The organism is Arthrobacter sp. fls2-241-R2A-200 (assembly GCF_030209745.1).
GTDB lineage: Bacteria > Actinomycetota > Actinomycetes > Actinomycetales > Micrococcaceae > Arthrobacter.
Genome location: NZ_JARVRJ010000014.1, coordinates 111,169 through 168,716, shown reverse-complemented (window position 1 = coordinate 168,716; position 57,548 = coordinate 111,169). Strand labels below are relative to the sequence as shown.

The following is a 57,548-nucleotide window of genomic DNA, read 5'->3' as shown; positions in this document are numbered from 1 at the left end:
GGTGAGTTCGCGCCAAAGCGCCAAACCGCCGTCGAGCACTGTTCCGTCCCTGTACGCGATGCGGGCGTTCCAGCCGTCCCCCTTCACGTGGTCGAACGCGGCTGTTGCGGCTCCCAGAGCGGCAGAAACAGCTTCTGTGTGCTGCGCGAGGCTATGCCCGGCGGCCAGGTCGATCGCCTTGTTGCGGCCCTCCATGCCGCCGTCGTACAGTTCCACGGTCTCGCCGCGGAGGGCGTAGTCGAGTTGGCGGGCCATAGCCCGGCAAATCCCGCCGATGTGCGCAAGGACGTGTCCGCGTGTCCAGCCTGGAAGCTCCGACGGTTCAGCGACGGAGGAATCGTCCATGGTGGCTAGGAGGCGGGTGACGACGTCGGCGGCTTTGTGAAGCTCTGCGGGCAGCGTCTCAGGGGTGATCGGGGTCATAGCGCCATGCTAACGCACCAGTTAAACAGCTGTGGGACAGCACTTGACGTGCCGTCCCACAGCTTCTTTTGCGTCGTTAGCCCGCGTAGGAGCGGACTGCGCCCAGCTCCGCTTCGAGAGCCGCCAGTTGGCGTTCGACGGCGGCCGGCGCCGTTCCGCCCTGCGAGTTGCGGCTGTTCAGCGAACCCTTGGTGCTGAGGACAGAGCGGACTTCAGGAGTCAGGTGCTCCGAAATCGCCCCGTATTCCGCGTCCGTCAGGTCCCACAGCTCCACGCCACGGCTTTCGGCCTGCTTGACGGCGGCACCGGAGAGCTCGTGGGCCTCCCGGAAGGGCACGCCCTGGCGGACCAGCCACTCGGCTATGTCCGTGGCCAACGCGAAGCCCTGCGGAGCCAGCGATTCCATACGCTCTGTGTTGAACGTGAGCGTGGCAATCATGCCCGAGACGGCCGGAAGCAATACTTCCAGTGTGTCGGCGGCGTCGAATACAGGTTCCTTGTCTTCCTGCAGATCGCGGTTGTACGCGAGCGGCAGGCCCTTGAGAGTCGCCAGGAGTCCCGTCAGATTGCCAATGAGGCGTCCTGCCTTGCCGCGGGCGAGCTCGGCAACGTCCGGGTTCTTCTTCTGCGGCATGATGGACGATCCCGTGGAGTAGGAATCATGCAGCGTCACGAAGGAGAATTCCTTGGTTGCCCACAAGATGACTTCCTCGGAAATGCGGGACAAGTCCACACCGATCATGGAACACACCCAGGCGAACTCGGCGAAGACGTCGCGGGATGCGGTGCCATCGATCGAGTTGTGGACGGCCGAGAAGAAACCCAAGTCCGCGGCAACAGCCTCAGGATCGAGCCCCAGCGAAGAACCTGCCAAGGCACCGGAGCCGTAGGGCGAGACGCCGGCACGCTTATCCCAGTCCTGGAGGCGCTGCACATCACGAAGCAGTGCCCAGGCATGGGCAAGCAAGTGGTGGCTCAGCAGCACCGGCTGGGCGTGCTGAAGGTGCGTTCGGCCAGGCATGGCTACACCGTGGTGGGCCTTGGCTTGCTCGACCAGCGCATCGACGGTGGCGAGGACACCGCGGGCTATGATCCGGGCGTGGTCACGCAGGAACATCCGGCCAAGGGTTGCCACTTGGTCGTTCCGGGAACGGCCCGCGCGGAGCTTGCCACCCAATTGGGTTCCGGCACGCTCAATCAGCCCACGTTCCAGCGAACCGTGCACGTCCTCGTCACTCTCAGCCGGGACGTAGGCGCCGCTCGCAACGTCCTCGTCCAATTGCTGCAGTGCCGCGAGCATGCCTTCGAGCTCGGCATCGTCCAGCAAACCGGCCTTGGCCAGCACCCGCGCGTGCGCCTTGGAACCGGCGATGTCGTACCGGGCAAGCCGCCAGTCAAAGTGGGTGGACTTGCTCAAAGCGGCCAGCGCATCCGCGGGGCCGCCGGCGAACCGGCCGCCCCACAAGGCACCTTCATTAGTTGCGCTTGTCATTCCCCTGCAACCCGGAGGTCGCGGCCGGAAGCAACCTTGGAGGACATGCCCCACAGCTCGATGAAACCGCGGGCCATGGACTGGTCAAAGGTGTCGCCGGTGTCGTAGGTGGCCAGATCGAAGTCGTAGAGCGAGGTCTCGGAGCGACGACCGTTGACGATTGCCTGGCCGCCGTGAAGGACCATGCGGATGTCGCCGGAGACGTACTGCTGGGTGTCCTCGATGAATGCGTCCAGGGAGCGCTTCAGCGGGGAGAACCACTGGCCGTCATACACAAGCTCGGACCAGCGCTGGCCAACTGTGGCCTTGAATCGGGCCTGCTCACGCTCGATGGTGATGTCCTCAAGGTGCTTGTGCGCAGTGATCAGAGCCATGGCACCGGGTGCTTCATAGATCTCGCGGGACTTGATACCCACCAAGCGGTCCTCGACGACGTCGATGCGGCCAACGCCTTGGGCGCCGGCACGGCGGTTCAGTTCCTGGATGGCCTGCAGTGGGGTGACCTTGACGCCGTCGATCGCTACCGGCACGCCGGCCTGGAAGGAAATGGTGACCTCATCCGGGGCCGGAGGGAATTCCGGGGTGGCGGTGTAGTCGTAGATGTCCTTGGTGGGAGCGTTCCAAATGTCCTCAAGGTAGCCGGTCTCGACGGCGCGTCCCCAGACGTTCTGGTCGATCGAGTACGGGTTCTTCTTGGTGGTCTCGATCGGGAGGCCCTTTTCCTCGGCGAAGGCAATGGCCTTGTCGCGGGTGAGCGCGAGGTCGCGGACCGGTGCGATGCACTTCAGGTCCGGGCCGAGGGTCTGGATGCCAACTTCGAAGCGGACCTGGTCGTTACCCTTACCGGTGCAACCGTGGGCAACGGTGGTGGCGCCGAACTCGCGGGCGGCCTTCACGAGGTGCTTCACGATGACGGGACGCGAAATGGCCGAAACCAACGGGTAGTGGCCTTGGTAGAGTGCGTTGGCCTTCAGCGTCGGCATGGCGTACTCGTTGGCGAATTCGTCACGGGCGTCAGCGACGTAGGCCTCGACGGCGCCGCAACCGAGTGCGCGCTGGCGGATGGTCTCCAGGGACTCGCCGCCCTGTCCGACGTCGACCGCCACGGCGATGACCTCGGCACCGGTGGCTTCACCGATCCAGCCGATGGCTACGGATGTATCAAGGCCACCGGAGTAGGCCAGAACAATGCGCTCAGTCACGAGAGTGCTCCTTTGTTGTTGCTTGGTTTCATTCATTCGAATCAATGCTGTGTGAAGCTTTTAGTTGCCGGGGCCGGCTTCCTCGGCCATGTGGAGGAAGCGCGCTGCGAGGTCCGCTCCGCCGTCGGGATCCCGGGCCACCAACAGCAACGTGTCATCGCCTGCGATCGTACCCAAAATGGACGGCATCACCGAGTGGTCGATGGCCAATGCCAAGAAGTTTGCAGCCCCCGGAGGTGTACGCAACACCACGATGTTGCCCGAAGCTTCCGCCGTCACCAGCAGTTCGCCGCAAAGCCTGCTCAGCCGGGCATCCAGGATTTCCTGCGTGACACCGCTCTTGGCGTTCCGGTCCCCGCCTTCGCCCGGAACGGCGTAGACCAAGACCCCCTCCTTGCCGCGGACCCTCACCGCGCCCAGTTCCACCAGGTCCCGGGACAGGGTCGCCTGGGTGACCTGGACGCCGTCGTCCGCCAGCAAAGCTGCAAGCTCGGCTTGCGAGCGCACGGACTCACCCGTCAGGATCGCGGTGATACGCGCCTGGCGGGCTGTCTTGGTGGCCGGGCTGACCGGTGGCACGGACGGGTTGGCGGACACTAGAACGTGCTCTCCCCGGTTCCCTCTACCGGAGCAAGCCCCTCGACGAAAGCAAGGCCCGAGCGGTGCATCAGCCAGGCCATGAGCGCCTTCTGGGCGTGGAGCCTGTTCTCTGCCTCATCCCACACAATGGACTGCGGACCGTCAATGACGCTGGCCGAGATCTCATAACCGCGGTAAGCCGGGAGGCAGTGAAGCACGACGGCGTCCGGCGCCGCTTGCGCCATGGCCGCCTCGTCCACGGAGTACTCGCGGAACAACTGCATCCGCGCTTCCTTTTCGGATTCCTGCCCCATGGAAACCCAGGTGTCCGTTGCCACCACGTCGGCACCCTTCAGGGCCTCCGCCGCATCGCTGGTGACCAGCACGGACCCGCCGGTCTGGGCAGCCCGTTCTTCTGCGGCAGCGACGATCTCTGCCGCTGGCAGGTAACCGTCAGGGCCGGAAATGCGGACGTGCATGCCGGCAGTGACCCCGGCCAAGAGGTAAGAGTTCGCCATGTTGTTCGCAGCATCGCCCAGGTAGGCCATGGTCAATCCGGCAAGTTCGCCCTTGTGTTCCTTGACGGTCAGTAGGTCGGCAAGGAGCTGGCAGGGGTGGTAGTCGTCGCACAGGGCGTTAATCACCGGGACCTTGGAGTTTTCCGCCATGGCCACCAAGCCTGCGTGGGCACCGGTCCGCCACACAATGGTGGAGACCATGCGCTCCAGGACCTTCGCTGTGTCCTCCACGGATTCCTTGTGGCCGATCTGCGCCTCGCCGGGGTTGATGATCAGGGCGTTGCCGCCCATGTCCGCGATGCCGGTGGCAAAGGAGACGCGCGTACGGGTTGAGGTCTTATCGAAGATCACCGCAACGGTCTTGCGTCCCTGGCCGTCGGCAGCGAACGGCTGCACGCTGTAGGGAGCCGCCTTCATCCGCGCCGCGAGTTCGAGGACCTCCCGCTGCTCGGCCGGGCTGAGGTCCGTGTCCTTGAGGAAGTGACGTGTGGTGGTGGAAGTAGTCACTGTGAGTCCTTTGCAGTCGTGTCTTTGGCCGTGGCAATCAGGTCCGGCAGTGCCGCCAAGAAGTGGTCGGCCTGCTCGGTGGTGACGATCAGTGGCGGGGCGAGGCGGATGGTTCGCGGGCCGGGGCTGTTGATGATGAACCCGGCGTCCAGGCCTGCGGTCACCATGGCAAGTGCGATGTCCGCATCGAGGTCGAAGCCAATCAGCAGGCCGTCACCGCGGACTTCGGTCACGCCCTCGACGCCGGCAATGCCTTGGCGTAGGTGGGCTCCGACAGCCTGCACCTTCTGCAGGACGCCCTGGCTTTCGATGGCGTGGAGCGTGGCAAGCGATGCCGCCGTAGCCACCGGGTTCCCCCCGAAAGTGGTGCCGTGCTGGCCTGCGGTGAGCAGGGCCGACGTCGTACTTCCGAAAGTGATCAAGGCACCCACCGGGAAGCCGCCGCCCAGTCCTTTGGCGAGCGTCACGGCGTCCGGGACGATGCCGGCGTCCTCGCTGGCGAGCCATTTTCCGGTGCGCCCGATACCCGTCTGGACCTCGTCCAGGATCAAGAGTGCACCGGCCTTGCTGGTGGCTTCGCGGGCCGCCTGCAAGTATTCGTCGCTGAGCGGCCGCACACCCGCTTCGCCCTGGATGGGTTCGAGGAAAACGGCCGCGGTGGCATCGTCGACGGCGGCACGCAAGGCTTCGATGTCACCGAACGGTATGTGGACCACGCCACCGGGCAGTGGCTCGAAGGGCGCCCTGTAGGCTTCCTTGGCCGTGAGCGCGAGGGCACCCATGGTGCGGCCATGGAAGGCGCCTTCGAGGGCGATGATCTTGGTGCGTTTAGCGTCTGGGTTGGTGTTGTTGCGGCGGGCCAGCTTAAAGGCGGCCTCATTCGCTTCAGTCCCGGAGTTGGCAAAAAATACCTTGGAGCCCTCCGGCGCGTTGCTGATGGCCAGCAGTTTTTCGGCGAGCGCGATCTGCGTGGGGCTGGTGAAGAAATTGGAGATGTGTCCCAGCGTGGCGAGCTGGCTGGAGATCACCGAGGTCACGAACGGGTGGGCGTGGCCCAGGGCGTTCACGGCGATGCCGCCGAGGAGGTCAAGGTATTCCTTGCCGTCGGCGTCCCACACCAAGCAGCCTGCACCCCGGACCAGGACGCGCTGCGGAGTGCCGAACACGCCCATCAGTGAGGACGAGTAGCGGGCCAGCCAGTCAGCGCCCGAGCTCTGGGTAACGAGCGTGGTTGCGGCGGCCTCCGCAGCGATGGGGGCGCCATCGCCGGTGGGATTGAGGCCAACAGTTTCGCTCATGCGTTCACTTCCTCGTCCGGTACTACTTGGGTGCCAATACCCGCCGTCGTGAATGTCTCCAACAGCATCGAGTGGGCGAGGCGGCCGTCCACGATGTGTGCCCGTTCCACGCCCTCGTCAATGGCTTTGAGGCATGCGGCCATTTTGGGAATCATGCCGGATTCGAGCGTGGGCAGCATGTCGCGCAGTTCCGATGCGGTCAGAGAAGAAATCAGCGACGACTTGTCCGGCCAGTCGGCGTAAAGACCTTCCACGTCCGTGAGGATGACCAGCTTTGTAGCGCCCAATGCCGAAGCGACAGCCGCAGCAGCGGTATCTGCGTTGACGTTGAGCACTTGGCCAGTGGTCTGGAAGCCGCGGGAGCCGTCAGCCCGGGGCTCGCCGTCGACAACCTCCGGGGCGACCGTCGAGATGACTGGAATGCGGCCGGCGTCAAGGATGTCCTTGATTCCGGCGGGATCAACGCCGACAACCTCGCCCACCAGGCCGAGGTCCACTTCTTCGCCGTCCACAACGGTGCCCGTTCGGACCGCGCGCAGCAGTCCGCCGTCCTCACCGGACATACCCACGGCGTAGGGTCCGTGGGAGTTGATCAATCCGACCAGCTCCCGGCCCACCTGTCCGGTCAGGACCATCCGGACCACGTCCATGGCCTCCGGAGTGGTGACGCGGAGGCCACCCTTGAACTCGGACTCGATACCCAAACGGCTCAGCATCGAGTTGATTTGCGGTCCTCCGCCGTGCACCACCACAGGGTGGATGCCCACATGGTGGAGGAACACGATGTCTTCGGCGAAGGCCCGGCGAAGGTCCTCGTTGACCATGGCGTTGCCGCCGTACTTGATCACCATGGTGGTGCCGGCAAAGCGCTGGATCCACGGCAGGGCTTCGATCAACGTGCCGGCCTTGTCCTGGGCGGTCTTTGCCGAATCCCCGCCGATGGATGCAGTGTCGCGGGTTTGCGCAGTCATTGTCATTCCGCTCAGCTCGAGTACGCGCTGTTCTCATGCACGTAATCGTGCGTGAGGTCATTGGTCCAGATCGTGGCCTCGGCGTCGCCGGCGTTAAGGTCGATTTCCACCAGCACTTCACGGGGTTCGAGGTCCACCAGGTTGCGATCATCTCCGATCGCGCCGTTGCGGCAGATCTGTACGCCGTTCATGGCGACGTTGAGTTGATCGGCTTCAAAGACGGCGTCCGTGGTGCCCACAGCCGAGAGAACGCGACCCCAGTTGGGATCCTTGCCGAAGATGGCTGCCTTGAAGAGGTTTGAACGGGCCACGGCCCGGCTGACGATTTCCGCGTCGCGTTCACTGGCCGCGTTGAAAGTGCGGATAGCGATATCGTGGCTGGCCCCTTCTGCGTCGCCGATGAGCTTGCGAGCCAGTTCGGCGCACACCTGCGTGATTCCTTCGCCCAGCTTTTCCGTGGACGGCAGTGCCTCGGACGCGCCCGAAGACAGGAGCACCACTGTGTCATTGGTGGACATGCAGCCATCGGAGTCAGCGCGATCGAACGTGACGCGCGTGGCGTCGCGGAGCACGACGTCGAGCTCGTCAGCCGGGACCTGCGCATCGGTGGTGAGCACCACCAGCATCGTTGCCAGGCCCGGCGCCAACATGCCGGCACCCTTGGCGATGCCACCAACGGTGAACTGCTTGCCTTCAGCATCGGTTCCCGTGAAGACGGCTTCCTTTGAGACGCTGTCCGTGGTCATGATCGCAGTCGCCGCAGCAGAACCGCCGTCGTCGGACAGCTCACCGAACGCGGCCTCGACGCCCGGAAGAATCTTGTCCATGGGAAGTTGCTCGCCGATCAGGCCGGTGGAGCACACCACGACGTCGGAAGCTGAGACTCCCAGCACCTCCGCCACCTTCTCGGCGGTGGCGTGGGTGTTCTGGAAACCCTGCGGACCGGTGCAGGCGTTGGCGCCGCCGGAGTTCAGGACCACAGCGTCCACCCGGCCATCGCTGACCACTTGCCTCGACCAATGCACGGGGGCGGCGGCTACGCGGTTGGACGTGAAGACCGCGGCAGCGGCCTTGGAGGGTCCGTCGTTGACCACCAGGGCCAGATCGGGGTTGCCGGAGGCTTTGATGCCGGCTTTGATGCCTGCGGCACGGAATCCTTTGGGGGCGGTAATGGTCACGGTGCAACTCCCTGCAGGTTCAGGCCGGCGGTTTCATCCAGGCCGAGGGCAATGTTCATGGACTGCACGGCGCCGCCGGCGGTCCCCTTGGTGAGATTATCGATAGCGCACGTGACGATCACGCGGCCGGTGTGCTGATCGAACGCCAACTGCATGACCGCATGGTTTGACCCCTGCACCGACTTGGTGGTGGGCCACTGACCCTCGGGCAAAAGGTGCACGAACGGCTCGTCATCGTAAGCATCTGCCCACGCTTGGCGAAGTTCGGCTTCGCTGACACTGCGTCCTGCCTGGGACCGCACTTTGGCCGTCGCCGTGGTGAGGATACCCCTGCTCATCGGAGCCAGTGTGGGGGTGAACGAGACAGTGACCTGCTCCCCTGCCGCATTGGAAAGGCCCTGTTCAATCTCCGGAGTGTGCCGGTGTCCCCCGCCCACTCCGTACGGGCTCATGGAACCCATGACTTCGGATCCGATCAGGTTGACTTTCGCGGCCTTGCCGGCACCTGAGGTACCCGAGGCGGAAACAATGACAACATCATCCGGTTGAAGGATCCCCGAGGCGAATCCCGGCGCCAAGGCCAGCAAGGCCGACGTCGGGTAGCAGCCCGGAACAGCGATGCGGTTGGCGCCCTTGAGCGCATCCCGCTGCCCGGGGAGCTCCGGCAAGCCATAGGGCCACGTGCCCGCGTGCGCGGAACCATAGAACTTTTCCCACGCTGCGGGATCCTGCAAGCGGTGGTCCGCGCCGGCGTCGATGACCAGGGTGCCTTCCGGCAACTGGGCCGCGATCTCCGCTGAGGTGCCGTGTGGGAGTGCAAGGAACACCACATCATGACCGGAAAGGTTCTCAACCGTGGTGTCTTCCAGGATCCGGCTCGACAAACCGTGGAGATGCGGCTGCAACTCACCTAGTCTGGAACCAGCGTTGCTGTGCGCTGTAATGGCACCGATGGTGACATCCGGGTGCCCGGCCAGCAGACGAAGCACTTCCCCACCGGCGTAGCCGCTGGCGCCGGAAACGGCAACAGAAATAGTCATGAGTTCACTATACAGCAAACATATTCATGCCGTCCGATATTTATGCATTCGCCTTGGGCTGCCTATATGACGGGATAGCACGTATGCTTAGTGAAGGGTGATCAAGACCGTGCAGTCCGAACGTCGGCTGCAACGTTGCCCGTTAGCGATACGGGGCAACTCTTGCCACCCACCTCCACTTCCGAGCGCACTCCACCCCGCGGCATTCAGCCAAATCCTGTGGTCAAAAGCTATTCCGAACTCCTCAAAAGCGTGAAATCAGCGGGCCTTCTTGAACGGCGAAGCGGATTCTACGTCTGGGTATTCGCGGCGCTCGTCCTGCTCATGGCCGGTACCTGGCTTGGTTTCTCCCTCTTGGGGGAATCGTGGTACCAACTCCTCATAGCCGCCGCCGTCGGCATTCTTTGCACCCAACTCAGCTTCCTGGCACACGAGGCGGGGCACAAGCAGATCTTCGCTTCCCGCCGTGCCAACGATTGGTCCGCCAGGCTCCTGGCAACTGCCGTTGCGGGGATCAGCTACTCCTGGTGGGAACAAAAACACGGCGCCCATCATAACAACCCCAACGTGATCTCCAAAGATCCTGACATCAAGAACAACCTCTTGGTCTTCCATGCGGATGCTGCGGCCGAACGCAAAGGTCGGCTGGCGTTCCTCACCAAGAAGCAGGGTTGGTTCTTTTTCCCGCTGCTGACGCTGCTGGGGTTGAGTTTGCAGTTCGACTCCCTCCGCTTCGTCTTTGGAAAGCAAACCATGCGCTATCGCTGGGTGGAGTCTCCCATCTTGATTGCCCGGCTTGTGGCTTTGCCGCTGCTGGCCTTCTCATTCCTGCCCCTCGGCATGGCCTTCGCCTTCCTTGGCGTGCAGATCATGGTTTACGGCTTTTACATGGGCGCCTCGTTCGCGCCCAACCACAAAGGGATGCCGGTCCTGCCGAAGGACAGCCGCGTGGACTTCCTTAGCCGCCAAGTCCTCACCTCCCGCAACATCTCGGGCGGGCGGTTCATGGACTTCCTCCTGGGCGGGCTGAACCGGCAGGTGGAGCACCACCTTTTTCCGGATATGGCCAGGCCCCAACTTCATCGGGCGTCGGGAATCGTCCGTGAATTCTGCGCGGCGCACTCCATTCCGTACACCGAAACCACTTTGGTGAAGTCTTACGGGATCGTAGTCAGCTACCTCAACGAGGTCGGCTTGGCCGCGGGCCGCGGTTTCGACTGTCCGGTGGCCTCGACGCACGGACGCTTCTAGTTTTCGACGCCGGGGCCGCCAACATCCCTAGGATGGATGGAGGAACCGGGAGGAGAGACCGCCCGGCCGGGAGGAGCCACTATGACGCACGCGATCGTTGCAGGCCAAGCCGGAGGACCTGACGTCCTCACCTACACAGAGGTGGAGCCCCCCGTTCCAGGGCCGGGCCAGCTGCTGATCAAGGTGGCAGCGGTGGGCGTGAACTTTATTGACACCTACCAGCGCAGCGGAATCTACAAGGTGGAGTACCCCTTCACCCCTGGGGCCGAGGCCGCCGGCACTGTGGACGCTGTGGGAGAAGGCGTCGAAGAATTCTCCGTAGGTGACCGGGTGGCCACGGCCGAAGGCATCCGGACCTACGCTGAATACGCCCTCGTCGATGCCAGCAAGGCACTGCCTGTACCGGACGGCGTCGATGACCATACAGCGGCGGCGCTCCCCCTCCAGGGAATCACAGCCCATTACCTGATGAATTCCTCTTTCCGCGTGGAACCAGGGCACAACGTCCTTCTGCATGCCGGAGCCGGCGGAGTTGGCTTGCTGCTGACCCAGCTCTTGAAAGCGCGGGGAGCCCGCGTCATCACCACAGTGTCCTCGGATGAGAAGGCCGACCTTTCCAAGCTTGCCGGCGCCGACGACGTACTCCGCTACGAGGGATTCGCCGACAAAGTCCGTGAACTTACCGACGGCGAGGGCGTGCACGTGGTCTATGACGGCGTCGGCAAAGACACGTTCGACGACTCGTTGAAGAGCCTCCGCATCCGCGGAGCCATGGTGCTCTTCGGTGCCGCGTCAGGCCCAGTGCCCCCTGTGGACCCCCAGCGCCTGAACGCAGGCGGTTCCCTGACACTGACCAGGCCCACCATGGCCCACTTCGTGCAGAATTCCCAAGAGCGCCGGTGGCGCTCAGCTGATATTTTCGACGCCGCGGCCCATGGCACCCTCGCCGTGCGGGTTGGTGCAACCTATCCGCTCGCGGAAGCAGCCCAAGCGCATAAGGACTTGGAAGGACGCCTCACCACCGGAAAAGTCCTCTTGCTCCCCTGATGGGCATGGCAGGCGAAAACCTGCACGACACGGTGTGATGACCCATATCCGTCCGACACCTCCCGTTCACCTTCCTGGGGAAAGATGGGGCCGTGAGCACTGACCATCCGGTGGCGGCCGGGCCCGCCGCTGCCCTGACCACGTCACGTCCCCAACTGCCGGGAAGCGGCGCTGCCCCTGACGAACGTACGTTGGTGGACATCCTGGAGGAGACAGCTGCGTCTTTTCCGGAGTCTTCGGCCTTGGACGACGGCCAGGAATCGCTGAGCTATCACGAACTAATGCTGGCAGTGCGCACCTTCGCGGGCACGTTGAACTCCCTGGGCCTTGGCCGGGGAGACAAGATCGGCGTCAGGATCCCCTCCGGGACCAATGAGCTGTACATCGCTATCTTGGGGACTCTCACCGCGGGCGCCGCCTACGTTCCGGTCGACGCCGACGATCCCGAAGAGCGTGCGCGGTTGGTCTTCGGGGAAGCGAAGGTCGCGGCCGTGGTCGGCGCGGGACTTGATGTCCAGCTGCGCGCTGAACCGAGGGAACCCCGGCACGGCGTTCCGGCACCTGGCGCACCCGGGTTGGAGGACGACTCGTGGATCATCTTCACCTCCGGTTCCACCGGAACGCCCAAGGGCGTGGCCGTGAAACACCGCTCCGCGGCGGCGTTCGTCGACGCTGAAGCCCGCATCTTCCTCCAATCCGATCCCATAGGACCACAGGACCGGGTCCTTGCCGGCCTGTCGGTAGCCTTCGATGCTTCGTGCGAAGAAATGTGGCTGGCGTGGCGGCACGGTGCCTGCCTGGTCCCTGCCCCGCGTGCTTTGGTACGTACAGGCATGGATCTGGGGCCGTGGCTCATCAACCACGGCATCACCGTAGTGTCCACTGTTCCCACTCTTGCCGCCCTCTGGCCCATTGAGGCACTCGAGAACGTGCGGCTCCTCATTTTCGGCGGGGAAACGTGCCCTCCCGAACTTGCCCAGCGACTTGCGGTGGACGGCCGCGAAGTGTGGAACACGTACGGGCCCACGGAAGCTACGGTGGTTGCGTGCGCTGCGCCCTTGGGCGGACCGGGCCCCGTTCGGATCGGCCTGCCACTGGACGGATGGGACCTCGCCGTCGTCAATTCCGACGGCTTGCCGGTGGCCGAAGGTGAGGTTGGCGAGCTCATTATCGGCGGCGTCGGGCTGGCCCGGTACCTGGATCCGGCCAAAGACGCGGAAAAGTACGCGCCCATGCCCACCTTCGGTTGGGACCGGGCCTACCGTTCGGGCGACCTCGTGCGCTTCGAGGTTGACGGACTGATCTTCATGGGCCGGGCGGATGAGCAGGTCAAACTGGGTGGTCGGCGTATTGAGCTCGGTGAGGTGGATGCAGCGTTGCAGTCCCTCCCCGGCGTGGCCGGCGCTGCTGCCGCAGTCCAAACGACGGCGGCGGGGAACCAGATCCTGGTCGGCTACTTGGCTCCGGCCGAGGGAGTCGAGCTTGACTTGGATATTGCGCGGGCGCAGCTGGGCGGCAGCCTACCTGCAGCGCTGGTTCCCCTGCTCACCATCGTGGACTCGCTGCCCACCAAGACCAGCGGCAAAGTGGACCGCCGTGCATTGCCCTGGCCGCTGGCAGGCGCCGGTGCCGCGCAAGCCCGCGAAGCCGCGCTGAACCTTCCCCCCGATGCTGTCTGGGTAGTGGAGCAATGGGAATCCGTCCTAGGGAGTCCCGTGGGATCCTTGGATGCGGACTTCTTCGCCTACGGTGGCGGATCATTGGCCGCCGCCCAGCTGGTTTCTGCGCTCCGGCTCCGCTATCCCACCATCACAGTGGCAGACATTTACGCGACCCCGCGCATTGGGGCACTGATAGACACTGCCCGCCAATCACTTCCCGAGGGCGGCACCGCCGGTCCCGCGCCGGAACGCACCGTCCGGCCCACTGCTCTGAAATCGCAAATCTTCCAAGTCCTCATGGGCGTCCCGCTCCACATCCTGGTCGGGATGCGCTGGCTGACCTTCCTCATGGCCATCAACAAACTGCTGGCGGCCTACGCCGGCTTCACGGCGACGCCAACTGTTTCCTGGTGGTGGATCGCGGCCTCATGGCTCTTGTTTGTGAGTCCCTTGGGACGCATGGGCATCTCCGTCGTCGCTGCCAGGGCGTTGTTGGGCAACAGGGTAAAGCCCGGGACTTATCCGAGATCGGGCAGGATGCACTTGCGGCTATGGCTGGCGGAGCAGATCCAGGATCTCGCTGGTGCCATCGGATTGGCGAGCGCGCCGTTCGTCCCGTACTACGCCCGCGCACTCGGCGCGAAAATCGGCAAGGACGTGCATCTGCACTCCCTCCCACCGGTGACAGGCCTGCTATCCCTGGGAACCGGTGCCAACATCGAGCCGGAGGTGGACCTCTCCGGCTGGTGGGTGGACGGAGACTCTGTCCACATCGGCCAAATACATGTAGGTGCCGGTGCAGTTGTGGGTTCCAGGAGCACGCTGATGCCAGGGGCAACCATCGGCGCAGGTGCCCACGTTGAACCAGGCTCTGCGGTGCTGGGTAAGGTCAAGGCGGGTCACCTGGTGGCCGGCTCTCCTGCTGCCAGGCGCGGGAAAGCGAAACACGATTGGCCTGAGGCCACCTCGCACAGCAGCGCCGTGGACCGCCTTTGGCTAACCGCCTTCGCAGCCGCCTCGGCGCTCCTTGCCCTGATTCCCTACCTCTCAGCATTGCTCGCGGCTCTTTTGGTCTTGGCGTTTATCCGGAACCATGACTCGTTGGAATCAGCGATTCCCCAGATCATCATGTCCGTCCCCCTGGCCGCAGTGGTGTGGTTCTTGGGCAACTTGCTCCTGATCCTCGCCACCGCCAGGCTCCTCGGGCTTGGGCTAACGGAGGGTTACCACCGGGTCAGGAGCCGTATCGGTTGGCAGGTCTGGGCAACCGAACGGCTCTTGGACATGGCCCGGGACCTGCTCTTTCCGATCTACGCCAGCCTGTTCACGCCCTTATGGTTGCGCATGCTGGGCGCGAAGGTCGGAAAGAACGTCGAGGCCTCCACTGTGCTGCTGGTCCCCCGCATGACCACAATCGGCGACGGCGCGTTCCTCGCCGATGACACCATGGTGGCGTCCTATGAACTTGGTGGCGGCTGGATGAAAATCGCACCGGCAAAGATCGGGAAACGCTCATTCCTCGGCAATTCCGGGATGATCGCCGGCGGCCGAAATGTTCCCAAAAACTCCTTGGTGGCAGTACTGTCCGCGACTCCTGCGAAGGCAAAGTCCGGCACCTCATGGCTGGGCAGCCCGCCGGTCAGGTTGCGCCGCACCGTCGTCGGCGCCGACCAGGCGCGCACCTTCCAACCGCCGCTTAAGCTCAAGTTGGCGAGGGCGCTTTGGGAACTGTGCCGTTTGGTGCCGGTGATCCTCACGGTGGGCATCGCCGTCGGCGTCATGCTCGTCCTCGACTGGATAGCCCGCGAGTGGGGGTACTGGGCGGCAGCGCTCTTGGGCGGGGTCGTGTTGCTCGCCGCCGGCGCCGTGGCGGCCCTGAGTTCCATCGTTGCGAAGTGGGTTTTGGTGGGCACTATCCGCGCCGGTGAACACCCGCTGTGGAGTTCGTTCATTTGGCGCAACGAAGTCGTGGACACATTCATCGAGATGGTCAGCGCCCCCTGGTTTGCCCGCTCCGCGGCGGGAACTCCGGCATTGGTGTGGTGGCTGCGTGGTCTCGGGGCCACGATTGGACGCGGTACCTGGTGCGAGAGCTATTGGCTTCCTGAGGCCGACCTCGTTGAATTAGGTGAAAACTCCACCGTCAACAGGGGGTGCGTCGTCCAGACCCACCTGTTCCACGACCGCGTGATGAGCCTGGACTCCGTCACGCTCGGTAAGGGTGCCACGATGGGCCCGCATGGCGTGATCCTCCCTGCGGCCAGTATCGGCGACGGCGGCACCGTGGGTCCGGCGTCGTTGGTGATGCGAGGCGAAACGGTTCCCGCCGGAACCTACTGGATGGGGAATCCGGTGAGCCCTTGGGTGGGTCCGTCTGCACAGGCTCCCCGTCTCAAGTAGATTGGGCAGACCATGACCCACCCCACCAGCTCTCCCCCGAACCCAGCGGACCCCTACACCTTGAACCATGGCAGTACCAGTTATCGCGTCGATCGGTACGAACTGGATCTCGATGTGAGGCTGGGCTCCAACAGGCTGATCGGCAAGGCGGTCCTGCTGTGCACTGCCCTGGAGCCCCTGCGGCAGGTCGTCTTGGATCTGGTGGGATTGCGGGCCAGCAAAATTCAACTGGACGGCAAGAAGCTCCAGAAGTTCAACCACCGCGCCGAACACCTGGTACTCACCCCCGCCTCCACCTTGAAACCGGGCCAGCAGTTCACGCTCGAGATCCGCTATGAGGGTAACCCGAAACCGCGAAGGGGGCTGTGGGGGGATGTGGGCTGGGAAGAATTGACCGACGGCGTGCTGGTGGCCGGACAGCCCAACGGCGCCGCCTCGTGGTTTCCCTGCAACGACCATCCCCGCAGCAAGTCGAGCTTCCTGATTTCGGTTACCACGGATGAGAACTACCGCCCCGTGTGCAATGGGCGGCTTGTGTCCAGGTCCCGCAAGTCCAGCCGCGAGACCTGGGTTTATGAGCACGCCGAGCCCATGGCCACCTACCTGGCAACAGTCCAAATCGGCCGCTACCTCATGGTTTCGCTCAACCGCGACGATCACCATCACCGTGTTCCCCAATTCGCGGCCGTCACGCCTGACCTTGCAGACGCCGCGCGCAGGGGCTTGGGCCGCCAGCCGGACATGATGCGGACGTTTGAGGACTGCTTTGGACCATACCCTTTCGCCGATTACACCTCTGTGGTGACCGAGGATGAGCTCGAAATTCCACTCGAAGCACAGACGCTGTCCATATTTGGCCGCAACCACCTGAGTGAGGCGTGGGAGGCGCAGCGCCTGATCGCCCACGAACTCTCCCACCAATGGTTTGGAAACTCGCTGACTGTCACCACTTGGAAGGACATCTGGCTCCACGAAGGATTCGCCTGCTACGCGGAATGGTTGTGGTCCGAGGAATCCAGGACCATGACCGTCGCCGACCGCGCGTCGGCGGCGTGGAAGAAGCTCGACGCCGGACCCCAGGACCTTCTGGTCGGCGACCCCGGCCCGGAGCTGATGTTTGACGATCGCGTCTACAAGCGCGGAGCCTTGGCTGTCCATGCCCTGCGGGTTGCTGCCGGCGATATAGCCTTCTTCAGTTTCCTTCAGCACTGGACCGGCGCCAACCGCCATGGCTCGATTTCAAGCGAAATGCTGGTGGAAGCTGCGGATGCGTTTATCCCGGGATTCGATGCTGCTGCGGTGCTGCGGCCATGGCTTTACGAAGCCGCGCTGCCACCCCTGCGCTAAGTGCTCAACCCAGTGCGAATGCCGCCACAAGTCCGCCCGGTAGGTCCGCGCCGCCGAGGTCGGACAGGCTATTGAGCTCGGACAGGCCGTCTAGGTCGGACAGGCCTGCCAGGTCCTGGACATCCACTTCTGCGGGGTTATGCCGCAGCCCTTCCCCCGTCATTTTCAGCCACGCCTCCTTGCGCGCCCACAAGCGTGCGCGCTCGACGGCCCGTTGCACGTCAGGCACCGTCAGCAGATACCGTTGCTCGTTTTCGGTCAGGGCAACGTTATCGAAGCCGTCGAAGTCAACCCTAGCTACCGTTTCAAGGTCCACTCCCAGGCGGAGGCCCTCGGGCGGATGCACGACGCCGGCGAGTAGCACCCAGCCCGACGCCCGGGAGGCGCTGAGCGCCAGAGGTGCGGGGCCGCCGTCGAGCGTGAAACCGGGGCGGCCGTGGTCTCGGCCGGGACCGCACTGCGGACAGTCGTAAGCGGGGACCAGCCTTGTGGGTTCCACATCGAGGAGCGACCCGGCAAATTCTTGGAGGGAGATCCGGCCGGCGACAAACCCATCCCGGTCCGCAGGGTTGGCGAACCGGGACGCACGCTGGTAAGCCGGCTCCCCCAGCGCCTCGGGGATGTCATCTGGAAGGGGCACGCCACCGAGGCGGCGAAGCGCAAACACCGGCACAACACCCTCCCTCAGATCCCCGGGACCAATGGCCCCGGGGATCTTTGCCCTACTCGAGAAATATCAGCGCTGAATAGCCCCAAATCGCTCCGCGGCGACAGCCACTGCTGCCGCGCGGGCGTCGGAAGCCTCGTCAGCGGTCAGCGTGCGGTCCTCGGCACGGAAACGCAGCCCGAAAGCGAGCGATTTCTTCCCGTCCTCAATGCCCGGTCCAACGTACACGTCGAACAGTGCAACGTCCTCGAGGAGCTCCCCAGCGCCTTCACGCAGCGCGGCCAGCACCTCATCCGCGGGCACACCTTCGGGAACCACCAAGGCGACGTCCTGCGTCGCAACGGGGAACCCTGAGATGTGCTTGGCAACGATCACGTCAGCGGCCGCCTCGAACAGAGCCTCTGCATTGACCTCAAGAGCCACGGAGCGAGCCGGCATGTCGTGGGATGCGAGGAGCTTCGGGTGAAGCTCGCCCGCGTAACCCACCACGTCACCGTTTCGCAGCGCAAGCTGGGCGGCACGACCCGGGTGGAAGGCTTGATGGCTGCCTTGGCTTACAACCAGCTCGACCCCCAGGACGTCGGCCATGATCCGGGCAACGTCGATGGCATCGGCCCAGTCCCACGCACGCGGCTTGTGAGTCGCCGCGGCTGGGGAATCATGGCCGGTCAGGAGGGCGCCGATGTGAAGCGGCTGGTGGGGGACGCCGTCGTACAGTTCATCAAGAACCTCATCCGTGGGCTTGACGCCCAGCGGCGGGATGGACCCGGTACCGAGCTTCTCGCCGGGGAGAAAGACCGAACCGGCCTCATACAGCGCGAGGTCCCGGAATCCGCGCGAGTGGTTTCGGCGGGCAACCTCGATGAGCCCGGGCAGGATGGAGGTCCGAAGGTATCCGTGCTCCTCGCTGATCGGGTTGGCCAGCTTCAGGGCCGGACGGGCCTGGCCCTCCACGGCAACACCGAAGGTGTCGTTTGCCGCCTTCGTAACGAAGGGGTAGGACAGCACCTCGGTCAGGCCGGCGTCCGCGAGCGCCTGGACGACCCGCCGCTTTTGCTGCTGGGTGCGGCTGAGACCGCGCCCAGGAGGGGCCACCGGCAAGGTGGCCGGGATCATGTCGTAACCGACCAAGCGGGCGATCTCCTCGGAGAGGTCGTCCTTGGTCTCGAGGTCATTGCGCCAGCTCGGAGCCGTGACCAGGTAGCCGGGGCCGCCCTTCTCAACCACTGCACCCAAGTCCTGGAGCGAGGTGGTGATCTGCTCCTCGCTGAAGTCGATGCCGATCCGCGCGGACGGGTAACCAGCCGGCAGCTCAATGGTGACGGCATCCGGCGCGGTCCCGACGTCGGTCCCGTTCTCGTCTGCGGTGCCACCAGCCAACTCCACCAAAAGGTCGACGACGCGCTGGGCCGCGATCCCGGCGATGTGCCAGTCCACGCCACGTTCGAAGCGCTTGGAGGCCTCTGAGGGGAGCTTGTGGCGCCGGCGGGAACGGGCAATGGATACCTCGTCGAAGTGTGCCGCTTCCACCAGGATGTTCGTGGTGGAGTCCGAGACTTCAGTGTGCGCGCCGCCCATGACGCCAGCGATGCCGATGGCTCCGGAGTGGTCCGTGATCAGCAGGTCCTCGGCGTCGAGCTTGCGTTCCTTGTCATCGAGTGTGGTGATCTTCTCACCCGCGACGGCGCGGCGGACCACGATGTCGCCGGTCAGCTTGTCGAGGTCGTAGCAGTGGTTCGGTTGTCCGAGCTCAAGCATGACGTAGTTGGAGATGTCCACGGGCAGCGAAATCGACCGCACGCCGGCAAGACGCAGCCGCGCGGCCATCCATGGCGGGGTGGGCCGTGAAGGGTCCACTCCACGGACGGTTCGCGCCACGAAGCGGTCACAACCTTGCTTGCCGTAGATCGGGGCGTCGTCGTTGAGCTTCACTCCGTAACCACCGTGCAGTGAAGCAGGTGCGGTGACCCGCGATGCGGGATCCACGAACGACGTTCCGGTGGCGTGGGCGTACTCACGCGCGACGCCGCGGATGGAGAACGCGTATCCCCGGTCAGGGGTGACGTTGATCTCTGCGGCTTGGTCATACAAGCCCAGGAGTTCCATCGCGTCGGTGCCCACCTCGGGATCGAGACCAATGCGGGAAAGCACCAAAATGCCATCATGGTCATCGCCGATACCGAGTTCACGGACGGAGGCGATCATGCCGGCGGACAGGTGCCCGTACGTCTTCCGAGCCGAGATCTGGAAGTTTCCAGGCAGGACTGCTCCGGGAAGGGTGACCACAACTTTGTCACCTTCAACGAAGTTGTGCGCACCGCAGATGATGCCCTGCACGCCGGAAGGATCGATGCCCTTACCGCTGAGCGTCTGCTCCTGTCCTTCAGGCACGACGCGGACTTGGCACCAGTTGATGGTCTTGCCATTGGACTGGGGTTCCTTAACCAAGCTCAACACCTGGCCGACGACGATCGGACCGCTGAGTTCGTTCGTGGGACGGTGGACGTCCTCCTCTTCGAAACCGACCCTTACCAGGTCCGCCATGACGTCTTCGGCCGTTGCATCTGCCGGAACCTGCGCGAATTCACGCAACCAGGAAAGTGGGATACGCACTGTTAGATCTCCATCCCGAAGTGCTCGCTGAAACGTACATCGCCTTCGATCATGTCGCGCATGTCGCCGACCTCATTGCGGAACATAAGCGTCCGCTCAATGCCCATGCCGAAGGCAAAACCTGAATAGATATCCGGATCAATACCTGCCGCCCGCAGGACGTTGGAGTTGACCATGCCGCAGCCACCCCACTCGATCCAGCGCGGCCCGCCCTTGGCGCCCGGGTGCCAGATGTCCAGCTCGGCGGAGGGTTCCGTGAACGGGAAGTAGTTGGGGCGAAGCCGAATAGAAGCTTCGTCACCGAACATCTGGCGTGCGAAGTGCTCCAGCGTGCCGCGTAGATCAGCCATGCTGAGGTTCTTGTCGATAGCGAGTCCCTCGAACTGGTGGAACACCGGCGTGTGGGTTGCATCGAGTTCATCGGTGCGGAACACCTTGCCTGGGCACAGCACGTAAATGGGCACGTCCCGCTCCAACATGGAGCGAACCTGCACCGGGGAGGTGTGCGTGCGCATCACCAGATGCGCCTCAGGCGGCTCCACGAAGAATGTGTCCTGCATTTCACGCGCCGGGTGATCAGGCTTGAAGTTCAGCGCGTCGAAGTTGAACCACTCGGATTCCACCTCGGGACCTTCGGCAATTTCCCAACCCATCCCGACGAAGATGTCCGAGACACGGTCCTGCAAGGTCGACAACGGGTGCCGGGCACCGGCACGACGACGACGAGGCGCTGCCGTGACGTCGACGGTTTCCTCCACCAGGATGCGGGCGTCATTCTCCGCTTCGAGCACCTGGGTACGGGCTGCGAGCGCTTGGTTGACACGCCCACGGGAGGAGCCCATGAGCTTGCCTGCGGCTGCCTTGTGCTCCTTGGCCAGCGAGCCAATTTCACGGTTGGCCAGGCTGAGGGGCGACTTCTCACCCGTGTGCGCGAGGCGGACGGCCTTGAGTTCTTCAAGGGAGGACGCGGCGGCAATTGCTGCGACGGCATCCTCGACGGCGGCGGTGATGGCGGCTTCGTCCAGCGGATTGGGGCTGGCAGCGCCTGGCAAAGTGTCAGTCATCTACTGTTCTTAGCTACGAGTAGGGAGCGGCCGGCAAGCCAGCCTGCAAAACGAAAAGGTAGCGCTCACCGGGTACGGCGGGCACTACCCCACAGTCTAGTAGAACGCCACAGTGGTGATTCGCCGGGGCCGACGGCGCTGCGGAGGCCGCTGCCCAAATGTGGGCGACGCCGATGTGAACGCCTTGACATTCATTCGAACATACATTCGAATAGGGGTTATGAGATGGGACGCGCAAGCACTTTCACCCGCACGTGGAACGGCACGTGAAAACGGCGGCGGGCTTCCGGGCCTTGCCCCGGCTTTGGACGCCCTGCTACCGCTGTCCGGGCTTGTGCGTTCCATCTCAACACCTGAATTCTCCGGAGTCACCTTCCATGAGGTCACCGCAAAGTCAGTGCTCAACAAGGTGCCGCCCGGTTCCAACATGCCGTTCGAATGGACGGTGAACCCTTACCGGGGCTGCAGCCACGCGTGCGTCTACTGCTTCGCACGCAAGACCCACACCTATCTGGAGTTCGACGCCGGGCGTGATTTCGATTCCCAGGTGGTGGTCAAGATCAACGCCGCGGAGGTGCTGACCCGTGAACTCGCCAAGGCTTCCTGGGCCCGGCATCAGGTAGCGCTTGGCACCAACACCGACCCGTACCAGCGCGCCGAGGGCCGGTACGCCTTGATGCCCGGAATCATCAGGGCACTCGCAGATTCGGGGACACCGTTTTCCATCTTGACCAAGGGCACCCTCCTGGCTCGCGATATTCCGCTGCTCAAGCACGCGGCGACGCAGGTTCCGGTTGACCTTGGCATCTCCTTGGCCATGACCAATGAGGACCTCGCGGAACTCATCGAGCCCGGCACCCCCTCCCCCAGGGCGCGCCTCAAACTTATCGCCCGCCTTCGCGATGCCGGTTTGGGATGCGGAGTCATGGCTATGCCCATATTGCCGTGGCTCACCGATTCGGACGCGGCCCTTGATTCCTTATTCAGCGAACTGGCCAAGGCCGGCGCTACGGGGGTCACTGCAGGAGCCTTGTACCTCAAGCCTGGAACACGCGAGTGGTACATGAAATGGCTCGCGGAGCAGCACCCGGAGTTGGTGGGGAAATATCGTCGCCTCTACGGCCAAGGCTCATACGCGTCCAAGGAATACCGCACGTGGCTGTCCCACAGAGTCAATCACTTCAAGGCAAAGTACGGGTTCACGGCCACCCAAGGCTTCAGCCATCGGAACGCCCGGGCTGCCGGTCGCACCCGGCAAGGGACCGATTCCATGCCCGGAACAACTCCGCTGGGGCCGGGAGCAGGGGCTCCCCTCAACGGTCAACAGCCGCTGTTCTGAGGCCCAGCAGGCATACCGCCCTAAATCACCGCGGCCTAAGCGGCCGCGCCTAAGCTAATGCGCTCACGTGGTCCAGCAACTCCATGACGATCGGCAGGTCGGCAGGAATCCAGCTGAGCCCAAGCACCTGCGCAGGATCACCCACGGTGACCCACCGCAGTTCATCATGATCTTCCAGGGGCCGTGGTTCGCCGACAACGAGCTCAGCGAACCAGACACGCATCACGGCCCGATCATTCAGCCGCCAACCGTGCTCCTCTCCGGAGGCCAATTCCGTCCCGAGCCGCACCTCAACGCCCAACTCTTCGGCCAGCTCACGGTGAAGTGCTGCCTCCGGCGACTCCCCGGCTTCCACTTTGCCGCCCGGAAACTCCCACATCCCGGCGAATTGCGGAGGTGCGGTACGGCGCGCGGCCAAGAGTCGGGTCGGGGCATCCAAGGAGTCGACGACGGCGGCGCCCACCACATGTATCAGTGCAGTCACCGCAACAGTCTAGGGCCACTGCGAACCATGGGCCTTGTCACAAAGCCGCCCTTTACTCCAACGACGGGACTAGACTAGTAATCGGATTTTCTCCGCTCTCCCAGCCGGTCCGGCGCCCTCCAGAAACAGGTCTATGACTACCACTGTGTCCCCCTCCACCGTCGCCACGCGGGCAAAACGCCACCTTGGCTTGGCCATCGTGGCCTTGGCCACGGGCGGGTTCGCCATTGGAACCACAGAGTTCGCCATGATGGGACTTTTGAAGGAGATAGAAGGCGGCCTGCACATCAGCACACCTGAAGCCGGCAACCTGATTTCCGCATATGCCCTCGGCGTAGTCATCGGAGCGCCGGTGTTCGCGGCCGTCGGGGCGAAACTTCCCCGGAAACACTTGGCGCTGGGCCTGATGCTCTTCCTTTCGTTGGCGAACCTGTCCTCTTTCATAGCCCCTGACTATGGCCTCATGCTCTTCTCACGCTTTGCCTCCGGTCTCCCACACGGGGCTTTCTTCGGCGTGGCAGCAGTGATAGCCGCCGGCTTGGTCGCCCCCACCAAACGGGGCTGGGCGATCTCCATGGTCATGGCAGGCCTGACGGTCTCCAACGTGATCGGCGTGCCAGTGGCTACCTGGGTTGGCCAGACCTTCGGCTGGCGGCTGCTGTTCATCATCGTCGGCGCGATCGGGCTCCTGACCGTCGTCCTGATCTGGAAGTTCGTTCCCTTTGAAGCCGCGCATCCTGAAGCCAGCATCCGGCGCGAGCTCGGCGCCCTCAAACGCCTCCAAGTGTGGCTGGCGCTCCTGATCGGCATCATTGGTTTCGGCGGTTTCTTCGCCGTTTACACCTACATAGCTCACACGATGACCTCCGTGGCCGGCATCCCGGAAAGCCTCCTTCCCGCCGTCGTTGCCCTTTATGGACTCGGAATGGTTGCAGGCAACATCATTGGCGGGCGGATCGCAGACAAATCCGTCATGGGCACCATCTACTGGGTGATGCCCGGAATCGCAGCAGCCCTTGTGGTCTACGCGATCTCCGCCCACTGGGCGCCGGCAGCTTTCTGCATGGCGTTCGTTGTTGGCGGCACCGGCTCGATGCTCACACCAGCACTGCAAACCAGGCTTTTGGACGCAGCCCCCGGCGCCGCGTCCTTGGCATCTTCGCTGAACCACTCGGCCCTGAACGTTGCCAACGCCTTGGGAGCGTTCCTGGGCGGGACAGTCATCGCGTGGGGCTGGGGGTACACCGCTCCGGCCCTCGTAGGCGCCGTACTGGCCATGCTCGGCCTCGCCGTTGCGGTGATCAGTGGCCTGCTTGAGCGCCGGAGACCACTGGTCAGCTGATGGGCTAAGCCTGTTCCAGCTTCGCCCGCTCAAGGTCGGGCTCCAGGTAGATCACCCGCGCGATCGGGACAGCCGTCCGGATCCGCCGTTCGGCGTCGTCTATTGCCTGGGCAATTTCCCGGCCGGTGTCGGCCGCGCCGATACTGATCTTTGCCGCTACCAGCAGCTCCTCCGGCCCCAGGTGCATGGTCTTGAGGTGGATGATGCCTGTTCCGTCGGCCTCCAGTGCGGCAGTAATCCGAAGAACATCTTCCCGCGTGGCCGACTCGCCAAGGAGCAGGGACTTGGTCTCGAGGGCCAAGATCACTGCGATACAGACCAACAGCAAGCCGATCATGCCTGTGCCAACAGCATCCCAAACGCCGTTTCCCGTGACCAGCGTCATGCCAACGCCGAACAGGGCAAACACCAAGCCAATAAGGGCCCCGAAGTCCTCAAGCAGGATGACGGGGAGCTCAGGCTGCTTGGCGTTGCGCACGAACTTGACCCAGGTTTGTTTACCGCGGGTCTGATTCGATTCCTTGATGGCGGTCCGGAACGAAAATCCCTCGGCAATGATGGCGCCCACCAAAACAACCAGCGGAACCCACCAAAAATCGCCCTCTATGCCGTGCGGGTGCAGGAATTTCTCGTACGCCTCGTACAGGGCAAACAAGCCGCCAACACTGAAGAGCACTATGGAAACGATGAACGCGTAGATGTAGCGTTCCCGGCCGTAGCCGAACGGGTGCTCGGGGCTGGCAGCCCGCTTGGACCGCTTGCCGCCAACGAGCAGCAGAACCTGGTTGCCCGAATCGGCCACGGAGTGGATAGCCTCAGCCAGCATGGACGAGGACGTCGTGAGGAAGAACGCGAGGAACTTCAGCACAGCGATGGCGAGGTTAGCCGCCAGTGCCGCCACGATTGCCTTGCTACCGCCACCTGCAGCCATGAAAGCCCCACCTTTTCACATACTGGAAAGTTCAAAACCGGAAAGAATCTGATGTGTCCAAGAAGAGTCGCCATTGGCTGTTCTTGCAAGCAATACCGTACCGGCCGGGGCACGGTTTACATATTTGGGACTCTGGCACCCTGCTGCGATCGGGCACTTGCATAGAGGCAAACAGTGGCAGCCGTTCCCACGTTCAAGCTTTCCGCGGCACCATATACCGGCACCGCCACACGGTGGTCCGCCAGTGCCAATTCGGCCTCGGACAAACCTTGGGCTTCATTGCCGAAGAGCCACGCTGTGGGCCTTTCCAAAGCGTAAGGGGACTCAACGGAAGCTTGCCCGAGCCGGCGGGCAGCGTTCTCGTCCTGCAGCCGGTCCAGGTCCAGTGTTCCGTAGCCATCGGCTGCAAGGATCCCGATTCCGAGCCCTTTGCAGCGCGCCACCACGTCTTCGACGTCGGCGCCCAGGACCACCGGCAGGTGAAAAAGCGAACCGGCCGTTGAACGGACGGCTTTTGGATTGTAGATGTCCACGCTGGAGCCCGTCAGGACCACGGCATCCGCACCAGCGGCGTCAGCAGCACGCAGGACTGTCCCGGCGTTGCCGGGGTCGCGCACCTGGCACATCACAGCGATAAGCCGGGGCCCGGCGTCGAGCACTGAATCCAGGCTCACGTCCACAAAACTGCAGACGGCCACTATCCCCTGCGGATTGACGGTGTCCGCCATGGCGGCCAGAACCTCGTCGGTGGCGAGCCGCAGCAGTGTCCCCTCGGCAAGGTCGGCAAGTTCGGGTAGGCGGTCCAGGCACGCGGCACTTGCGAATACTTCATGCACGACGCCGGGACCACCACGGGCGGTACGCTCACGGTGCAGGGTCAGCGCCTCGCGAACAGCCTGCGGCCCCTCAGCGAGGAAACGCCCACGCTTTAAACGGGCCGGGCGCCCGGCAAGCTTTGCGACATCCCTCACCCGATCAGCTCGGGGGTTGGTCATCGGAAAGTCTTGCGGGCGCCCGGTTTGGTTCATATAAGAACTTTAGTGGCAGTTGCGACTAGTTCTTGATCTGCTGGCGGGCTTCGCCGCCGGCCGGCTCGAAGCCAGCAGCCTTTGCAGCCTCAACGGTGGAGAACCAGTACTCAGCAGCCGTGGTGTTGTACCAGGTGGAACCCGGAACGTGGTACTTCTTGGACTCGGCGTTGCCCTTGATGGCGTGGCCTTCCGGAGCTTCGTCGCCGTCAGCGGCAATAGCGCCATCGATGGCCGGCTTCTCGGTGACAACAGCCTTGACAGCAGTAGCCGTAGCGGCAGCCGGAGCAACCTTTGCAGCCTTGGGAGCTGCAACCTCAGCCTTGGCGGCAGGAGCAGACGTGTCAGACGGCAGGGCAGCCTTTGCAACGTTCACCAGAGCGGCAAACGCGTTGGCGTCAGAGACAGCCAACTCGGCCAGCATACGGCGGTCAACCTCAACCTCAGCGGCCTTCAGGCCCTGGATCAGGCGGTTGTAGGTGAGGCCGTTGGCGCGGGATGCAGCGTTGATGCGCTGGATCCAGAGGCGACGGAAGTCACCCTTCTTCTTACGGCGGTCGCCGTAGCTGTACACAAACGAGTGCAGCAGCTGCTCTTTGGCCTTACGGTACAAGCGCGAGCGCTGACCGCGGTAACCCTTTGCGCGTTCGAGGATAACCCGGCGCTTCTTGTGGGCGTTTACCGCCCGCTTCACACGTGCCACGTGCGTACTCCTTCAGAAATCTTTATCCCAAGCTGCTACTGCCGGGAATCCGGCCGGCCTGAGAAGGCTTTTGGTGTAGTTGGTTGCTGCCGGTTGGCATCAACCAATGACTTGGAACTTAGACGCCGAGCATCTTCTTGATGACCTTGGCATCGCCCTTGAAGACGATCTTGTCGCCGGCGAGGCGACGGGTCAGCGTGGAGGACTTGTGCTCCAGGTAGTGACGGCGGTTGGCCTGCTGACGCTTCAGCTTGCCGGTACCGGTCAGCTTGAAGCGCTTCTTGGCACCGCTGTGGGTCTTCATCTTCGGCATGGGAACCGATCTCCTTACGTAATCCACGGACGAGTCCGCGATTCTTTCGTGCAGCCGGCCTCTAGGGGCCTGCGTGCTGGTTGCTTGCCGGAGGAGGCCATGCCTCCAAGGCGTCGAACTAGGTGGTCTTGCGTGATGCCGGCTTCGGGGCAGCTTTGGGAGCTGCCGGACGTGCCGCCGGCTTCGGGGCAGCCGGCTTGGCGACCGGCTTCGGAGCCGCAGGAACTGCAGGCTTCGGAGTTGCCGGTACCGCCGGCTTTGCTGCAGCCGGAGCTGCCTTGGTGACCGGAGCTTCCTTGGCAGCCGGAGCTGCCTTGGCGACCGGGGCTTCCTTGGCAGCAGCAGGAGCCTCTTGTGCAACAGGAGCCTCTTCAACTACCGGGGCTTCCTTGGCAGCAGGTGCTTCGGGCGTTGCCGGAACTTCCTCTGCCGGAACCTCTTCAGCTACGGCAACCGCTTCAACCTCGGGGGCTTCCTCTGCTGCCGCCTCGACTGCCGGAGCCTCGTCCGTTTCCGGGGTCAGCTCTTCAGTCGCGTCCACAGCATCCTGAGTCGACTCGTCGTCGCTGGTCAGGAAACCTGCCGGAAGAAGGTCACCGAGGGACTGCGTCAGCGGAGCCTGGTCACCGGTCGTGTCCACACGCCCAGCAGCCTTGGCTTCGTTCTCGGCCTTGGCTTCAGCGCGCTGCACAGCACGGCGGGCTTCAGCCTTGGCTTCTGCCTTGTTCTTCAGCGGGCCAACCACCATAACCATGTTGCGGCCATCGATGCGCGGGCTGGACTCTACGATCCCAACCTCTGCAACATCTTCAGCGAAGCGCTGCAGCAAGCGGATGCCCATCTCGGGACGCTGCTGTTCGCGGCCACGGAACTGGATCATGGCCTTGACCTTGTCACCGGCGCCGAGGAAGCGAAGGGCATGTCCACGCTTGGTTTCGTAGTCGTGCTTGTCGATCTTCAAGCGGAAACGGATTTCCTTAAGAACCGTGTTGGTCTGGTTCTTGCGGGCCTCACGGGCTTTCACAGCGGCTTCGTACTTGTACTTGCCGAAGTCCATCAACTTGCAAACAGGAGGTTTAGCCTGCGGGGCAACTTCAACGAGATCGAGATCGGATTCGGCAGCAAGACGCAAAGCATCTTCGATGCGGACAATTCCTACCTGTTCGCCGGCAGGGCCGACCAGCCGCACCTCGGGGACGCGGATACGCTCATTGATTCTTGGCTCGCTAATGTTAAAGCTCCTGTGGTTGTGGTGATTATCACCGGCAAATAGAGAAGGCCTCCAATTGCTGGGTGCAATCGAAGGCCTCAAGGATCGGATGCGCTCCGCGGTGGGAGCACGCAGTTTGGGAGGTCAAACCACCCGAACTGCCCGACCAGTACCCGGCAACCTCTTGTCCCGTCAAAGGGATCTTGTCCCCGAGGGGAACGGCTGACGCGGGTGGGAGAGAACTCCGCTTGCAAACTGAAAGTCAATTCTACAGAAATAACCCGCCATGCGCACATTTCACGCGGCGGGAAGATTGACTGCTGGCCAACATCTGCAAATAACGACTTCCAGTTGGTCTGTGACAAGCTTACCAGTATGAGTACTGAAGACAGCAATTCCCGCAACTCCTTTGGCGGCGACGCCACCTCCGCCGCTGACGCCGGGGTAGCCCAGCAGATCCGCGACATCGCCGAGGTCCCGGCTGTGGAAGTCATTACCACCGGCGCGGTCCACCTCATGAGTGCCGCGGCCGTGAAGGTCGGCCTTGCTGACGATCCGAACGCTGAAGACCTCAAAGATCTCGACGAAGCACGTAAGTTGATCACTGCACTGGCCGGCCTGGTATCGGCCGCCGCCCCGGAAATTGGCTCGCAGCACGCCGGTCCGTTGCGTGACGGACTGCGCTCCCTGCAATTGGCCTTCCGCGAGGCGTCGATCATCCCCGATGCACCGGGCAAGGGCCCGGGCGAGAAGTTCACTGGACCGGTGAACTAGCCAGCCGAAAGAACAGATCGGCTCAGGCCACAGAACTGCCGACGGCGGTCAGCCCCACAGGGTGCTGGCCGCCGTCGTCGTTTTCCTGCTGTCAGAGGCGGGGCTGTCAGACGCGGGCCGTGCGGCGCCGCAGCGACATGAGGGCGAATCCGGCAGCGCACAGCACAACGCCTGCCACGCCAACTGCCGCAAACCCGGCCGAGGGTCCAACCGCGTCGATGAAGACTCCTGCAAGGGGTGAGCCGAGGGCCACGCCGGCAGTCAGTGCTGACCCGTACCATCCCATGGCTTCGCCGCGGCGCTCCTCATCCACGAGGTCGGCCACTTTTTCGGAGGAAGCAGACAGGACCGGCGCGCACAGCAACCCCGGCAACAGGGATAGGAACGCCAAGGTCCAGGTGTCGTGCGCGAATCCCATGGGAATCGTCAGGGCGGCCATACCAAGGAGCAGGAGCATGGGTGAGATGGGACGCTTCATGGCTCCATAGATCAGCCCTCCCACCACGGAGGATGCGCACCAGAAGAAGAACACGATTCCGATTTGGTTTTGGTTTCCACCGCGCTGCAGCAGGCCGACAATGCTCACATCGGAACCACTCAGCACCATCCCGGAACCTGCCGCAACGGCAAACAACGCCGCCACGGCAACGGTAAACCAACTGAAATTCCTTGCCACACGGCCCCGCATGGCGGACGCCCTTGACCGGGAAGAAGCCATCTCGGATGCCGCTTCCTGAACATGGGAAGGTGCCGAAGCGACAACGGCGGCCTCGGCTGCGGCCAGATCGGCTGCCGCTTGTTCGAGCGTTTCCTGCGGCGTGCTCGCCTTATCGCTGCGGGTGGGCGGGTTGAACCACATCAGGAACAAACCTGCCGCGGAGACGGAAACCCCGACGGCGGTGAGGCCCACCGCAGCGAACCCGCTGGTCGCAACGATGGCGCCGACGGCCGGTCCGATCATGAACACGATCTCCGTGGCGATCGAATCGAGCGCGAAAGCTGACCTCCGCTGCTCACCGTCCACCAACACTCCCAAGGATTGGCGGACCACGCTGAATATCGGCAGTGTGAAGAGTCCCCCCACGAAAACCAAGGGAAGCAGCCATTCGTAAGGGACGTGCGGAACGATCGACCAGATAACGGTTTCCGAGACCACCGAAGGAATGAGCGCTTTCCGAAGCCCCACCGTGTCCACCCGCCGGCCGCGCCATGGAGCTCCCACCGCGATGCCGATGGTCATCACCGCGGCGGCCGCACCGGCGGCGGCGTAGCCCTCCCCCAGGGTCAGGACGATATGCAAAGTCAGCAGCACACCGGCTGCAGAGTGCGGTATGCGGGCCACCATGCCCACCACCAACAAACGCCGGACAGGTCGGATGGCCAACATCTCTTTGTAGAGAGCGAAGTTCACGCGTTGATTCCTCTGGTTCCCCCGGGGCAGTCCCGGGAAACCGGTACTGCCTTACTGACGCAACTGCGGCTCCTGCGCCGCGCGCTGCAATTTCACTTCTATGGAGTCCACGTTCTCAGCGAACAACTCCAACCCCGCCCACGCTTCGTTGAGACCGCCCACCAGGGCTTGAACCGCCGTGGCATCCAGCCCGTCATCGAGGAACAGGACTACCTGCAGTTCCGGCCCCGGACCGCCACCGGACACGGAACGGCCGTCTGCCGTCAAAGACGCGAGGCCTCCCCCGGGTCTGGTTTCCAGCCGCCGCACGGCAGGGAAATCGGAAGCAGCTGAAGCGAGAGCAGACTCCAGTTGATCATCCAGGTATGACGGCGTCCAGTCCCGCTGCTGCGCCAAGGCCCACATGGCTGGACGCCGCACCACGAAGGTGTATGCCGAACCGGGATCGACAACCAGAAGTTGAGCATTCTCAGACACCGCGGACAGCGCTGCACGAGCAGCATAAACGGCCACCGGACGCGCCTCGGCGTGCCAGTTCTCCAAGGCAGCAGAGGAGGTGAACACGGGCATGGCCCTGCGGCCATCCGGAGCCGTGAGGGTGACCAACGCCATATCCGCTTGTTTATCGGCATGCAGCCCGTCAACGCCATCGGCTTCCTCAGCAAGCTGCGCCACAACAGGAACGAAGACCCTCGCCGTCGCCAGGGAGGCCACAACATCGGCCTCGCTGCCGGTGCCATCCAACAACGCTCCGACCGCGGCGAGGTACCCGGCGTCGGGCTGTCCGTCGTCGTTGTCGAAATTATGGATGACGGCGTGATCCCCACTGAGGCTTCGACCGGCCCACGGCTGTCCTGCTGAATCGGTTGCTCCGCCAGCACCGGCCAGTGCCGCCGCGATATGCCCCGGCAATTCCCGTCGTCGTGATTCCTCGGCCATCAGCGGCGGCCGGCAACATCCAGGGCCTCGGGCAAAGTGAACGCGCCGGCGTACAGCGCCTTGCCCACAATCGCACCCTCGACACCCACGGGAACCAGCTCACGCAACACCCGGAGGTCTTCCAGGCTCGATATTCCGCCGGAGGCCACCACGGGTTTGCCGGTCTTCTCGACCATTTGGCGCAGCAACTCAACGTTCGGGCCTTGCAGAGTACCATCCTTGGTGACATCGGTGACCACGTAGCGGGCGCATCCCGCGTCCTCAAGGCGGGCCAGGACGTCCCACAGGTCTCCGCCTTCTTTCGTCCAGCCGCGGCCAGCCAATGTGGTGCCGCGAACGTCCAGCCCGACGGCGATCCTGTCACCGAAGCGTTCGATGGCGCGGCGGGTCCATTCAGGATTTTCCAAAGCTGCAGTTCCCAAATTAACGCGGGCGACGCCGAGGCCAAGGGCGCGTTCCAGGGACTCGTCGTCCCTCAACCCACCGGACAATTCCACCTTGACGTCGAGTTGGGAGACCACCTCATTGATAAGGTCCGCGTTGTTACCGCGCCCGAAAGCGGCGTCGAGGTCTACCATGTGGACCCATTCGGCACCGGCTTCCTGCCAGTTCAGCGCAGCTTCCAAGGGCGTTCCGTAGCTGGTTTCCGAGCCCGCTTCACCTTGCAAAAGCCGGACTGCTTGGCCCTCAACGATGTCGACGGCGGGCAGGAGTTCCAGGATGGGCTGTGAGGTGGTCATGTAGGTCCTAGGAGAGTCAGGGGAACGCAGCGGTTCAGAGACAGAAGCGGAGTTGGGCGTAATCAGTGGATCCTGATCAATTGATCACGGTCACTTGCCCGGCAGCGTGAGCAGGTAGGCCGCAAGCAAGGACATCGCCGCCAACGCGTAGAAGGAAATCGAGACCCATCGGGGCTTGTTCTGTTGATGGAAGGAGATTCCTCCGCCAACCATCAGGCCACCGAGTCCCATCAGGAGCACGGACCACATTTAGGCCACTCCCGTTCCAGGGTCAACGGGTGCTTGCGGCTTGCGCAGGCTATCCACCCAGTTGCGCAGGAGCCGCGCCCCGGCGTCGCCGGACTTTTCCGGGTGGAACTGCGTAGCGCAAAGGGGCCCGTTCTCGACGGCGGCAATAAATCGTGCGCCGTGCTCGGACCACGTCACCAGGGGCGGAGCCATGCGAGGCTGGACGACGTCGAAATTCCATTCCTGCACACCGTACGAGTGCACGAAATAGAAGCGTTCCTGCTCGACGCCGGCGAACAGTTTGGAGCCTTCCGGCACGTCAACGGTGTTCCAGCCCATGTGCGGGACCACTGCGGCAGGAAGGAGTTCCACCTTGCCGGGCCACTCGGCCATGCCCTCGGATTCGGTGCCGTGCTCCACCCCGGCTTCGAAGAGAACCTGTAACCCGACACAGATGGCCAGCACGGGACGCCCGCCGGCGACGCGGCGCCCGATCATCCTGATGGCGTCAACGGCCTTGAGCTCCCGCATGACCGTCTCGAAAGCACCGACACCGGGAACCACCAGGCCATCGGCATTCAGGACGTCCTCGGGCTTGGCACTGAGAATGACATGCGCTCCGGCACGCTCGAGTGCCCGAACGGCGGACCGGACGTTGCCGGAACCGTAGTCCAGCACCGTCACCGTCGGCTTACCCTCGGGAGATTCCGGCTTCCGCGAGGCTATGGCATCCGTGACGGCACCAGCGGCCACAGACTGGCCGCTCACAGTGCGCCCTTGGTGGAGGGAATGCCTTCAACGCGGGGATCGGACTCAACTGCCGAGCGCAGGGCGCGTGCAAACGCCTTGAATTGGGCTTCGACGATGTGGTGCGGATCCCTGCCGGCGAGAACGTTCATGTGCAGGCAGATACCGGCGTGGAGGGTGATCGCCTCAAAGACGTGCCGGGTCAAGGACCCGGTGAAGTGCCCGCCGATCAAGTGGTACTCCTGGCCGGCAGGTTCGCCGCCGTGGACAAGGTACGGACGGCCCGAAACATCGACGACGGCCTGTGCCAAAGCCTCGTCCAAAGGAACCGTTGCCTCGCCAAAGCGACGGATGCCCGCCTTGTTCCCCAATGCCGTGCGAAGCACCTCTCCAAAGGTGATGGCCACGTCTTCCACCGTGTGATGCACGTCAATGTGGGTGTCCCCAGTGGCTTTGACGGTCATGTCGATCAAAGAGTGCTTGGACAGGGCAGTCAGCATGTGGTCGTAGAAAGGAACCGACGTGCTGATCTCGGAGACACCCGCGCCGTCCAGGTTGATCTCCACCAGGACGGAGGACTCGCTAGTGGTGCGCTCGAGCCGCGCGGTGCGGGCAGCGGTGGGCACTGAGCCGGTTTCGCTCATTGGGACGTCCTTATACACGAAGAATGGGTTGGGTCTATAGACAAGTTTAGGCGTGCGGGGCGGCTGGTCCGTGCAGCAGGGATTCCAGGGCCTCAAGGAAGACAGTGGTCTCCTTCTCGGTACCCGCTGTCACCCTCAGGTGGCCCGGGATACCGACGTCGCGAATCAGTACACCCGCGTCGAGAAGCCCCTGCCACACTTCATGCGGGTTGTCCAAGCCACCGAAGAAGACATAGTTGGAGTCAGACACCGACGGTTTTAGGCCCATCCGCAAGAGCTCAGTCACAATACGATCGCGCTGAATCTTGATGTCTTCAACGTCAGCCATCAGGGCCTCGCGGTGGTTCAGCGCGGCCAGCGCAGTCGCCTGGGTAATCGCGGACAAGTGGTACGGAAGCCTGACGAGACGAATCGCGTCGGTGACCTCCGGCGCTGCTGCCATGTATCCGAGACGGGCCCCAGCCAAGGCGAACGCCTTGCTCATGGTTCGGGAAACGATCAACCGCTCGCGGCCTGGCAACAAGGTCAAGGCACTGGGCGTGTTGTCGTGCGCAAACTCGTGGTAGGCCTCGTCAACGATCACTATGGCCTGGCTCGCTTCGCCGGCGTCGTACACAGCCTCGACGACGTCGAGTGTCAGGCCGGTCCCCGTGGGGTTGTTGGGAGAGCAGAGAAAAACAATGTTCGCGGCGGTGTCGCGTACTTGCGCCGCGGCAGAGGCAGCATCCAAGCCGTAGTCGGCCGCGCGGAAACCGCGGACGTATTCGGTGTCGGTGCCGCTGGCCAGTAGCGGATACATGGAGTACGTCGGCGGGAAACCCAGAGCCTTGCGGCCAGGACCGCCGAACGCCTGGAGGATTTGTTGCAGTACTTCATTTGAGCCATTGGCCGCCCAGATGTTCTCCGGAGCGAGCCCGTGACCGAGATATTCCGCCAATGCCTGGCGCAACTCCGTGAACTCCCTGTCGGGGTAGCGGTTGAGTCCAGTGGCAGCGGCTGCGACCGCCTCCGTAATGGCTGCCTGGACATCCACCGGCACGCCATGGGTGTTCTCATTGACATTGAGTAGAACGGGCACATCCAGCTGCGGCGCCCCGTAAGGGCTCAGTCCACGCAGGTTGGTCCGGAGGGGAAGTCGGTCGAGTCGCTCAAGCTTGTCACTCACAGTTTCCAGTTTAAGGGCCTCCGTGGATGGGTGCGTAACTGTGACCCCTTGGACCGCGCGACGGGCATGCCCGGGCACTCGCCAGATTCCCTGGGCACGGCCCTCTAGCCGGCTGGAACGAACAACTTCTGGCCGGGATGGATGCTGCCGCCACTGAGGTCATTTAGCTGGATGATCTCGGCAATGACATCCCTGGGATCCCGGCCGGGCGCGGCCGCCCCCGCGATGCCCCACAGGGACTCCCCGGGCTGAACCGTGACGGAAATCGCAACCGGTGGACGCAGTTGAGCCTGGGTGTCTGAGGCTTTTGCCGGGGAAGTGACGAAGCCAAGAAGGGTGATCAACGCGGCCACCAGCAGCATCGCGGGGATGCCGAAGAAGACGATCCGCCCCCTGCGCGTCAGGCGAAGCCGCGTGGACTTCGATTTCACGTCCATGACTGGTGCCGACTGCGCCACTGCAAGTGCAGGCGCTGGCCCTCCGAGAAGACCCTCAAGCGTTGATATTGCAGACATGAGCTTTGCCCTTCTGAGCGATTGCCGTGCCCCGGGTGTCCGATACGCGGCGGTCAATTCCGTATGCTCTCCCGACGCCACCCGAACCGTTCGAACACTTTCTTCGAACATCGGCACGGTTTGCGGTGTTGTTAGAACACATATTCGAACCTTGCTAAGACCTTTTTAGCACTTATCAACGAACGGTGTCGAGACTCGCTAGAACAAATGTTTGATAAAGGTCTGTGCCTGCCCTACGTTTGATGGAAGAAGCAGCCACTGTTTCAGTGAATCAACAGGGTCTGACATTTTTAGGCCCGGCATCATCGGCGCGGTCCGTATCGCGCCCGGTCCGGACGGAAAGGCATTGGCAAACATGGCAGCGAAAGCCACAGGAGGTAGCGCTCCCCTGCGTAGCCAACAGCCTCAAAAGAGCCCCAAGAGCCTGACGGTCCGGCAGAAGAAGATCCTCGAGACCATTCAGCGCTCGGTCAATGACAATGGATACCCGCCCAGCATGCGTGAGATCGGGGATACGGTGGGCCTTGCGAGCCTTTCCAGCGTGACCCACCAGCTGACCCAGCTGGAGAAGCTGGGCTACCTTCGCAGGGACCCCAAGCGCCCTCGGGCAATGGAAGTCTTGATGCCCTTGACCCTCGACGGCGGCGGGCCCATTCCCGGGGTTGAGGAACCTGCCCGCCTTCGGAGTGCCGGTGGGCTCGCGGTCACCGAACTGGCCAGCGCCAGCGACACAGCCATGGTGCCGTTGGTAGGCCGCATCGCAGCCGGTGGGCCGATCCTGGCCGATCAGACGGTGGAAGATGTCCTTCCCCTGCCACGACAGCTCGTGGGACACGGCGAACTGTTCATGCTCAAGGTTGCTGGAGATTCAATGATCGACGCCGCCATCTGCGACGGTGACTGGGTGGTGGTGCGACGGCAAAACGACGCCATCAACGGCGACATCGTAGCTGCCCTCTTGGATGACGAAGCAACCGTGAAGACGTTCCGCCAACGGGACGGCCACACGTGGTTGCTGCCGCAAAACACCCAATATGAGCCCATCCTCGGTGATCAGGCCACCATTATGGGCAAGGTCGTCTCGGTGCTGCGTTCCCTCTAGGCGCAGTTCCCTCTAGGCGCAGTTCCCTCTAGGCGCAGTTCCCTTTAGGCGCTCTTCCTACTCAGGCGCTCCAGCACACCCCTTACCACCGTTCGGTCCACCGTGGGCCAGAACGGCGGCAGTGCCGCCCGCAGGAACGCGCCGTAGCGTTCTGTCGAAAGCCTGGGATCCAAAACCGCCACAACTCCCCGGTCTCCTGTGGAGCGGATGAGCCGGCCCGCGCCTTGCGCCAAACGGATGGCCGCGTGCGTCGCCGAAACTGCCATGAATCCGTTGCCGCCGGATTGTGCGACTGCCCTGGAACGCGCTGTCATCAGCGGGTCGTCCGGACGGGGGAAAGGAATACGGTCAATCACCACCAGGCGGCAGGAACCTCCCGGAACGTCCACCCCTTGCCACAGAGACATGGTTCCGAAAAGGCAAGTGTCTGGCTCGTCTGCGAATTGCTTGACCAGGGCCGCCATGGTGGACTCGCCTTGGCAGAGGATATCCACGTCCAGCCGCAGCCGCATGGCATCAGCGGCTTCCTCCGCAGCCCGCCGGGAGGAGAAGAGGCACAAGGCCCCGCCGCCGGAGGCCCGAATCAGGTCCTCCAATTCATCCAAAGCCTCCAACGAAGTTCCGCGGCCTGGCTTCGGCAAGTGTTTCGCCACGTAGAGGACCCCCTGTTTGGGGTAGTCAAAGGGGGAACCGACGTCGATCCCGGTCCAACTCGGCGCGCCGTCGCCCAAGAGGCCCAGCCCGCCTGCCGCAGGTTCGAACGCAGCCCCGATTGCCAACGTAGCCGACGTCAGGACTACTGTGTGGCCCGTGAACAGGCCTTCCCGCAGCCTTCCCGCGACGCTCAGGGGCGCGATATTGATGAGGGCCGGTGCGGTCTCGTCCGGCTGGGAGTACCCCTGCTGGGGGTCGAAGGTGCTGTTGCGCGAGAACCAGACCACCTCCCGGTTCTCCTTGGCGGCAAGCAACCGTTCGCAGAGTTCCAGGATGAGCATAAGCCGCGAGCGTGCCAGCTGCCTGCCGCCGTCGGCAGAGTTTGATCCCGAGGAATCCGGCTTCGAATCCGAGAGCGCCGCGCGCGTTGCCTCACGCAACTGGTCCAGGCAATCGAGTTGTTCGTCATCAAGCCCGTTGGGCAGCAGCCCGTTCGGGGCTCCGGCGATCGCCATATCCAATCGATCGGCAGCGGCGTTGAGGGCATCAACGGTGATGGCGGTGTGCTTTCGGGCACTTGAAGCTGCGGCATGGACCATGGCGACTGAGAGCTGGCCAGAGACTGCGCCCGTGACGCGGTCCTGCAGCTCGTGTGCCTCATCCACCACAACGACGTCGTACTCGGGCAGAACAGCGAGGCCCTCGAAGGCGCTGACGGCCAGCATCGCGTGATTCGTCACCACGACGTCGGCCTCCCCGGCGCGGGATCGGGCCAGCTCACTGAAGCACTCCTCAGCCATCGGGCACTTCTGTGCCCCCAGGCACTCCATGGACGTGACGGACACCTGGCGCCACGCCCTGTCCGTCACGCCGGGCATGAGCTCATCCCGGTCCCCCGTGGTGGTCTTTTCCGCCCACTCCCGAAGCCGCACCACTTCCTTGCCAAGTTGGGACGAAGGTCCCCCCATGGAGGCGGCGAAGTGCGGGACGCTGGTGTCCTCACCGAGTGAGAACAGTTGGCCCTCGGAGGGCTCCTCGCTGGGAAATCCGCCGTCGAGCTTCTGCAAGCAGACGTAGTTGGCCCGGCCTTTGACGAGCGCAACGTTGACCGGGCGTTCAAGGGCAGGGCTGATCGTTTCCAGCAACCGGGGAAGGTCGCGGCCAACAATCTGCGTCTGCAACGCCAGGGTCGCGGTGGACACCAGTGTCGGTTTGTTGCTGACCATGGAATGGGCGATCAGGGGAATCAGGTAAGCCAAGGACTTACCTGTTCCCGTTCCGGCCTGGACCAGCAAATGCTCACCGGTTTCAATGGCCCGGGTGACGTGCTTGGCCATCTCATGCTGGCCGGCACGGCTTTGACCGCCCATGCCGGAGACAGCGCGGTCCAGCAATTCCAGGGTGAACTTCTCCCCCACCGACTCGACGGCGTCCGCCGCGACATTCTCAACCATTACTGACGAATGACTCCAGTTCGGCGGCGAGGCCCTCCCGGACCATCGCCACGACGCGCGTCCCACTTTCTTCATGGTCCAGGCTCAGGATCTCAGCATCGGAACTGTGCAGCTTGCTGATCATCTCGCCGCGCTCGTAAGGAATGAGCATTTCAAGCCGAACACCAGGCCGCGGAATGGACCGGCTGATCTCCTCCAAGAGCTCAGAGATTCCGAGTCCCGTCCGGGTGGACACCACAGCGTGCCGGGGTTCCTTCTGCTTGAGGCGCTCCACCACGAAGGGATCGGCCACATCGACCTTATTCAGGACAATGATCTCGGGGACCTTGCGTGCATCCACCTCGCTGAACACGGACCGCACTGCGGCGATCTGCCCCTCGGGGTCCGGGTGCGAAGCATCCACGACGTGCAGGATCAAGTCCGCATCCGCCACTTCCTCAAGGGTGGAGCGGAATGCTTCAATCAGCTGCGTCGGCAACGAACGAACAAACCCGACGGTGTCCGCGAGTGTATAACCGATGCCGTCCGGTGTTTGCGCCTTACGCACCGTGGGATCCAAGGTGGCGAACAGCGCGTTTTCCACGAGCACGCCTGCGTCCGTCAGGCGGTTCAGCAGCGACGACTTGCCGGCGTTGGTGTACCCGGCAATCGCTACGGAAGGGACAGCATTACGACGGCGGTTGGCCCGCTTGGTCTCACGGGCCGGCTTCATTGCCGCGATTTCACGACGAAGTTTAGCCATCCGGGTCCGGATACGACGGCGATCGAGTTCGATCTTTGTTTCACCCGGGCCACGCGAGCCCATACCTGCACCGGCCCCACCCACTTGTCCACCGGCCTGCCGGGACATCGAGTCACCCCAACCACGCAAGCGCGGGAGAAGGTACTCGAGCTGGGCGAGCTCCACCTGTGCCTTACCTTCGCGGCTCTTGGCGTGCTGGGCAAAAATGTCCAGGATCAAGGTGGTCCTATCGACGACTTTGACCTTGACAATGTCCTCGAGGCCACGCCGCTGGGAAGGCGCGAGTTCGGTGTCGACCACTACGGTATCGGCACCTGTGGCGGACACAATGTCCTTGAGTTCCTGCGCTTTGCCCGAACCAAGGAACGTACCCGGGTCAGGCTTCGCCCGGCGCTGCACCAAACCGTCGAGAACCTCGGAACCAGCTGTTTCTGCCAAGGCCGCCAGCTCACGGAGTGAGTTCTCGGCGTCGGCCAGGGTACCTTCGGTCCACAGGCCGGCCAAGACCACGCGTTCAAGGCGCAACTGCCGGTATTCGACCTCAGTAACATCTTCGAGTTCGGTGGAGAGACCTGCGGTGCGGCGCAGGGCCCGCCGCTCGGCGAGGTCTTGCTGGTCGCCGTCGTAAATGCTGTGCTCTTGATCCAAGGCGGAAATTGCCTGCGCCTTGCCGAAGACGCCCTGGGGGTCTTCACGGCTTGCTGGCTGCTCAGGTGCATCCTTGGAAAGTATCCGGTCGATAACGGCCTGGATTTGATCAGGACTCATGTCCTGGGCGTCGGAATCGGATCCGGAGTGCTTCTGGGTGGTCATGGTCTCCTTAGACTGTTCGGCTATTCCAGAATAGTGCTGATTGCTGTTCAACGGGGCGCTCTTCGCGCTGGGCTGACCTGGCTGGGCCAATGGGCCTCCTGTGTGTTGCGCCTTGGCGGGCCGAACTCAGGGTTCGGGCGCGCGGCTGCTGGCGGATCAAGGTGTGAATAGTTCCGCAGGAAAGGGTGGCCGACAGGTCAAAAACGGTTTCCCCGGTGGGATGCTGCACGACGGGCAAAATGCCGGGCACCAGGGGAGGTGATTTTCAGGGACTCCCGCATCCACAATCAGTGGTGTGCGGGAGGTTGCCGGACGGACCTTGGACTGCGGAAAGGCCCGGCGGCGGCGGACTTGCGCCGAGCGGGACCTGCATCGCTGTGGGACCGGTTGTCTGGGATCATCCGGCAATCATTGCACCGGAAGCTCAAACGGCTACTGAAAATTCAAGATCATGAAGTTAATCTTATCATTCGCGTCAAATCGGGCCCCGGAGCCTGCAGTTTCCCAAGCGGCCCGCAGCCAACTAATCTGGCAAATTATGGAGTCTGCTCACTATTTCAGCGCCCAACCGGCCGGACCGTTCACCCGCAAGCCCCTCACCGTGGAACTCGCCGGAGAAACACGGCATCTGCAGACTTCCTCCGGGATCTTCAGCCCTGATGCGGTGGATAAGGGAACGCTGATACTGCTTTCCGAGGTCCCGTCTCCGTCCCCGCGTGGGAACCTCTTGGACATCGGCTGCGGCTGGGGTCCTATCGCGCTGACCATGGCATTGAAGGCGCCCCACGCCACAGTCCACGCGGTTGACGTGAACGAACGCTGCATTACCCTGACCAATGAGAACGCCGCCTTGCTCGGTCTGGGCAACGTTACGGCGAGCCTGCCGGACGAAGTGGATGCTGGCATCGAGTTCGATACCATCTGGTCCAACCCACCGATCCGCGTCGGCAAAGATGAACTCCATTCCCTCTTGCTTACGTGGCTGCCGCGACTCGCACCGGGCGGAAACGCCTGGCTCGTGGTTCAGAAGAACCTGGGCGCCGACTCACTGCAACGGTGGCTGGCTTCGGAACTGGATGACGGTTTCACGGTTTCGCGTGAAAGTACGTCAAAATCTTTCAGGATCCTTCGGGTCAGGAAAGCGTCCCAGAAGCAACTATGACGGCGGGGCCGCTCAGTTCCACGTGCTCCCGACCGCCCGCGCCGGGGAAGAACTTGACGCCCACCACCCCGCCGGGGACCTTCACATGCCAGTCGTTGGGCGCGGTAGGGCCAGCCCAATGCCGGATGGCAACAGCCGCGGCGCAGGCGCCCGTGCCACAGGATTGGGTCTCGCCCACTCCGCGTTCGTGGACACGCATAGTGATGGTTCCGACGCCGTCCTCCACCAAAGGCTCAGCGGGCACCACGAATTCCACGTTCGTTCCGTTGACTGGCTTGGGCTCCACCACCGGAGCCTTGAAAAGTTGCGTTGCGGACAGCTCAGCCAACTCCGCCAGCGCCACGACGGTGTGGGGGTTGCCCATACTCACGGACAGGCCTGGACGTGCCACTTCCAGCCCCTCGGCGCTGACAAGGGCGTCCATGGCTTTACTGGTGGCCTCACGGGGAAAGATGAACTCCCACGGGCCCATATCTACTGCATACCCGGTGGTTGTCCGCACTACCTTCTTCACGCCACCGCGCGTGCCGATGGTCAGGGTTTGTCCCGGTGCCAGGTCCACCAAGCCTTCGGTGATGAGGAATTGCACGAATACGCGGACACCGTTGCCGCACATCTCAGACAAGGAACCGTCACCGTTGCGGTAATCCATGAACCACTCGGCAGCCGGGTCCTGCTCCAGCAATGCCCTACCCTCAGGAAGGAAACGCGACGGAACGGCGCGAATGAGGCCGTCGCCACCAATTCCCACATGGCGATCGCACAACAATGCCACCTGCTCCGGCGTCACCTCGTGTGCGTCCCCCGGGTCGGCGATGAGGACAAAGTCGTTGCCAGTTCCATGCCCCTTTGAGAACGCCAGTCCCGCGAGGCCGGCGAGTGGCGTGGAGGCGCCCACAGCTGCTGGCTGCTGGGCGGGAAATGTGGTGGTTTCATCCATGGCACTAGGCTACCTGCCACGGTTGTTCGACCCGAAATTACCGCCGCCCGGAATTGAGTCCCCGGTAATTAGTCTTGTCCAGCCGCAGCCACGGTTTTGGACACGAGCTCCGGATCCTGCCAATCAAACCATGCGATGCGGGGATCGGCCCGAAACCATGTCAGTTGGCGTCGTGCGAATTGCCTGGTGGCGACGATTGTCTCCGAGGCCGCTGCAGCGGCGTCCGCTTCGCCGTCGAGCACTTTCAGGAATTGTGCGTACCCCAAGGCACGCGATGCCGTCTTCCCCTGGCGCAGTCCCGCGTGGTCCAGCGTTCGCACTTCGTTGAGCAGGCCCGCGTCCACCATCGAGTGCACCCGCAACGCCAGGCGCTCCCTCAGCACCTCCCGGTCCACCGAAAGGCCGATCTGCAACGCAGGCTGGAAGTACTGGCGCCGGGGCATGAACGAGCTGAACGGACGCCCCGTCAGTGCATGCACCTCAAGGGCTCGGATCACGCGGCGGGCATCGCCGAGCCGGCCCGCGGACACCGGATCGACGTCCTCCAGACGGGTCCGTAGCGCCGCAAGGCCGAGAACCTCGCACTCCTCTTCCAGCTGCTTCCGGACCGAGGGGTCCGTGCCGGGGAATTCAAGGACGTCCAGGGCGGCGCGTATGTACAATCCGGACCCACCCACCAGGATGGCCCGCTTGCCCCGCGAATGAATCTCGGCGATGGCGGCCCGGCATTGTTCCTGGAAATCGGCCACGCTGGCTTCCTCAGTAACATCCATGATGTCCAAGAGGTGATGGGGGATGCCTTGCCGCTCTTCAACACTGATCTTTGCGGTACCGATGTCCATGCCGCGGTAGAACTGCAGCGCGTCTGCGTTGATGACCTCACCATCGAGGGCTTGGGCCAGGCTGACGCCGAGATCCGATTTTCCGGAGCCGGTTGGCCCCACGACCGCGATTACAGGCCCCGGGTGACGAAGGACGGGACTCGTCATGTGATCCTGCGCCCGTTGCTAGGCGCGACGGGGCGGCAAGGTCGGCATGCCCAGTGAAACGCCCGACGACGAGCCGGAAGCTGATCCGGGTGCCGGGACTCCGCAGGAGTCGGCCTGGGCCCGGTCCCACGCGTCACCGGCGCGCGAACGGCGCAAGTGGTAGTCCGCAGGAGTCAAGGAATCGGCGACGAGGTGGAACGCTGCGGCCTCGGTAATGGTCACGGTGACGAAATCACCTGGACGCGGCGCTTCTGCCCCTTCCGGCACGGAAAAATGGACCAGCCTCTGGTCCTTGGAACGGCCGGATAAGCGGTGCGTTTCTTCGGCTTTACGTCCAGCCTGGGAGGTCACGAGGACTTCAACTTTTTGCCCAAGTTGCCTGGCGTTCTCTTCAGCGGCGATACGGTCCTGGAGCGCCGTCAGCCGCTCGTAACGCTCCTGAACCACCTCTTTGGGGAGTTGTTCCGGCAAATCAGCAGCGGGTGTGCCGGGCCGCTTGGAGTATTGGAAGGTAAATGCCGAAGCAAACCGCGACTTCTCCACAACGTCCAAGGTGGCCTGGAAGTCTTCCTCGGTTTCGCCCGGAAAGCCCACGATAATGTCGGTGGTGATCGCCGCACCTGGGATCCGCTCGCGCACCTTATCGAGAATCCCGAGGAACTTGCTGGACCGATAAGAGCGCCGCATATCCTTGAGGACCTTGTCGGATCCCGATTGCAGCGGCATGTGCAACTGCGGCATGACATTAGGTGTCTCAGCCATGGCGTCGATGACGTCGTCCGTGAACGCTGCAGGATGGGGACTGGTGAATCGGACCCGTTCGAGGCCATCGATCTCACCGCAGGCCCGCAGAAGCTTCGAGAACGCCAGGCGGTCTCCGAATTCAACACCGTACGAGTTCACATTTTGACCCAGCAAGGTCACTTCCACTGCTCCGTCATCGACGAGTGCCTGAACCTCGGCCAGGATCTCTCCCGGACGTCGATCCTTCTCCTTGCCCCGCAGCGAGGGAACTATGCAGAACGTGCAGGTGTTGTTGCAGCCCACGGAGATCGAGACCCAACCGGAGTAGACAGAGTCCCGCTTGGTAGGCAGCGTGGACGGGAAGACGTCCAGGGATTCGAGAATCTCCAACTGGGCTTCGTTGTTGTGGCGGGCCCGGTTGAGCAAGGCTGGAAGGGCCCCGACGTTGTGGGTACCGAACACGGCGTCCACCCACGGTGCCTTTTTGACGATGGTCTCCCGGTCCTTCTGGGCCAGGCAACCGCCAACAGCGATCAGCATCCCGGGATTGGCGGCTTTGACCGGCCGCAGCTGGCCCAGGTTTCCGTAGAGCTTGTTGTCCGCGTTCTCGCGCACAGCGCACGTATTGAAGACCACGACGTCGGCGACGTCGCCCTCTGCCGGTACGTAACCCGCCTCCTCGAGAAGTCCCGCCATGCGCTCAGAATCATGGACGTTCATCTGGCAGCCAAAGGTCCGGACCTGATAAGTCCTGGGGTGGGCCAAAGGGGCAGGGGCGGCTGTTGGGGAAGGAATGGTCAAACTCACTACTCAAGGGTACCGGCTTCCGCCAGTACCTCACCGACGATCCTGAATGCCAACGAAGGTGCATAGCCTTTGCGGGCCAGCATGGACGCCAGCCTGCGAGTGTATTTGTCCCTTTCGGCGCGGTCCGACAAATCGACGCCCGCCCGCAGTTTTCGCTGGACGAGCTCCCGGGCGGCCGATTCCTCATCTTCATCGCTGAGCTGCGACAAAGCTTCCTCTGCCGCCTCCAGGTCGATGCCCTTCTCGGTCAGTTCACGCCGGAGTGCGCCCTTGGCCAACTTCTTGGTCTGTGCACGACTCCGAACCCACATCCGCGCGAACTCGGCGTCGTCAATGAGCTGTACTTCCGCGAATCGGTCCAAGACCGTCTCAGCGACGTCCTCGGGAACATGACGCTCGGCAAGTTTTCGCGCGAGCTGCAGCCTGCTCCGTGGCGCCATTGTCAACTGCCTCAGGACAATGGCACGCGCCACGGATTCAGGATCAGGTTCGCGTTCCGGATCGGTTTCGGCATCAACGGGCACGGGCGAACGCCGGGTTCTATTAACCGTCAACGGCCTTGAGCTTCGGGGAGTCCGCTTCCGGCTTGACACCCACGCCGAGCTTTTCCTTGATCAATCGTTCGAGCTCCTGGGCCAATTCGGGATTGTCCCGCAGGAAGCGCCGCGAGTTCTCCATGCCCTGCCCGAGCTGGTCTCCGTCGTAGGTGAACCACGAACCGGACTTCTTGATGATGCCGTGCTCGACACCCATGTCGATAATACCGCCCTCGCGGGAGATGCCCTGCCCGTAAATGATGTCGAACTCGGCGATCTTGAAGGGCGGAGCCATCTTGTTCTTGACGATCTTCGCCTTGGTGCGGTTACCAACGGAATCCGCACCCTCTTTCAGTGTCTGAATCCGACGGACATCGATACGGATTGAAGCGTAGAACTTCAGGGCCTTACCACCGGTGGTGGTTTCAGGGGATCCGAAGAAGACGCCGATCTTTTCACGGAGCTGGTTAATGAAGATGGCGGTGGTCTTGGTTTGGCTCAAGCGGCCGGTGATCTTACGCAACGCCTGGCTCATGAGGCGTGCCTGCAGGCCCACGTGGGAGTCGCCCATTTCGCCTTCAATTTCAGCGCGGGGTACCAACGCTGCCACGGAGTCGATGACGATGACGTCCAGTGAACCCGAACCGACCAGCATGTCCATGATTTCCAGGGCCTGCTCTCCGGTGTCCGGCTGGGAAACGAGGAGTGCGTCCGTGTCCACGCCAAGCTTTGCTGCGTAGTCTGGATCCAGTGCGTGCTCGGCGTCGATGAAGGCTGCAATGCCACCGGCGCGCTGTGCGTTCGCCACCGCGTGCAGGGCCACAGTGGTTTTACCCGAGGATTCCGGGCCGTAGATTTCCACGACGCGTCCCCGCGGCAGGCCGCCAATGCCAAGGGCGACGTCCAGGGCTATGGAGCCGGTGGGAATGACCTCGATGGGAGCGCGGGTGTCATCACCCAGACGCATGATAGAGCCTTTGCCGAACTGCTTATCGATCTGGGCAAGCGCTGCTTCGAGCGCCTTTTCACGATCCGGGGCTGCCGCCATGGTTCACACCTCTGATGCTTTCTCGCTGTGGAGTGGCCCGAAGGGCCGCTTTCCTGTCATGTCAGACGCTATTACGGTGCCCTGACATTTTTTCAAGCCGATCCCTGCTATGTGGATAAACGGGGCTGCCGGATGCTCTGGAACGCGTCTTTCAGGATCAATTTTCCTCTTTCAGGAGCATATCCCCATCCGAACAGATATTCGAACAAATCACCGCGGTGTGTCTCCGGCGGGTCGGACGTCAGCGCCAAGTGGGTAGGGCCTCAGTTGGCTGCGGGCTTGATATCCCGGCCAAGCCTTCGCTCCGGCGGGACATCCTGGACCTCGCACATCGCCAGCCAGACATCGCGGGGCTGAAAGCCCGAGGCCAGGGCGTCCACGGCCGTTCGTCCGCCTACGCCGGCCAGGACCAGGGAACTGGCGAGGACCCGGGAGTAACCGGACCCGAACTCGTCGTCCATCAGCCGCCAAAAGTCACTTGCCCTCACGGATAGAGTCTCTCACAGCGACGGACTCTAGAATGGTTGCCATGAGCAATCCTTTCCCGAACGCGCCGTTGTCGGCCGTCGGAGGCGACGCCGAAGATGATGCCCTTCGGCAAGTGGAACACCAACTGAGCCTGCTCCTGCGGCGGGCGCGTTCGCTGTCCCAGCAACTGTCCCGCCAGGTTCATCCCGACATGGAGCCTGCGGCTTACGGGCTACTGACCGTCATTCGTAAAGATGGTCCGATCCGGCTGACGGAGCTTGCAACCTGCATTGGCGTCGGAAAACCATCAGTCAGCCGGCAGATTGCCTTCCTTGAGAGCATCGGGCTCGTCTACAAGGAAGCCGACCCGCAGGACGGCAGGGCCCAGTCAATCCGATTGACGGACAAGGGCGAAGAAAAGATGCATCAGGTCCAAGACGCCCGGAAGCAGGTTTTTCGCGAACGCCTGGGCGAATGGCCGGCGGAAGATGTCCAAGCGTTGGCAGACTACATGGGCCGGCTCAACGCCGTATACGGAGACGGACTCCTGAGGGAACCCTCTTCCAAGGAGCTGGCCCCCAAGGAACCGGCCCCCACCAACTCAGGTTCCAGCCAACAGGCACGCTGATCCTCTCCGTACAACAAAGGGTCCCCAAGCCGACAGGCATGGGGACCCTTTGTGCTCCTCGTGGAGGACTCTTAGCGAGCGCCGGACAGCATCCCCTGGGGGAAGTCGTCCGTGAGGTCCATATCGCGACCATAGCGCTGGGAAAATTCTTGTGGAACGGTGTCCGGGACTGCAACACCTTCGGCTACTGCCACACGGTCGCTGACTTCACGAAGCATCAGGGACAACGGGACGTCCAAGGCGGTGCAAATGGAGGACAAGAGTTCCGAGGAGGCCTCTTTCTGGCCACGCTCAACTTCGCTCAGGTAACCAAGCGATACACGGGCACTGTGCGAGACCTCGCGAAGGGTACGGCCCTGGCGCTGGCGGACATCGCGCAATACATCACCAATTTCGTGGCGTAGTACAACCATTTTGCGCTCCTTCTGTTCGCTCTGTGCCTGACTAGCCAAGCCCACATCCCTCCAGCGGACAACGCCGTTTACGGATACGGGCTGCTTTACCATCTGGATCGCCTTACTCCCTCGTTCATCCGGGTCGCTGGCTTGCGGACCCGGTTAATGTCTTCATCCTAGGCGCCCCGGCTCATCCGAGGCGACACAATGACACAACTATTGGGAATGACTTTTTGTTCCCGGCTACTTTACGAACGGTAACCAACCTCACCAAGGGCGGCAAGCAGACGCGCCAAGGCGGCTTCGCATGACTGCTCCCTGATACTGTGCCTGTCCCCGGAAAAACGGTATTCAAACGATGTTTGTCCTGTTTGCGTGGCAACACCGATGAAAACCGTGCCCACCGCTTTGCCGTCGTGCGGTTCAGGACCGGCCACGCCCGTGGTGGAGATTCCGACATCGGCGCCGCAGACTCGCCGGGCTCCGGTGGCCATTTCAGCAGCCACCCGGCCGTCAACGGATCCGACGTCGGCCAGCAGTTCCGTAGGGACGCCGAGGACACCGGCCTTGACTGCATTGTGGTACGCGACAACGCCGCCCTGCAGCATGCCTGAGGCGCCCGGCGTATTGGCAAGTGCAGCAGCGACCATCCCGGCAGTGAGCGACTCCGCAGTCGCGACGGTGAGGTGCTGCTCGATTGCGCGGGCAACCACTGCGGCCGCGGACTGTGCCGAGCCCGAGGCGGCTACCGGCATGCTCACGCGCGCCGTCCGGCCGCGCGGAGTTTCATCGCCTGGATCACGTACTCCACACCGGTCCACAGCGTGATCGCCAGTGCAACCATCATGACTCCGAACGCCACGTACACCAGCCAAGGGGCCATCGCCCCCAGCGGCAGGATGTAGAGGAAGATGGCCGCGGTTTGCACCACGGTCTTCAGCTTGCCGCCCCGGGAGGCGGGCATGACCCCGTAACGGATCACGAAGAACCGAAGGGCAGTGATCCCCCACTCCCGGACGAGGATGAGGATGGTGGCCCACCACGGGAGTTCGCCGAGTACGGACAGAAGGACCAAGGCCGAGCCGATCAGCAGTTTATCGGCAATGGGATCGGCGATCTTCCCGAAGTTCGTGACGAGACCACGGGCCCTGGCGATGTCGCCGTCGAGCTTGTCTGTGTAGATCGCGACCGCAAAAGTGAGCACGGCGGCCCAGCGCCACAAGCCGTTCCGGGAATCGTCCGCGAGCAGGAACCAGATAAAGAACGGGACCAGGACGATGCGCAGCATCGTAAGGATGTTGGGCAGGTTCCAGATGTCGGAACTTCTCGACGCGGTGGTATCGCCCTCGGCTGTAGTCACCCTTCTAGGCTACAGTCTTTGGAGCTACCGCCCGGTGAGTGACCAGGCGTCCTCGCCGCCGTCGTCGTCATCCGGACCGTCAGCACCGTCGTGGTACTCAATGGCCTGCGTGCGATTGTCCAGGTCTGCTGCCACAAGGTCTTCTGCGTAACCGCCGACGGCGATATTCGAGTTTGCGTTGTCGCTGAGGGCAGCCGTGTGCGCGTCGGGCGCAGTGGGTGATTCCTGGCCCTTCATCGCTGCGAGGACCGCTGCGAGATCGTCCGGCTTGACCAGGACGTCCCGCGCTTTGGAGCCTTCGGAAGGGCCCACCACGCCCCGCGATTCAAGAAGATCCATGAGCCTGCCGGCCTTCGCGAAGCCGACGCGAAGCTTGCGCTGGAGCATTGAGGTGGAGCCGAACTGCGTGGTGACCACCAACTCGGTTGCCTGCAACAGGACCTCGAGATCGTCCCCGATGTCGTCGTCGATCTGCTTCTTGGGCGCCTCTGCGGCAACGTCGTCACGGTAGACGGCTTGGAGCTGTCCCTTGACGTGCTCCACCACCTTATGGATCTCCGACTCGGTGACCCAAGCGCCCTGGACGCGCATCGCTTTGGAGGCACCCATCGGCAGGAACAAGGCGTCACCTTGGCCGATGAGTTTCTCGGCACCCGGCTGGTCCAGCACAACGCGGGAGTCGGTAACAGACGAGGTAGCAAAAGCCATCCGGGACGGAACGTTGGCCTTGATCAAACCTGTGACCACGTCAACGGATGGGCGCTGGGTCGCAAGGACCAAGTGGATGCCAGCGGCACGGGCCAGCTGGGTGATGCGGACAATCGAGTCTTCGACGTCGCGCGGAGCCACCATCATGAGGTCGGCGAGCTCGTCCACGATCACCAGCAAGTACGGGTAGGGCTTGATGACGCGCTTGGAGTCCACTGGCGGCATTACCTTGCCCGCCCTGACCGCTTTGTTGAAGTCGTCGATGTGCTTGTAGCCGTAGTTTGCGAGGTCGTCGTAGCGGGCGTCCATTTCCCGGACGACCCACTGCAGCGCCTCGGCCGCCTTCTTCGGGTTGGTGATGATGGGCGTGATCAGGTGCGGAACGCCCTCATAAGCGGTCAGTTCCACGCGCTTGGGGTCCACCATGACCATACGGACTTCATCGGGGGTGGCCCGCATGAGGATCGACGTAATCATGGAGTTCACGAAGCTGGACTTACCGGCACCGGTAGCACCGGCCACCAGCAAGTGCGGCATCTTGGCAAGGTTGGCTACCACGTAGCCGCCCTCAACGTCTTTGCCCACACCCATGACCATGGGGTGGTCCGTTCGGCGCGCATTCTGGCTCCGCAGGACATCGCCCAAAGAGACAGTTTCGCGGTCCGTGTTGGGAATTTCGATGCCGATGGCGGATTTGCCCGGGATGGGGCTCAGGATGCGGACATCGCTCGACGCCACGGCGTACGAAATGTTTTTGGACAGCGCCGTGACGCGTTCAACTTTGGTGCCGGGCGAGAGCTCGATCTCGTAGCGGGTGACCGTTGGACCACGGCTGAACCCGGTCACCGCGGCGTCAACGTTGAACTGGGTGAGCGTATCGGTCAACGCAGCGACGACGGCGTCATTGGCCTCCGTGCGCTCCTTCGGAATGGAGCCCGGCGCCAGGTAATCGGAGGAAGGCAGCGTATACGTGACATCTCCAGCGAGCGAGAGTTGCTCGGTGCGCTGCGGGATGGGCGTGGGAGGTGGTGCCGGCGCCGCCGGACGGGCCGGAACCTGTTCCGCGGCGCGGGCGCTGACCTGCGGCGCCGCCTGTGGCGTGATCATCGGAATGGCTTCGGTGGGGTTGTCTATCCCGGCAGCTCCACCCAGGCCTTGGGCGGCCTTGATCTTGCCCACTGCGATCTCGGCTTGGGTGGGGCGCCGCACGCCCGGCGGCACACGGGGACCGGAACTACCCGCTGCATCGGAGTCGTCGGAAGCTTCGGTCGATTCGTCGTCGTCGATGATTGCGTGCTCAAAGGCCTCGTCACCGACGTAACCCTCAAGTCCGGGACCAGGGTCCGTATCCTTGCCGAAGAAGCGAGAGCGCCTCTTTTTCTTTGGAGCGGCGGCCGCCTGGCTCTGGTAAAGGTAGCTGCGATCGTGGCCGTCATCGCTGGCGTCGTCCATCAGGTCAATGCCCATGAGGTGGTCATAAGCCCCGCGGATACGGGACGGAATGGCGCCAAAGGGTGTCGCCGTCACAATCAACACGGACACGAAGGCCAAGAAAGCGTAGAGAGCCAGCGGAACGGCACGATGAATTGCTGCCAAGGGCGCTGCTGCCAAGAAGCCGAGCATTCCACCCGCGTTCCGGAGGCCTTCGAATCCATCGCCCACCGTGGGGAGGCCGCCGAAGACATGGGCGAGCCCGCATCCGGCAAGGGTCATGATCATGAATCCGATGCCTACGCGGTTGTTTCCCCGCCCATCCTGGGGACGGCGGAACAGCCGGAAGGCGCACACAAAAAGCATGAACGGGAGCAACAGCGTCATCCAACCGAAAGTTCCGTTGACCACGGCATGAACGGCGTCAGGAAGCCAGCCTGTTAGGCCCCACCAAGCGAAAGTGGCAATAGCCACCGCCAGCACGAGATTGAAAAGTGCTGCTCCGTCCCGGCGGTCGGCCGGGTCAAGGTCGCTGACGTCTTGGCCTATACGGCGGACCCCTGCGCCTACAAGATGGCCCAGTCCTTGCCACGCGCCTGAAAGCATGCGCAGCGGCAGTGGAACCACGGGCTCGACGGCGGCTGCTTGCTTGCTGCGGGCAGTGCTGCCGCGACCGGTCCTGGCGGCGGATGAACCGCTTTTCGACGCGGCTGCGCTGGTTTTGGATGCGGCTCCGCTCCGGCCTGTTCCGCCGGGTTTACTGCTGGAGCTGCCTCGTGGCGCGGAGGTAGTACGGGTCGCCATACAAGCCACGCTACCCCAAGGGGGCCTGAAATCCGGGGATTTCAGGCCCCCTTCGGGAACATGTTCAATGGCATTGACGCCTCACGCGCGCAGACCGGTTACTGAGGACTACGCCTCCAGGACCACAGGGATGATCATGGGACGCCGGCGGAGCTTGCGGTTGACCCAGGTGCCAATGATTCGCCGGACGACCTGTTGCAACTGGTGGGTAGTGTGGTCCGCGTGGTTGAGCACTGCTTCTTCGAGGGCGGCATTGATCTTGGGGATGATCTCGTCAAAGACGGAATCGTCCTCAGCAACTCCCCTGGCGTGGATTTCCGGTCCGGACACGATCTTTCCGGTGTTTCTGTTGATGACCGTGATGATGGAAATGAATCCCTCATCGCCCAGGATGCGGCGGTCCTTCAAATCGGCGTCGGTAATTTCCCCCACGCTGGACCCGTCCACGTAGACGAAGCCCACCTCCACTTGGCCCACGATGTTGGCCACGTGGTCTTTCAGGTCGATCACGGTGCCGTTGTCACTGAGGATGATGCCGTCGGACGGCACGCCTGACTCCAACGCAATGTTGCCGTTGGCAATGAGGTGCCGCGTTTCGCCGTGGACCGGCATGGCATTGAGCGGCTCGAGAATGTTGTAGCAGTAAAGGAGTTCGCCTGCTGCGGCGTGCCCGGAGACGTGGACTTTTGCCGTGCCCTTGTGGATTACGTCAGCACCGAGCTTCAGGAGCCCGTTGATGATGCGGAAGACTGCATTCTCGTTACCCGGAATCAGGCTGGAGGCAAGAATGACGGTATCGCCTTGGCCTACGACCACGCGGTGGTCGCCGTTGGCCATGCGGGAAAGCGCAGCCATGGGTTCACCTTGGGAACCCGTGGACATGAGGACCACACGGTCATCGGGCATAGTGTCAATGTTCTTGATGTCCACCACGATGTTTGGCGGCACATCCAGGTAGCCGAGCTTGGCGGCAATGGCCATGTTGCGCACCATCGACCGGCCCACGAACGCGACTCTGCGGTTGTGCTTTGCAGCCGCATCCAGCACCTGCTGTACACGGTGCACGTGGGACGAGAAAGACGCCACGATGATGCGCTTCTTGGCCTGGCCGAACAGGCGATCCAGGGTGGGACCGATCTCCTTTTCGGCCGTGGTGAACCCGGGCACGTCGGCATTGGTGGAATCTGCCATGAAAAGGTCCACGCCTTCTTCACCCAAGCGGGCGAAGTGCCGGAGATCGGTGATTCGGCCATCCAACGGCAACTGGTCCATCTTGAAGTCGCCTGTATGGAGGACGTTTCCGCCGTCGGTCCGGATAAAGACCGCCAAGGCATCCGGGATGGAGTGGTTGACAGCAACGAATTCACATTCGAACGGCCCGAACTGCTCCACCTGGCCTTCGGTCACGGTCAGCGTGTACGGCTTGATCCGGTGTTCCTGCAGCTTTGCCTCGACCAGCGCGAGGGTCAGCTGGGACCCGATCAGCGGGATATCAGCCTTCAGGCGCAGAAGATACGGGACAGCACCAATGTGGTCTTCGTGGCCGTGCGTCAGCACAACTCCAACGACGTCCTGCAGACGGTCCTCGATGTACGAGAAATCGGGCAGGATCAAATCGACTCCGGGTTGGGTCTCCTCAGGGAAGAGCACGCCACAGTCAACCACCAACAACTTGCCGTCGATTTCGAAGACAGCCATGTTGCGGCCGATCTCTCCCAGTCCACCAAGCGGAACTATCCGCAACGTACCTTTCGGCAATTTAGGCGGAGTAACCAGTCCAGGAAGGGCGGTTTGGGTCATATTTTGCTACTTTCCGGCGAAACGGTCCTAGACAGAGAAGTCCATTCCGGCTTCGGCCAAATCCCCGCGGATGGTGTCGATCTCGGCCTCGTCCGGCTCCACGAGGGGCAAACGGACAACCGAGTTGGGCAGGACTCCCTGCCACTTGAGAATCTGCTTGGCGGCTACTGCGCCTTGGACCCGGGTCATGGTTGCACGGACCACAGGCTCCAATTCAAAATTGATGGCTCGCGCTGTGGCGAGGTCACTGGCGTTCATGGCGTCTACCAAGTCACGGAAGCGACGCGTGGCAACATGGGTGGTCACACCTACGAGCCCCACTGCCCCCAGCGCCATCCACTGCAGCGTCAATCCGTCATCGCCGGAGTAGAACACCAGATCCGTCTCGGCCATGACGCGGGTGGCGGCGGCGAAATCGGCTTTGGCGTCCTTGACGGCCACGATGTTCCGGTGCTTGGACAACGCGATCATGGTTTCGGGTGCGATCGCCACCGATGAACGGCCCGGGATGTCGTACAGCATCACCGGCAGGTCCGTAGATGAGGCAACAGCCTCGAAGTGCGCACGAAGCCCCGACTGACTCGGCTTGTTGTAGTAAGGGGTAACCACGAGAAGGCCGTCGACGCCGACTTCGGCAGCGCGCTGGGAGAGATGCACGGAGTGCGCCGTGTCGTTGGTCCCGGTCCCTGCGATGATGGCAGCTTTGCCACCGACAGCTTCCTTGACTGCGCGGAACATGCCCAGGTTCTCGTCGTCCGTAAGGGTGGACGTCTCGCCGGTGGTGCCCGTGACCACCAGGCCATCGCAACCGTCCTCGACGAGTTTTTCCGCAAGGGCCGCGGCCTGGTGGTAATCCACCTTGCCGTCCTCGGTGAACGGAGTAACCATGGCGGTCAGCAGGGTACCAAGGGCGGGAATGCGGGCGTGCGAGTCAGACATAGGAAAAACGTTACCTTGTCCGGGGCATGTTAGAAGAATGGGTCCGTGTGATGGTACTCATCCAGGCTGTTGGGCAGGGGTTACGGGGTGACTGTCCGCCGACCGGGATGGCCGGCACAATACTGCTCCACGGCCCGTTCCTTGAGGTGCTCGGCCCAGCCGACCAGGCGCTGCGCAGCCCTGACGTATTCGAAAAGTTCCAACGGCGTCAGGGAGTCCAGGTCCGTTTCCGACAAGCGGCGCGCCAACTCTGCCCCGGGCTCCTGTTCGGCAAGCACTTTGCCCTCCCGGTGCCACTGGGTGTCTTCCGGGGACTTACCCGTGACGAGTTGCCGGAACAGAAAGTCAACCACTCCCGGACTCATGGCTTTCATCGGCTCATGGAGGCCTTCGGGCAGCTTGGCTACATCACTCATGCAGCAATGCTATTCGAACATATATTCGAACACAAGGCTCATCCAAAGTCCGGAACCGGGGACGCTGCCTCCAGCGCAAAGGAAGGGGGCGCTTTCGGCTGAGGCTACCGTCCAGCCGTCGTTGCTTGGGACCGGAAGAGCCTGACGGCATCCCTCATGGACTCCCGCGCCCGCTTCCGATCCCCTGATGCGTCGTAGGCGCAGCTCAAACGGAACCACGAACGCCAATCCCCGGGCGCTGCCTCCGCCTCCGCACGGTACTTCTCGAACTCGGCGTCGGCGGCCGCACGTACTATCCGACCCGCAGGTGTCCGGGGCAGCTCGTCGACCGGCAAACCACCCTCGGCCTCCAGGACCTTGGCCATTTGCTCAGTCCTGGCACCGAACAGGAGCTCGCGGATCATCGCCCACGCGCCGATGAGGGGCAGGACAAGGTAAGCGGCACCGATTGCCTTGGCAATGAGGTTGGCATCGCCAAGCAGGAGGATTGAACGCTGCAGGGACACCACCAGATACAGCACGAGTAACAGGGTGATGGCGCCGACCCACACTTTGGTGCGGTTTTTCTTCAGCACGCTCCAGAAGTTCCCCATGTCCTAGAGCCCCAGATCCAAGTAGCCGTCCAAGCTAACGGTCAGGCCGGGGTGGGACGAAACCTGGCGCAATCCCAGCAACACGCCGGGCATGAACGAGGCTCGATCGAAGGAATCGTGGCGGAGCGTCAACTGCTCCCCCGGCCCGCCGAACAGGACCTCTTGGTGTGCCACGAGGCCGCGGAGTCGCACGCTGTGGACGCGCACGCCGTCGACATCGCAACCGCGAGCCCCCTCCAGGGACGACTCCGTAGCGTCCGGGCTGATCGGAACTCCAGCTTCCTGGCGGGCTTGGGCGATGAGTTGGGCGGTGCGGACGGAGGTGCCGGACGGAGCATCGACCTTGTTTGGGTGATGCAATTCAATGATTTCCACTGACTCGAAGTATTGCGCGGCTTTGGCGGCGAACGCCGAAGCCAGCACTGACCCCAAGGCAAAGTTGGGTGCAATGAGGACACCGGTTTCGGTGTGGGCTTCCAGCAGTTTCCGCAAAGATGCCAACCGGTCCGCGTCCCACCCGGTCGTTCCCACCACAGCGTGGATGCCATGCTCGACGGCGAAGCGGACGTTTGCCTCGGTGGTGTCCGGAACCGTGAGGTCCACAACATACTGTGCACCGGCGTCGAGAAGTGTATCCAGGGAATCTCCGCGGCCCAGGGCCGCCACGAGCTTCATGTCGGCAGCTGCGTCGACGGCCTTGACAGCTTCACGTCCCATGCGTCCGTTGGCGCCAAGTACTGCAACAGCAAGTTGTTCGGTCATGGCGTTAACCCTACCGCCGGGCTACCCGCCGGCTGGAACCGTGACCCGACGCTACTGCCCCGCACCAACCCATTCCACGGAGCCATCCGCGAAGAACTGCTCCTTCCAAATGGGGACCTGCGCTTTGATCCGGTCCACGAGCTCCGAGCACACCGCGAACGCTTGGCCGCGGTGTGCTGCGGCCACGGCGCACACCAGCGCGGGATCGCCGATCTCCAGCATGCCGATCCGGTGTGCGGCCCAGATCCGGACGGGCTGCTCGGCTTCTCCGTGGTGCTCGGCGACGAGCTGCGCAACGACGTCGGACATGACCTTGTGCGCCGTGGGATGGGCGCTGTAGCTCAACCGCTCCACTGCCTTGCCGCCGTCGTGATTCCTGACGACGCCGCTGAAGCTGACCACTGCCCCGGCGGTGTCGGATTCAACGGCTGTCACCGCTTGGTCCACGGAGATGGGCTCGGCACTCAGCACGGCGTTCAGGA

54 protein-coding genes (2 of these 54 only partly in view) are annotated in these 57,548 nt (G+C 63.1%); 10 read left to right on the top strand and 44 right to left on the bottom strand.

The genetic code is table 11. The features are described from left to right. The 9 genes from QRN42_RS15585 to argC form a co-directional block, all read right to left on the bottom strand. Positions 1-423, bottom strand: the 5' portion of a protein-coding gene (locus QRN42_RS15585; RefSeq protein WP_284980052.1) for a maleylpyruvate isomerase family mycothiol-dependent enzyme. The gene continues 315 nt to the left of window position 1, outside the view; the window shows 423 of its 738 coding nt (coding positions 1-423); its start codon is at positions 421-423; its stop codon lies off the left edge, out of view. Positions 424-499: 76 nt separating this feature from the next. Further along, positions 500-1,915, bottom strand: coding sequence for an argininosuccinate lyase (argH, locus tag QRN42_RS15580; protein WP_284980051.1), 1,416 nt, complete (start codon positions 1,913-1,915; stop codon positions 500-502). Then, the gene (locus QRN42_RS15575) at positions 1,912-3,117 is read right to left on the bottom strand and encodes an argininosuccinate synthase (protein WP_159734867.1); all 1,206 of its coding nucleotides are present in this window, start codon (positions 3,115-3,117) and stop codon (positions 1,912-1,914) included. Before QRN42_RS15575 ends, argH begins: the two co-directional genes overlap by 4 nt. A 60-nt stretch (positions 3,118-3,177) precedes the next feature. Continuing rightward, positions 3,178-3,714, bottom strand: a complete 537-nt coding sequence (locus tag QRN42_RS15570; protein ID WP_284976648.1) for an arginine repressor — start codon at positions 3,712-3,714, stop codon at positions 3,178-3,180. After that, complete coding sequence (gene argF / locus QRN42_RS15565) at positions 3,714-4,721, bottom strand: ornithine carbamoyltransferase (RefSeq protein ID WP_284980050.1); 1,008 nt, start codon at positions 4,719-4,721, stop codon at positions 3,714-3,716. The genes QRN42_RS15570 and argF overlap by 1 nt, the downstream gene beginning before the upstream one ends. Continuing rightward, on the bottom strand, positions 4,718-6,019 hold the full coding sequence (locus QRN42_RS15560; RefSeq protein ID WP_284980049.1) for an acetylornithine transaminase: 1,302 nt from the start codon (positions 6,017-6,019) through the stop codon (positions 4,718-4,720). Before QRN42_RS15560 ends, argF begins: the two co-directional genes overlap by 4 nt. Continuing rightward, positions 6,016-6,990, bottom strand: coding sequence for an acetylglutamate kinase (argB, locus tag QRN42_RS15555; RefSeq protein WP_284980048.1), 975 nt, complete (start codon positions 6,988-6,990; stop codon positions 6,016-6,018). The genes QRN42_RS15560 and argB overlap by 4 nt, the downstream gene beginning before the upstream one ends. An 11-nt stretch (positions 6,991-7,001) precedes the next feature. Further along, positions 7,002-8,168 carry a bifunctional glutamate N-acetyltransferase/amino-acid acetyltransferase ArgJ gene (argJ, locus tag QRN42_RS15550; RefSeq protein WP_284980047.1) on the bottom strand — a complete coding sequence of 389 codons (1,167 nt, stop codon included), beginning with the start codon at positions 8,166-8,168 and terminating at the stop codon, positions 7,002-7,004. Next, complete coding sequence (gene argC / locus QRN42_RS15545; protein ID WP_284980046.1) at positions 8,165-9,208, bottom strand: N-acetyl-gamma-glutamyl-phosphate reductase; 1,044 nt, start codon at positions 9,206-9,208, stop codon at positions 8,165-8,167. Before argC ends, argJ begins: the two co-directional genes overlap by 4 nt. A 162-nt stretch (positions 9,209-9,370) precedes the next feature. Between argC and QRN42_RS15540 the strand changes: the two genes are divergently transcribed. The 4 genes from QRN42_RS15540 (at position 9,371) to QRN42_RS15525 (ending at position 16,914) form a co-directional block, all read left to right on the top strand. Further along, positions 9,371-10,459 (top strand): fatty acid desaturase family protein, encoded by a 1,089-nt coding sequence (locus tag QRN42_RS15540; protein WP_284980066.1) that lies wholly within the window; start codon positions 9,371-9,373, stop codon positions 10,457-10,459. Between the two features lie 81 nt (positions 10,460-10,540). Further along, on the top strand, positions 10,541-11,506 hold the full coding sequence (locus QRN42_RS15535) for a quinone oxidoreductase family protein (protein WP_284980045.1): 966 nt from the start codon (positions 10,541-10,543) through the stop codon (positions 11,504-11,506). Between the two features lie 92 nt (positions 11,507-11,598). Then, positions 11,599-15,567, top strand: coding sequence for a Pls/PosA family non-ribosomal peptide synthetase (locus tag QRN42_RS15530; protein WP_284980044.1), 3,969 nt, complete (start codon positions 11,599-11,601; stop codon positions 15,565-15,567). Positions 15,568-15,579: 12 nt separating this feature from the next. Continuing rightward, positions 15,580-16,914 (top strand): M1 family metallopeptidase, encoded by a 1,335-nt coding sequence (locus QRN42_RS15525; RefSeq protein WP_284980043.1) that lies wholly within the window; start codon positions 15,580-15,582, stop codon positions 16,912-16,914. 4 nt (positions 16,915-16,918) lie between these two features. Here the strand turns inward: QRN42_RS15525 and QRN42_RS15520 are convergent, their stop codons facing one another. The 3 genes from QRN42_RS15520 to pheS all read right to left on the bottom strand — a co-directional run bounded on the left by QRN42_RS15520 (position 16,919) and on the right by pheS (position 21,258). After that, complete coding sequence (locus QRN42_RS15520; RefSeq protein WP_284980042.1) at positions 16,919-17,554, bottom strand: 4'-phosphopantetheinyl transferase family protein; 636 nt, start codon at positions 17,552-17,554, stop codon at positions 16,919-16,921. 96 nt (positions 17,555-17,650) lie between these two features. Next, on the bottom strand, positions 17,651-20,194 hold the full coding sequence (gene pheT, locus QRN42_RS15515) for a phenylalanine--tRNA ligase subunit beta (RefSeq protein WP_284980041.1): 2,544 nt from the start codon (positions 20,192-20,194) through the stop codon (positions 17,651-17,653). 2 nt (positions 20,195-20,196) lie between these two features. After that, positions 20,197-21,258, bottom strand: coding sequence for a phenylalanine--tRNA ligase subunit alpha (gene pheS, locus QRN42_RS15510; RefSeq protein WP_284980039.1), 1,062 nt, complete (start codon positions 21,256-21,258; stop codon positions 20,197-20,199). Positions 21,259-21,478: 220 nt separating this feature from the next. On the opposite strand from pheS, the gene QRN42_RS15505 reads away from it, so the two are divergent. Next, positions 21,479-22,597 carry an Rv2578c family radical SAM protein gene (locus QRN42_RS15505; RefSeq protein ID WP_284980038.1) on the top strand — a complete coding sequence of 373 codons (1,119 nt, stop codon included), beginning with the start codon at positions 21,479-21,481 and terminating at the stop codon, positions 22,595-22,597. A gap of 49 nt (positions 22,598-22,646) precedes the next feature. Here the strand turns inward: QRN42_RS15505 and QRN42_RS15500 are convergent, their stop codons facing one another. Beyond that, positions 22,647-23,081: a (deoxy)nucleoside triphosphate pyrophosphohydrolase gene (locus tag QRN42_RS15500; RefSeq protein ID WP_284980037.1), complete on the bottom strand. Its 435-nt coding sequence runs from the start codon at positions 23,079-23,081 to the stop codon at positions 22,647-22,649. 133 nt (positions 23,082-23,214) lie between these two features. Between QRN42_RS15500 and QRN42_RS15495 the strand changes: the two genes are divergently transcribed. After that, positions 23,215-24,423, top strand: a complete 1,209-nt coding sequence (locus QRN42_RS15495; RefSeq protein ID WP_284980036.1) for an MFS transporter — start codon at positions 23,215-23,217, stop codon at positions 24,421-24,423. A gap of 4 nt (positions 24,424-24,427) precedes the next feature. On the opposite strand, the gene QRN42_RS15490 is transcribed toward QRN42_RS15495, so the two are convergent. The 5 genes from QRN42_RS15490 to infC form a co-directional block, all read right to left on the bottom strand. Then, entirely contained in the window at positions 24,428-25,354 is a 927-nt protein-coding gene (locus tag QRN42_RS15490) for a cation diffusion facilitator family transporter (RefSeq protein WP_284980034.1), read from the bottom strand. A 116-nt stretch (positions 25,355-25,470) separates the two neighbouring features. After that, positions 25,471-26,382: a TrmH family RNA methyltransferase gene (locus QRN42_RS15485; RefSeq protein ID WP_284980033.1), complete on the bottom strand. Its 912-nt coding sequence runs from the start codon at positions 26,380-26,382 to the stop codon at positions 25,471-25,473. 25 nt (positions 26,383-26,407) lie between these two features. After that, entirely contained in the window at positions 26,408-27,085 is a 678-nt protein-coding gene (rplT, locus tag QRN42_RS15480; RefSeq protein WP_284976630.1) for a 50S ribosomal protein L20, sunset domain variant, read from the bottom strand. Positions 27,086-27,203: 118 nt separating this feature from the next. Then, on the bottom strand, positions 27,204-27,398 hold the full coding sequence (gene rpmI / locus QRN42_RS15475; RefSeq protein ID WP_059387794.1) for a 50S ribosomal protein L35: 195 nt from the start codon (positions 27,396-27,398) through the stop codon (positions 27,204-27,206). A 118-nt stretch (positions 27,399-27,516) separates the two neighbouring features. Beyond that, the gene (gene infC, locus QRN42_RS15470; protein WP_502869515.1) at positions 27,517-28,587 is read right to left on the bottom strand and encodes a translation initiation factor IF-3; all 1,071 of its coding nucleotides are present in this window, start codon (positions 28,585-28,587) and stop codon (positions 27,517-27,519) included. Positions 28,588-28,983: 396 nt separating this feature from the next. Here infC and QRN42_RS15465 point away from each other — a divergent pair, with 396 nt between their 5' ends. Next, complete coding sequence (locus QRN42_RS15465) at positions 28,984-29,382, top strand: DUF1844 domain-containing protein (protein WP_284980032.1); 399 nt, start codon at positions 28,984-28,986, stop codon at positions 29,380-29,382. Positions 29,383-29,488: 106 nt separating this feature from the next. On the opposite strand, the gene QRN42_RS15460 is transcribed toward QRN42_RS15465, so the two are convergent. The 8 genes from QRN42_RS15460 to QRN42_RS15425 all read right to left on the bottom strand — a co-directional run bounded on the left by QRN42_RS15460 (position 29,489) and on the right by QRN42_RS15425 (position 35,693). Beyond that, positions 29,489-30,793: an MFS transporter gene (locus tag QRN42_RS15460; protein ID WP_284980031.1), complete on the bottom strand. Its 1,305-nt coding sequence runs from the start codon at positions 30,791-30,793 to the stop codon at positions 29,489-29,491. Positions 30,794-30,844: 51 nt separating this feature from the next. Continuing rightward, complete coding sequence (locus QRN42_RS15455) at positions 30,845-31,732, bottom strand: SseB family protein (RefSeq protein WP_284980030.1); 888 nt, start codon at positions 31,730-31,732, stop codon at positions 30,845-30,847. Continuing rightward, positions 31,732-32,472: a bifunctional 1-(5-phosphoribosyl)-5-((5-phosphoribosylamino)methylideneamino)imidazole-4-carboxamide isomerase/phosphoribosylanthranilate isomerase PriA gene (gene priA, locus QRN42_RS15450; RefSeq protein WP_284980029.1), complete on the bottom strand. Its 741-nt coding sequence runs from the start codon at positions 32,470-32,472 to the stop codon at positions 31,732-31,734. The genes QRN42_RS15455 and priA overlap by 1 nt, the downstream gene beginning before the upstream one ends. A gap of 90 nt (positions 32,473-32,562) precedes the next feature. After that, on the bottom strand, positions 32,563-32,721 hold the full coding sequence (locus QRN42_RS15445) for a CG2302 family histidine operon protein (protein ID WP_284980028.1): 159 nt from the start codon (positions 32,719-32,721) through the stop codon (positions 32,563-32,565). Next, complete coding sequence (gene hisH, locus QRN42_RS15440; RefSeq protein WP_284980027.1) at positions 32,722-33,468, bottom strand: imidazole glycerol phosphate synthase subunit HisH; 747 nt, start codon at positions 33,466-33,468, stop codon at positions 32,722-32,724. After that, the gene (gene hisB, locus QRN42_RS15435; protein ID WP_284980026.1) at positions 33,465-34,091 is read right to left on the bottom strand and encodes an imidazoleglycerol-phosphate dehydratase HisB; all 627 of its coding nucleotides are present in this window, start codon (positions 34,089-34,091) and stop codon (positions 33,465-33,467) included. Before hisB ends, hisH begins: the two co-directional genes overlap by 4 nt. Positions 34,092-34,137: 46 nt before the next feature. Further along, on the bottom strand, positions 34,138-35,256 hold the full coding sequence (locus QRN42_RS15430) for a histidinol-phosphate transaminase (protein ID WP_284980024.1): 1,119 nt from the start codon (positions 35,254-35,256) through the stop codon (positions 34,138-34,140). A 104-nt stretch (positions 35,257-35,360) separates the two neighbouring features. After that, entirely contained in the window at positions 35,361-35,693 is a 333-nt protein-coding gene (locus tag QRN42_RS15425; RefSeq protein WP_284976622.1) for a LysM peptidoglycan-binding domain-containing protein, read from the bottom strand. 433 nt (positions 35,694-36,126) lie between these two features. On the opposite strand from QRN42_RS15425, the gene lexA reads away from it, so the two are divergent. After that, entirely contained in the window at positions 36,127-36,873 is a 747-nt protein-coding gene (gene lexA / locus QRN42_RS15420) for a transcriptional repressor LexA (protein WP_284976658.1), read from the top strand. Between the two features lie 44 nt (positions 36,874-36,917). Here the strand turns inward: lexA and QRN42_RS15415 are convergent, their stop codons facing one another. Then, positions 36,918-38,981 (bottom strand): ATP-dependent DNA helicase, encoded by a 2,064-nt coding sequence (locus QRN42_RS15415; RefSeq protein WP_284980022.1) that lies wholly within the window; start codon positions 38,979-38,981, stop codon positions 36,918-36,920. Then, positions 38,974-40,536, bottom strand: a complete 1,563-nt coding sequence (gene hflX / locus QRN42_RS15410) for a GTPase HflX (protein ID WP_284980021.1) — start codon at positions 40,534-40,536, stop codon at positions 38,974-38,976. Before hflX ends, QRN42_RS15415 begins: the two co-directional genes overlap by 8 nt. Before the next feature lie 538 nt (positions 40,537-41,074). Here hflX and QRN42_RS15405 point away from each other — a divergent pair. Beyond that, positions 41,075-41,698 carry a class I SAM-dependent methyltransferase gene (locus tag QRN42_RS15405; RefSeq protein WP_284980020.1) on the top strand — a complete coding sequence of 208 codons (624 nt, stop codon included), beginning with the start codon at positions 41,075-41,077 and terminating at the stop codon, positions 41,696-41,698. Here QRN42_RS15405 and dapF read toward each other — a convergent pair. The 6 genes from dapF to QRN42_RS15375 all read right to left on the bottom strand — a co-directional run bounded on the left by dapF (position 41,670) and on the right by QRN42_RS15375 (position 47,250). Continuing rightward, the gene (gene dapF / locus QRN42_RS15400) at positions 41,670-42,638 is read right to left on the bottom strand and encodes a diaminopimelate epimerase (RefSeq protein ID WP_284980019.1); all 969 of its coding nucleotides are present in this window, start codon (positions 42,636-42,638) and stop codon (positions 41,670-41,672) included. The genes QRN42_RS15405 and dapF overlap by 29 nt on opposite strands. A 68-nt stretch (positions 42,639-42,706) precedes the next feature. Further along, a complete protein-coding gene (gene miaA / locus QRN42_RS15395; RefSeq protein ID WP_284980017.1) occupies positions 42,707-43,627 on the bottom strand; it encodes a tRNA (adenosine(37)-N6)-dimethylallyltransferase MiaA in 921 nt (306 codons plus the stop codon). A gap of 18 nt (positions 43,628-43,645) precedes the next feature. Further along, positions 43,646-45,178: a tRNA (N6-isopentenyl adenosine(37)-C2)-methylthiotransferase MiaB gene (gene miaB / locus QRN42_RS15390; RefSeq protein ID WP_284980016.1), complete on the bottom strand. Its 1,533-nt coding sequence runs from the start codon at positions 45,176-45,178 to the stop codon at positions 43,646-43,648. Continuing rightward, complete coding sequence (locus QRN42_RS15385; protein WP_502869517.1) at positions 45,178-45,651, bottom strand: regulatory protein RecX; 474 nt, start codon at positions 45,649-45,651, stop codon at positions 45,178-45,180. The genes miaB and QRN42_RS15385 overlap by 1 nt, the downstream gene beginning before the upstream one ends. Before the next feature lie 70 nt (positions 45,652-45,721). Beyond that, positions 45,722-46,762, bottom strand: a complete 1,041-nt coding sequence (recA, locus tag QRN42_RS15380; protein ID WP_284976615.1) for a recombinase RecA — start codon at positions 46,760-46,762, stop codon at positions 45,722-45,724. A 263-nt stretch (positions 46,763-47,025) separates the two neighbouring features. Then, positions 47,026-47,250: a DUF3046 domain-containing protein gene (locus QRN42_RS15375; RefSeq protein WP_410551051.1), complete on the bottom strand. Its 225-nt coding sequence runs from the start codon at positions 47,248-47,250 to the stop codon at positions 47,026-47,028. A 41-nt stretch (positions 47,251-47,291) separates the two neighbouring features. Here QRN42_RS15375 and QRN42_RS15370 point away from each other — a divergent pair, with 41 nt between their 5' ends. Next, positions 47,292-47,858, top strand: a complete 567-nt coding sequence (locus QRN42_RS15370) for a MarR family winged helix-turn-helix transcriptional regulator (protein ID WP_284980014.1) — start codon at positions 47,292-47,294, stop codon at positions 47,856-47,858. 71 nt (positions 47,859-47,929) lie between these two features. Here QRN42_RS15370 and QRN42_RS15365 read toward each other — a convergent pair whose 3' ends face one another. The 10 genes from QRN42_RS15365 to QRN42_RS15320 form a co-directional block, all read right to left on the bottom strand. Next, entirely contained in the window at positions 47,930-48,364 is a 435-nt protein-coding gene (locus QRN42_RS15365) for a helix-turn-helix domain-containing protein (RefSeq protein ID WP_284976613.1), read from the bottom strand. 137 nt (positions 48,365-48,501) lie between these two features. Then, positions 48,502-49,008, bottom strand: coding sequence for a CinA family protein (locus tag QRN42_RS15360; protein ID WP_284980064.1), 507 nt, complete (start codon positions 49,006-49,008; stop codon positions 48,502-48,504). A 2-nt stretch (positions 49,009-49,010) separates the two neighbouring features. Continuing rightward, entirely contained in the window at positions 49,011-49,613 is a 603-nt protein-coding gene (pgsA, locus tag QRN42_RS15355; protein WP_284980013.1) for a CDP-diacylglycerol--glycerol-3-phosphate 3-phosphatidyltransferase, read from the bottom strand. A 24-nt stretch (positions 49,614-49,637) separates the two neighbouring features. Next, positions 49,638-52,556, bottom strand: a complete 2,919-nt coding sequence (locus QRN42_RS15350) for an FtsK/SpoIIIE family DNA translocase (protein WP_284980012.1) — start codon at positions 52,554-52,556, stop codon at positions 49,638-49,640. 108 nt (positions 52,557-52,664) lie between these two features. Beyond that, positions 52,665-54,356 (bottom strand): ribonuclease J, encoded by a 1,692-nt coding sequence (locus tag QRN42_RS15345; RefSeq protein ID WP_284980011.1) that lies wholly within the window; start codon positions 54,354-54,356, stop codon positions 52,665-52,667. Between the two features lie 27 nt (positions 54,357-54,383). Continuing rightward, positions 54,384-55,295, bottom strand: coding sequence for a 4-hydroxy-tetrahydrodipicolinate synthase (dapA, locus tag QRN42_RS15340; RefSeq protein WP_284980010.1), 912 nt, complete (start codon positions 55,293-55,295; stop codon positions 54,384-54,386). Positions 55,296-55,375: 80 nt separating this feature from the next. Then, on the bottom strand, positions 55,376-55,711 hold the full coding sequence (locus QRN42_RS15335; protein WP_284980009.1) for a hypothetical protein: 336 nt from the start codon (positions 55,709-55,711) through the stop codon (positions 55,376-55,378). Positions 55,712-55,815: 104 nt separating this feature from the next. After that, positions 55,816-56,304 carry a hypothetical protein gene (locus QRN42_RS15330; protein WP_284976606.1) on the bottom strand — a complete coding sequence of 163 codons (489 nt, stop codon included), beginning with the start codon at positions 56,302-56,304 and terminating at the stop codon, positions 55,816-55,818. 3 nt (positions 56,305-56,307) lie between these two features. Further along, positions 56,308-57,066, bottom strand: a complete 759-nt coding sequence (gene dapB / locus QRN42_RS15325) for a 4-hydroxy-tetrahydrodipicolinate reductase (protein ID WP_284980008.1) — start codon at positions 57,064-57,066, stop codon at positions 56,308-56,310. A gap of 51 nt (positions 57,067-57,117) precedes the next feature. Continuing rightward, positions 57,118-57,548: the 3' portion of a molybdenum cofactor biosynthesis protein MoaE gene (locus QRN42_RS15320; RefSeq protein ID WP_284980007.1), read on the bottom strand. 25 nt of this gene lie beyond the right edge of the window; the window shows 431 of its 456 coding nt (coding positions 26-456); its start codon lies beyond the right edge, outside the window — the gene reads right to left on this strand; it ends in the stop codon at positions 57,118-57,120.

What these genes read in the sequence shown, in the direction of transcription:
- argH (WP_284980051.1), bottom strand. Translation starts at nt 1,915, where the DNA reads ATGACAAGCGCAACTAATGAAGGTGCCTTGTGGGGCGGCCGGTTCGCC.
- QRN42_RS15560 (WP_284980049.1), bottom strand. Translation starts at nt 6,019, where the DNA reads ATGAGCGAAACTGTTGGCCTCAATCCCACCGGCGATGGCGCCCCCATC.
- argB (WP_284980048.1), bottom strand. Translation starts at nt 6,990, where the DNA reads ATGACTGCGCAAACCCGCGACACTGCATCCATCGGCGGGGATTCGGCA.
- argC (WP_284980046.1), bottom strand. Translation starts at nt 9,208, where the DNA reads ATGACTATTTCTGTTGCCGTTTCCGGCGCCAGCGGCTACGCCGGTGGG.
- QRN42_RS15535 (WP_284980045.1), top strand. Translation starts at nt 10,541, where the DNA reads ATGACGCACGCGATCGTTGCAGGCCAAGCCGGAGGACCTGACGTCCTC.
- QRN42_RS15525 (WP_284980043.1), top strand. Translation starts at nt 15,580, where the DNA reads ATGACCCACCCCACCAGCTCTCCCCCGAACCCAGCGGACCCCTACACC.
- pheS (WP_284980039.1), bottom strand. Translation starts at nt 21,258, where the DNA reads ATGACTGACACTTTGCCAGGCGCTGCCAGCCCCAATCCGCTGGACGAA.
- QRN42_RS15505 (WP_284980038.1), top strand. Translation starts at nt 21,479, where the DNA reads ATGAGATGGGACGCGCAAGCACTTTCACCCGCACGTGGAACGGCACGT.
- QRN42_RS15495 (WP_284980036.1), top strand. Translation starts at nt 23,215, where the DNA reads ATGACTACCACTGTGTCCCCCTCCACCGTCGCCACGCGGGCAAAACGC.
- QRN42_RS15490 (WP_284980034.1), bottom strand. Translation starts at nt 25,354, where the DNA reads ATGGCTGCAGGTGGCGGTAGCAAGGCAATCGTGGCGGCACTGGCGGCT.
- QRN42_RS15485 (WP_284980033.1), bottom strand. Translation starts at nt 26,382, where the DNA reads ATGAACCAAACCGGGCGCCCGCAAGACTTTCCGATGACCAACCCCCGA.
- rpmI (WP_059387794.1), bottom strand. Translation starts at nt 27,398, where the DNA reads ATGCCGAAGATGAAGACCCACAGCGGTGCCAAGAAGCGCTTCAAGCTG.
- QRN42_RS15465 (WP_284980032.1), top strand. Translation starts at nt 28,984, where the DNA reads ATGAGTACTGAAGACAGCAATTCCCGCAACTCCTTTGGCGGCGACGCC.
- QRN42_RS15455 (WP_284980030.1), bottom strand. Translation starts at nt 31,732, where the DNA reads ATGGCCGAGGAATCACGACGACGGGAATTGCCGGGGCATATCGCGGCG.
- priA (WP_284980029.1), bottom strand. Translation starts at nt 32,472, where the DNA reads ATGACCACCTCACAGCCCATCCTGGAACTCCTGCCCGCCGTCGACATC.
- QRN42_RS15445 (WP_284980028.1), bottom strand. Translation starts at nt 32,721, where the DNA reads ATGTGGTCCGTGCTCCTGATGGGACTCGGTGGCCTGATGGTTGGCGGA.
- hisB (WP_284980026.1), bottom strand. Translation starts at nt 34,091, where the DNA reads ATGAGCGAAACCGGCTCAGTGCCCACCGCTGCCCGCACCGCGCGGCTC.
- QRN42_RS15425 (WP_284976622.1), bottom strand. Translation starts at nt 35,693, where the DNA reads ATGGACGTGAAATCGAAGTCCACGCGGCTTCGCCTGACGCGCAGGGGG.
- lexA (WP_284976658.1), top strand. Translation starts at nt 36,127, where the DNA reads ATGGCAGCGAAAGCCACAGGAGGTAGCGCTCCCCTGCGTAGCCAACAG.
- QRN42_RS15415 (WP_284980022.1), bottom strand. Translation starts at nt 38,981, where the DNA reads ATGGTTGAGAATGTCGCGGCGGACGCCGTCGAGTCGGTGGGGGAGAAG.
- hflX (WP_284980021.1), bottom strand. Translation starts at nt 40,536, where the DNA reads ATGACCACCCAGAAGCACTCCGGATCCGATTCCGACGCCCAGGACATG.
- QRN42_RS15405 (WP_284980020.1), top strand. Translation starts at nt 41,075, where the DNA reads ATGGAGTCTGCTCACTATTTCAGCGCCCAACCGGCCGGACCGTTCACC.
- dapF (WP_284980019.1), bottom strand. Translation starts at nt 42,638, where the DNA reads ATGGATGAAACCACCACATTTCCCGCCCAGCAGCCAGCAGCTGTGGGC.
- miaA (WP_284980017.1), bottom strand. Translation starts at nt 43,627, where the DNA reads ATGACGAGTCCCGTCCTTCGTCACCCGGGGCCTGTAATCGCGGTCGTG.
- recA (WP_284976615.1), bottom strand. Translation starts at nt 46,762, where the DNA reads ATGGCGGCAGCCCCGGATCGTGAAAAGGCGCTCGAAGCAGCGCTTGCC.
- QRN42_RS15370 (WP_284980014.1), top strand. Translation starts at nt 47,292, where the DNA reads ATGAGCAATCCTTTCCCGAACGCGCCGTTGTCGGCCGTCGGAGGCGAC.
- QRN42_RS15365 (WP_284976613.1), bottom strand. Translation starts at nt 48,364, where the DNA reads ATGGTAAAGCAGCCCGTATCCGTAAACGGCGTTGTCCGCTGGAGGGAT.
- QRN42_RS15360 (WP_284980064.1), bottom strand. Translation starts at nt 49,008, where the DNA reads ATGCCGGTAGCCGCCTCGGGCTCGGCACAGTCCGCGGCCGCAGTGGTT.
- QRN42_RS15350 (WP_284980012.1), bottom strand. Translation starts at nt 52,556, where the DNA reads ATGGCGACCCGTACTACCTCCGCGCCACGAGGCAGCTCCAGCAGTAAA.
- QRN42_RS15345 (WP_284980011.1), bottom strand. Translation starts at nt 54,356, where the DNA reads ATGACCCAAACCGCCCTTCCTGGACTGGTTACTCCGCCTAAATTGCCG.
- dapA (WP_284980010.1), bottom strand. Translation starts at nt 55,295, where the DNA reads ATGTCTGACTCGCACGCCCGCATTCCCGCCCTTGGTACCCTGCTGACC.
- QRN42_RS15335 (WP_284980009.1), bottom strand. Translation starts at nt 55,711, where the DNA reads ATGAGTGATGTAGCCAAGCTGCCCGAAGGCCTCCATGAGCCGATGAAA.
- QRN42_RS15330 (WP_284976606.1), bottom strand. Translation starts at nt 56,304, where the DNA reads ATGGGGAACTTCTGGAGCGTGCTGAAGAAAAACCGCACCAAAGTGTGG.
- dapB (WP_284980008.1), bottom strand. Translation starts at nt 57,066, where the DNA reads ATGACCGAACAACTTGCTGTTGCAGTACTTGGCGCCAACGGACGCATG.